General features: G+C 36.4%; 57 protein-coding genes (1 of these 57 only partly in view). 22 read left to right on the top strand and 35 right to left on the bottom strand.

All coding sequences use genetic code 11. From position 1 onward, the window contains the following. Positions 1–181: 181 nt before the first annotated feature. From CHRYMOREF3P_RS03785 to CHRYMOREF3P_RS03750, 8 genes are all read right to left on the bottom strand, one after another. Positions 182–853: a DUF2306 domain-containing protein gene (locus CHRYMOREF3P_RS03785; RefSeq protein WP_180563889.1), complete on the bottom strand. Its 672-nt coding sequence runs from the start codon at positions 851–853 to the stop codon at positions 182–184. Between the two features lie 130 nt (positions 854–983). Then, a complete protein-coding gene (gene nudK / locus CHRYMOREF3P_RS03780) occupies positions 984–1565 on the bottom strand; it encodes a GDP-mannose pyrophosphatase NudK (RefSeq protein WP_077416849.1) in 582 nt (193 codons plus the stop codon). Beyond that, positions 1552–1911 (bottom strand): DUF4406 domain-containing protein, encoded by a 360-nt coding sequence (locus tag CHRYMOREF3P_RS03775; RefSeq protein ID WP_077416851.1) that lies wholly within the window; start codon positions 1909–1911, stop codon positions 1552–1554. Before CHRYMOREF3P_RS03775 ends, nudK begins: the two co-directional genes overlap by 14 nt. Positions 1912–1962: 51 nt before the next feature. Then, the gene (locus tag CHRYMOREF3P_RS03770; protein WP_180563888.1) at positions 1963–2553 is read right to left on the bottom strand and encodes a Crp/Fnr family transcriptional regulator; all 591 of its coding nucleotides are present in this window, start codon (positions 2551–2553) and stop codon (positions 1963–1965) included. A 4-nt stretch (positions 2554–2557) separates the two neighbouring features. Then, positions 2558–3466, bottom strand: a complete 909-nt coding sequence (locus CHRYMOREF3P_RS03765) for a TIGR01777 family oxidoreductase (RefSeq protein ID WP_180563887.1) — start codon at positions 3464–3466, stop codon at positions 2558–2560. Positions 3467–3490: 24 nt separating this feature from the next. Beyond that, a complete protein-coding gene (locus CHRYMOREF3P_RS03760) occupies positions 3491–3835 on the bottom strand; it encodes a hypothetical protein (protein WP_047374313.1) in 345 nt (114 codons plus the stop codon). 4 nt (positions 3836–3839) lie between these two features. After that, positions 3840–4442 carry an HPP family protein gene (locus CHRYMOREF3P_RS03755; protein ID WP_047385329.1) on the bottom strand — a complete coding sequence of 201 codons (603 nt, stop codon included), beginning with the start codon at positions 4440–4442 and terminating at the stop codon, positions 3840–3842. After that, entirely contained in the window at positions 4443–5348 is a 906-nt protein-coding gene (locus CHRYMOREF3P_RS03750; RefSeq protein ID WP_180563886.1) for an arginase family protein, read from the bottom strand. Between the two features lie 511 nt (positions 5349–5859). Between CHRYMOREF3P_RS03750 and CHRYMOREF3P_RS03745 the strand changes: the two genes are divergently transcribed. From CHRYMOREF3P_RS03745 to CHRYMOREF3P_RS03700, 9 genes are all read left to right on the top strand, one after another. Beyond that, complete coding sequence (locus CHRYMOREF3P_RS03745; RefSeq protein WP_077416859.1) at positions 5860–6192, top strand: single-stranded DNA-binding protein; 333 nt, start codon at positions 5860–5862, stop codon at positions 6190–6192. A 14-nt stretch (positions 6193–6206) separates the two neighbouring features. Further along, entirely contained in the window at positions 6207–6662 is a 456-nt protein-coding gene (locus tag CHRYMOREF3P_RS03740; protein ID WP_228408807.1) for an HRDC domain-containing protein, read from the top strand. Positions 6663–6785: 123 nt separating this feature from the next. Continuing rightward, positions 6786–8138, top strand: coding sequence for a histidine--tRNA ligase (gene hisS / locus CHRYMOREF3P_RS03735; protein WP_180563885.1), 1353 nt, complete (start codon positions 6786–6788; stop codon positions 8136–8138). 222 nt (positions 8139–8360) lie between these two features. Further along, positions 8361–9224, top strand: a complete 864-nt coding sequence (locus CHRYMOREF3P_RS03730; protein WP_180563884.1) for a PH domain-containing protein — start codon at positions 8361–8363, stop codon at positions 9222–9224. A 10-nt stretch (positions 9225–9234) separates the two neighbouring features. Further along, positions 9235–10080, top strand: coding sequence for a PH domain-containing protein (locus CHRYMOREF3P_RS24065; RefSeq protein ID WP_198424127.1), 846 nt, complete (start codon positions 9235–9237; stop codon positions 10078–10080). A 20-nt stretch (positions 10081–10100) separates the two neighbouring features. Beyond that, positions 10101–10748 (top strand): GNAT family N-acetyltransferase, encoded by a 648-nt coding sequence (locus tag CHRYMOREF3P_RS03715; RefSeq protein WP_180563883.1) that lies wholly within the window; start codon positions 10101–10103, stop codon positions 10746–10748. A gap of 65 nt (positions 10749–10813) precedes the next feature. Beyond that, complete coding sequence (locus CHRYMOREF3P_RS03710) at positions 10814–11353, top strand: PH domain-containing protein (protein WP_180563882.1); 540 nt, start codon at positions 10814–10816, stop codon at positions 11351–11353. A 187-nt stretch (positions 11354–11540) separates the two neighbouring features. Next, a complete protein-coding gene (locus CHRYMOREF3P_RS03705) occupies positions 11541–12068 on the top strand; it encodes a hypothetical protein (protein WP_180563881.1) in 528 nt (175 codons plus the stop codon). Between the two features lie 20 nt (positions 12069–12088). Continuing rightward, positions 12089–12880, top strand: coding sequence for a class I SAM-dependent methyltransferase (locus CHRYMOREF3P_RS03700; protein ID WP_180563880.1), 792 nt, complete (start codon positions 12089–12091; stop codon positions 12878–12880). Between the two features lie 93 nt (positions 12881–12973). Here the strand turns inward: CHRYMOREF3P_RS03700 and CHRYMOREF3P_RS03695 are convergent, their stop codons facing one another. From CHRYMOREF3P_RS03695 to CHRYMOREF3P_RS03680, 4 genes are all read right to left on the bottom strand, one after another. After that, positions 12974–13210, bottom strand: a complete 237-nt coding sequence (locus tag CHRYMOREF3P_RS03695; protein ID WP_047385320.1) for a YtxH domain-containing protein — start codon at positions 13208–13210, stop codon at positions 12974–12976. A gap of 99 nt (positions 13211–13309) precedes the next feature. Continuing rightward, on the bottom strand, positions 13310–14152 hold the full coding sequence (locus tag CHRYMOREF3P_RS03690) for an isoaspartyl peptidase/L-asparaginase (protein ID WP_077416875.1): 843 nt from the start codon (positions 14150–14152) through the stop codon (positions 13310–13312). Positions 14153–14186: 34 nt separating this feature from the next. Further along, positions 14187–14684: a hypothetical protein gene (locus CHRYMOREF3P_RS03685; protein ID WP_180563879.1), complete on the bottom strand. Its 498-nt coding sequence runs from the start codon at positions 14682–14684 to the stop codon at positions 14187–14189. Between the two features lie 39 nt (positions 14685–14723). Next, a complete protein-coding gene (locus CHRYMOREF3P_RS03680; RefSeq protein WP_077416879.1) occupies positions 14724–15614 on the bottom strand; it encodes a cyanophycinase in 891 nt (296 codons plus the stop codon). Positions 15615–15813: 199 nt separating this feature from the next. Between CHRYMOREF3P_RS03680 and cphA the strand changes: the two genes are divergently transcribed. Further along, the gene (gene cphA / locus CHRYMOREF3P_RS03675) at positions 15814–18444 is read left to right on the top strand and encodes a cyanophycin synthetase (protein WP_180563878.1); all 2631 of its coding nucleotides are present in this window, start codon (positions 15814–15816) and stop codon (positions 18442–18444) included. 41 nt (positions 18445–18485) lie between these two features. On the opposite strand, the gene CHRYMOREF3P_RS03670 is transcribed toward cphA, so the two are convergent. From CHRYMOREF3P_RS03670 to CHRYMOREF3P_RS03630, 9 genes are all read right to left on the bottom strand, one after another. After that, positions 18486–18944 (bottom strand): hypothetical protein, encoded by a 459-nt coding sequence (locus tag CHRYMOREF3P_RS03670; protein ID WP_180563877.1) that lies wholly within the window; start codon positions 18942–18944, stop codon positions 18486–18488. 21 nt (positions 18945–18965) lie between these two features. Then, positions 18966–20144, bottom strand: a complete 1179-nt coding sequence (locus CHRYMOREF3P_RS03665) for a hypothetical protein (RefSeq protein WP_180563876.1) — start codon at positions 20142–20144, stop codon at positions 18966–18968. A gap of 192 nt (positions 20145–20336) precedes the next feature. Further along, positions 20337–21170 carry a type 1 glutamine amidotransferase gene (locus CHRYMOREF3P_RS03660; protein WP_180563875.1) on the bottom strand — a complete coding sequence of 278 codons (834 nt, stop codon included), beginning with the start codon at positions 21168–21170 and terminating at the stop codon, positions 20337–20339. Between the two features lie 33 nt (positions 21171–21203). Continuing rightward, on the bottom strand, positions 21204–22325 hold the full coding sequence (locus CHRYMOREF3P_RS03655; RefSeq protein ID WP_047385313.1) for a carboxylate-amine ligase: 1122 nt from the start codon (positions 22323–22325) through the stop codon (positions 21204–21206). Positions 22326–22355: 30 nt separating this feature from the next. After that, positions 22356–23309 carry a RimK family alpha-L-glutamate ligase gene (locus CHRYMOREF3P_RS03650; RefSeq protein WP_077416888.1) on the bottom strand — a complete coding sequence of 318 codons (954 nt, stop codon included), beginning with the start codon at positions 23307–23309 and terminating at the stop codon, positions 22356–22358. Between the two features lie 57 nt (positions 23310–23366). Beyond that, positions 23367–24080 (bottom strand): alpha/beta hydrolase-fold protein, encoded by a 714-nt coding sequence (locus CHRYMOREF3P_RS03645; protein ID WP_077416890.1) that lies wholly within the window; start codon positions 24078–24080, stop codon positions 23367–23369. A gap of 215 nt (positions 24081–24295) precedes the next feature. Next, positions 24296–25510, bottom strand: a complete 1215-nt coding sequence (locus CHRYMOREF3P_RS03640) for an acetyl-CoA carboxylase biotin carboxylase subunit family protein (protein ID WP_077416892.1) — start codon at positions 25508–25510, stop codon at positions 24296–24298. Positions 25511–25651: 141 nt separating this feature from the next. Then, entirely contained in the window at positions 25652–27067 is a 1416-nt protein-coding gene (locus tag CHRYMOREF3P_RS03635; protein ID WP_180563874.1) for a leucyl aminopeptidase family protein, read from the bottom strand. Between the two features lie 92 nt (positions 27068–27159). After that, on the bottom strand, positions 27160–28281 hold the full coding sequence (locus CHRYMOREF3P_RS03630; RefSeq protein ID WP_077416896.1) for an alpha/beta hydrolase-fold protein: 1122 nt from the start codon (positions 28279–28281) through the stop codon (positions 27160–27162). 200 nt (positions 28282–28481) lie between these two features. Here CHRYMOREF3P_RS03630 and glgB point away from each other — a divergent pair, with 200 nt between their 5' ends. From glgB to apaG, 7 genes are all read left to right on the top strand, one after another. After that, entirely contained in the window at positions 28482–30428 is a 1947-nt protein-coding gene (gene glgB / locus CHRYMOREF3P_RS03625; protein WP_077416898.1) for a 1,4-alpha-glucan branching protein GlgB, read from the top strand. A gap of 3 nt (positions 30429–30431) precedes the next feature. Next, positions 30432–31838 (top strand): glycogen synthase, encoded by a 1407-nt coding sequence (locus CHRYMOREF3P_RS03620; RefSeq protein WP_180563873.1) that lies wholly within the window; start codon positions 30432–30434, stop codon positions 31836–31838. Between the two features lie 83 nt (positions 31839–31921). Beyond that, a complete protein-coding gene (locus CHRYMOREF3P_RS03615) occupies positions 31922–33190 on the top strand; it encodes a glucose-1-phosphate adenylyltransferase (RefSeq protein WP_047385305.1) in 1269 nt (422 codons plus the stop codon). Positions 33191–33433: 243 nt separating this feature from the next. Next, on the top strand, positions 33434–34474 hold the full coding sequence (locus CHRYMOREF3P_RS03610; protein ID WP_077416902.1) for an SRPBCC domain-containing protein: 1041 nt from the start codon (positions 33434–33436) through the stop codon (positions 34472–34474). A gap of 126 nt (positions 34475–34600) precedes the next feature. Continuing rightward, the gene (locus CHRYMOREF3P_RS03605) at positions 34601–37417 is read left to right on the top strand and encodes a 2-oxoglutarate dehydrogenase E1 component (protein WP_180563872.1); all 2817 of its coding nucleotides are present in this window, start codon (positions 34601–34603) and stop codon (positions 37415–37417) included. A gap of 39 nt (positions 37418–37456) precedes the next feature. Beyond that, a complete protein-coding gene (gene odhB / locus CHRYMOREF3P_RS03600) occupies positions 37457–38710 on the top strand; it encodes a 2-oxoglutarate dehydrogenase complex dihydrolipoyllysine-residue succinyltransferase (protein ID WP_077416905.1) in 1254 nt (417 codons plus the stop codon). Positions 38711–38792: 82 nt separating this feature from the next. After that, complete coding sequence (apaG, locus tag CHRYMOREF3P_RS03595) at positions 38793–39182, top strand: Co2+/Mg2+ efflux protein ApaG (RefSeq protein ID WP_077416907.1); 390 nt, start codon at positions 38793–38795, stop codon at positions 39180–39182. Between the two features lie 80 nt (positions 39183–39262). Here the strand turns inward: apaG and CHRYMOREF3P_RS03590 are convergent, their stop codons facing one another. From CHRYMOREF3P_RS03590 to CHRYMOREF3P_RS03580, 3 genes are all read right to left on the bottom strand, one after another. Then, positions 39263–39817, bottom strand: a complete 555-nt coding sequence (locus CHRYMOREF3P_RS03590) for a 3'-5' exonuclease (RefSeq protein WP_047385300.1) — start codon at positions 39815–39817, stop codon at positions 39263–39265. Positions 39818–39935: 118 nt separating this feature from the next. Next, entirely contained in the window at positions 39936–40913 is a 978-nt protein-coding gene (locus tag CHRYMOREF3P_RS03585) for a glycosyltransferase family 2 protein (protein ID WP_180563871.1), read from the bottom strand. A 6-nt stretch (positions 40914–40919) separates the two neighbouring features. Further along, positions 40920–41804 (bottom strand): lysophospholipid acyltransferase family protein, encoded by an 885-nt coding sequence (locus CHRYMOREF3P_RS03580; protein ID WP_077416911.1) that lies wholly within the window; start codon positions 41802–41804, stop codon positions 40920–40922. 80 nt (positions 41805–41884) lie between these two features. Between CHRYMOREF3P_RS03580 and CHRYMOREF3P_RS03575 the strand changes: the two genes are divergently transcribed. Further along, complete coding sequence (locus CHRYMOREF3P_RS03575; RefSeq protein ID WP_077416913.1) at positions 41885–42457, top strand: thioredoxin family protein; 573 nt, start codon at positions 41885–41887, stop codon at positions 42455–42457. 49 nt (positions 42458–42506) lie between these two features. On the opposite strand, the gene CHRYMOREF3P_RS03570 is transcribed toward CHRYMOREF3P_RS03575, so the two are convergent. The 4 genes from CHRYMOREF3P_RS03570 to CHRYMOREF3P_RS03555 form a co-directional block, all read right to left on the bottom strand. Next, entirely contained in the window at positions 42507–43868 is a 1362-nt protein-coding gene (locus CHRYMOREF3P_RS03570; protein WP_180563870.1) for an aldehyde dehydrogenase, read from the bottom strand. Between the two features lie 247 nt (positions 43869–44115). Next, positions 44116–45678, bottom strand: coding sequence for an MFS transporter (locus tag CHRYMOREF3P_RS03565; RefSeq protein ID WP_139348532.1), 1563 nt, complete (start codon positions 45676–45678; stop codon positions 44116–44118). 277 nt (positions 45679–45955) lie between these two features. Continuing rightward, positions 45956–47002, bottom strand: coding sequence for an HlyD family secretion protein (locus CHRYMOREF3P_RS03560; RefSeq protein WP_180563869.1), 1047 nt, complete (start codon positions 47000–47002; stop codon positions 45956–45958). 5 nt (positions 47003–47007) lie between these two features. Continuing rightward, positions 47008–48342 (bottom strand): TolC family protein, encoded by a 1335-nt coding sequence (locus CHRYMOREF3P_RS03555; RefSeq protein WP_232538965.1) that lies wholly within the window; start codon positions 48340–48342, stop codon positions 47008–47010. A 137-nt stretch (positions 48343–48479) separates the two neighbouring features. On the opposite strand from CHRYMOREF3P_RS03555, the gene CHRYMOREF3P_RS03550 reads away from it, so the two are divergent. Next, positions 48480–49283, top strand: a complete 804-nt coding sequence (locus CHRYMOREF3P_RS03550) for a helix-turn-helix domain-containing protein (RefSeq protein WP_077416923.1) — start codon at positions 48480–48482, stop codon at positions 49281–49283. 179 nt (positions 49284–49462) lie between these two features. Here CHRYMOREF3P_RS03550 and rplI read toward each other — a convergent pair whose 3' ends face one another. From rplI to CHRYMOREF3P_RS03515, 7 genes are all read right to left on the bottom strand, one after another. Continuing rightward, on the bottom strand, positions 49463–49966 hold the full coding sequence (rplI, locus tag CHRYMOREF3P_RS03545) for a 50S ribosomal protein L9 (protein WP_077416925.1): 504 nt from the start codon (positions 49964–49966) through the stop codon (positions 49463–49465). A 107-nt stretch (positions 49967–50073) separates the two neighbouring features. Then, positions 50074–50376 carry a 30S ribosomal protein S18 gene (gene rpsR, locus CHRYMOREF3P_RS03540; protein ID WP_034706728.1) on the bottom strand — a complete coding sequence of 101 codons (303 nt, stop codon included), beginning with the start codon at positions 50374–50376 and terminating at the stop codon, positions 50074–50076. Positions 50377–50410: 34 nt separating this feature from the next. Then, complete coding sequence (gene rpsF / locus CHRYMOREF3P_RS03535) at positions 50411–50752, bottom strand: 30S ribosomal protein S6 (protein ID WP_077416927.1); 342 nt, start codon at positions 50750–50752, stop codon at positions 50411–50413. 195 nt (positions 50753–50947) lie between these two features. Next, positions 50948–52300 carry a chloride channel protein gene (locus CHRYMOREF3P_RS03530; protein ID WP_077416929.1) on the bottom strand — a complete coding sequence of 451 codons (1353 nt, stop codon included), beginning with the start codon at positions 52298–52300 and terminating at the stop codon, positions 50948–50950. Between the two features lie 42 nt (positions 52301–52342). Then, a complete protein-coding gene (locus CHRYMOREF3P_RS03525; protein ID WP_180563868.1) occupies positions 52343–52939 on the bottom strand; it encodes a hypothetical protein in 597 nt (198 codons plus the stop codon). Positions 52940–53228: 289 nt separating this feature from the next. Further along, positions 53229–54536, bottom strand: coding sequence for a dihydrolipoamide acetyltransferase family protein (locus CHRYMOREF3P_RS03520; RefSeq protein ID WP_180563867.1), 1308 nt, complete (start codon positions 54534–54536; stop codon positions 53229–53231). 63 nt (positions 54537–54599) lie between these two features. After that, entirely contained in the window at positions 54600–55427 is an 828-nt protein-coding gene (locus tag CHRYMOREF3P_RS03515; RefSeq protein ID WP_180563866.1) for an S-adenosyl-l-methionine hydroxide adenosyltransferase family protein, read from the bottom strand. A gap of 133 nt (positions 55428–55560) precedes the next feature. Here CHRYMOREF3P_RS03515 and CHRYMOREF3P_RS03510 point away from each other — a divergent pair, with 133 nt between their 5' ends. The 3 genes from CHRYMOREF3P_RS03510 to CHRYMOREF3P_RS03500 all read left to right on the top strand — a co-directional run. Further along, a complete protein-coding gene (locus tag CHRYMOREF3P_RS03510) occupies positions 55561–56520 on the top strand; it encodes a PhoH family protein (RefSeq protein WP_077416937.1) in 960 nt (319 codons plus the stop codon). A 119-nt stretch (positions 56521–56639) separates the two neighbouring features. Next, the gene (locus tag CHRYMOREF3P_RS03505; RefSeq protein WP_077416938.1) at positions 56640–57302 is read left to right on the top strand and encodes a porin family protein; all 663 of its coding nucleotides are present in this window, start codon (positions 56640–56642) and stop codon (positions 57300–57302) included. A gap of 132 nt (positions 57303–57434) precedes the next feature. Further along, positions 57435–57671, top strand: partial view of a hypothetical protein gene (locus tag CHRYMOREF3P_RS03500; RefSeq protein WP_047385284.1) — the 5' end (the start) only. Its footprint extends 261 nt past the window's final position; only the first 237 of its 498 coding nucleotides appear in the window; it begins with the start codon at positions 57435–57437; its stop codon lies beyond the right edge, outside the window.

Raw genomic sequence — 57671 nt, 5'->3', positions numbered from 1 at the left:
ATAATAGATTTACATGAATTAACACAAAACCATGATATATTATTTTTTTCTTCTTTTTATTATCGCTCTTTTTGGAGGAATCGCTTATCTGATAATGCGTTTTTTCAGTAAATGGACTAAGAATAGTAAGTATGAATTGATTTTTAATACATTAATATTTATCGGATCATTTTTTCTGGTATCATTTCTCAGTCTTTGTATTTTTTTTTCTACCGTTGATTTTTCCAGGTAATCCTGTATTTTTTCTGATCATTACATAAGCAATACAAAGGTTGATCAAAAGGGCAGCCCATACATTCAGTCCGTAAAAAAGCTGGTAATCATGCTGGGTTTCATTATACAAAAAATTTTTAATGATTCTGAAAGTAATTGCTGTTGTGGTTACTGCATAGCTTAACATCATATAATTGCTATGCCTGATAATATTTCCTTTTTTAATAGAAAGTACAGCAGCAACAGTGAAATAGGCCCAAAGAACATCCTGAATCAGAAATCCTGTAATTCCGATAAGACCTCCATTTGAAAACAATCCCAGTACAAAGCATGCCGGAACATTGATGATCAAAATATTGTAAATATATATTTTCCCAATGATCTTATGAAGGTCTCTGTTTTCCGCTAAAAACCGATTAGAAAATTGCGTAAGGCCAGCCAGAAGACAAAGCGTTATAGAAAAAATATGAATGTAGAAAAAAGTCATCCAGTACGGATTGCCAACTACCTGCTGCTTAAAGGCCAGAAATCCGATATTTTTATCAAATGATGTATATTGGGAAATCGTTTTCAGCATTAGAATACTGAAGATCAAAACTGAAAATACAGCTATTACTTTAATGATTTTTATTCCCAACATCTTCATTATTCATGGATTATTGTAGAAAATCTCGTAGATTGGAATTTAATCTTCCAAAACTTCTCTGATCTGTTAAATATACATTTTACTCATCATTTATCATCAATCAACTATCAATGATGTTCTCATTCTACATGATCCCTTTCATCCGTAGGTGCTGCAAAAGCATAATCGTTTTGGCATCTTTAACTTCCCCGGTATCAATCATAGTAAGACTTTCCTCAAAAGGTAATTCCAGAACCTCTATATTTTCACCTTCCTCTTCCAGTCCGCCACCGTCCGTTATTTTCATTTCATTTGAATATTCTGCAATAAAAAAATGAAGGATTTCCGTAACAGATCCGGGAGACATATAAGCTTCAAATACCTTTTCAACTTTGGAAATTTTATACCCCGTTTCTTCTTCTGTTTCCCGTTTTATACAATCTTCCGGGTTGTCATTATCCAAAAGCCCTGCACAGGCTTCAATAAGCATTCCTGTTTCATTGCCATTGATATAAGTCGGCAGCCGAAATTGTCTGGTTAGAATAACCGTGTCTGAAAGTTTGTTGTAAAGAAGAATAACCGCTCCGTTTCCACGGTCGTAAGCCTCTCTGCTCTGAGTTTCTGTAGTTCTGTCCTTTTTTAAAACAGAATAGGTGACTTTGTTTAAAGTATACCAGTTGTCTGAAAGGACTTCTGTGTGAAGGATGGTTATATCAGGATTTTGCATAAGGAATATCTTCTATGTTATAATAAATGGTCAGACCTCTTTCTTTGGCTATTCTTACATCTTCATCAGCTCCTTTTGAAGCTCCTTCTATACGAAGCACTGCATCACATTTTTCAAGAAGGGCATGAGCTACCGGATACTGTATTTCATGCCAGGCTTCATCACCTATTTGGGTAGAACCGGCAAGATGGATCAATGGCAGCGCAACCCATTCTCCGATAATAGGAATGTGTCCCTTTCTGAAAATAGGAAGTGCCACAGCTTCAAGATTGTGAAGATTCTGCTGGATAAGCTGTGGATCATCGTTCGTTCCGCTGCGGTAAGGACCTGCAATAAGTATAAACATAATTTTTTGGGTAAAGTAACAGAACTTTCAGAATAAAAAAAATAATATAGCTTAAGAGAAATTGTTTTTTTGTTTGGATTTTATAAGGCTTAAAAATTCGGGAGTGATCCCTAAATAAGAAGCAATTTGCTTTTGTTTGATACGCTTTACCGCTTCAGGATATTTCTGAAGAAAATTATAATAGCGTTCTTCTGCCGGTAAAGAAAAATTTTCAATCGTCCGGAGCTGTTCTCTGATGTAGGCGTTTTGCATCATGATCCGGAAAAAGCGTTCAAATTTCGGTATCTGGTGATAAAGTTCATCCAGATGATCTTTTTGAAGCTGCAAAATACAGCTTTCTTCTAATGCTTCAATATTCAGCATCGCAGGTTTCTTATTGATAAAACAATACATATCCGTGATCCACCAGTCTGGAACAGCAAACATGATTGTAGATTCTTTTCCTGTAGTATCTATATGAAAAGCTCTCAAAATTCCTGTCTGAACAAAATTGATCTCTTTACAGACTTGCTGCTGTTGCAAAATCAATTCTTTCTTGGTTACCTTTTTTTCTTTTAACAGAGACAGAAAATAAGACTGCTCCTGATTGGTGAGCGAAATATGCCTGGAAATGTTTTTTAGAATTAAAATTTCTTTCCCCATTCTGTTATTGCTTCTTTAATAGATTTTCTAAAGCCTCATTCAGGTCCGGAAACTTAAAATGAAATTCGGCATTCTGGATTTTCTGTGAAGAAGCTCTGGAACCTTCCAGTATAGCCGTAGCTAGTTCTCCGAAGATTAGTTTTAATACAAATCCTGGAACATTGGGCATGAATAAAGGTTTTTTAAGTATTTTGGCAATCTTTTTTGTAATATCTTTATTAGTGGCATGTTGGGGAGAAACAGCATTATAAGCTCCATTCATTGCTGAGCTTTTTAAAGCTAGCTCATAAATAGAACAAATATCTTCAACATGAATCCATGGCATATATTGCTGGCCACTTCCTAAAGGCGATCCTATATAATATTGAATAGGAGGTATCATTTTCTTTAAGGCCCCGTCTTTTTCGGAAAGTACAACAGCCGTTCGTATTTTAACCACTCTTTCTGCCAGATCCTGTTCTTTGAAATCATCTGCAGCCCTTTCCCATAAAACCACAACTTCACTTAAAAAATCATTGCCGGGAGGATCACTTTCAGTGTAAATCTTTTCCGAAGTTTCAGTACCATAAAAATTAATTCCTGAAGCTGAAATAAAAGACTTAAGCTTGAGTTTATTTTTTCTTAAAGCAGTTCGAAGTAATTCCGCTGAATCAACACGGCTCGAGATCAATTCTCTTTTTCTTTCAGGTGTCCAGCGCTTTTCTGAAATGTTGGCACCAGCAAGATGAATAATGTGAGAAACATTTTCCAAAGCTGTCTCATCTATATTTCCTTTTCTGATATCCCATTCATATTCATGATCATGTTCTTTTTTTCGGGTCAGAAATCTGATTTCATATTCTTTGCCTATCTTTTTGGCCAGTTCTTTGGCGATCATACCACTGGCTCCGGTGATCAGAACAACTTCTTTCATACTATTTTATTTAAGGTGTGTGGGTTATGCCTGATTCTTTACAATCAGTACAAAATCATCTTCCAGAAGTTTATAGCCGTAATCATAAATAAACTTGTATTCAGAACCGTTTTTATAAACCTTCAGATTGGTGAAATAATCAAAATCAAAACCTAAGCCATCCAGTCTGGACCTGGCTACTTTTGTTTTACCATCAGTATTAATTTCCATCAGTATTCGGTAGTTTTTGCGGAGTTTGTTGTTCACATTCCGCATCAGGTTGTTAGAATCCTTATTTTGCTTATTGTTATAGGCGTTTCGGCAGGCATCGTTGCAAAACTTTTTATCAGACCTTCCGATGATTTTTTCGCCACATTCCAGACAATTCATCTTTTTATTTTTTTATTTTGTGGGGATGTGCATGTCTTTTTCTTAACAGCCTCATGAACCTGCTGTGGGTAGGATAACTTCTGTTAGGAGTAATATTATTAAAAAACAAAGCTACAAGCAGCAGAATGATACATCCCGAAAGAACAGGGGAAATTACATACCAATATCCCAATTCCGGAATTTTACCGGTAGAGCTTACGGCAATGAGCGCAGTAGCACCACCTGGCGGATGCAGGGTTTTGGTGTACTGCATCAATACTATAGAAAAAGCTACCGCCAAAGGAGCAGAAAGCCAGATAATATCCGGAACAAACTGATAGACGGTAACCCCTACCAATGCAGACAGTACATGTCCCCCTACAAGATTTCTGGGTTGTGCCAGCGGGCTCTGTATGGCTCCATAAATCAGAACACTTGAAGCCCCAAAAGAACCGATCAGGAATATATTCTCAGTTTCCGTTAACGAATGAGACTGGATAAATGCAATGATTCCAATTCCGAAAAATGCACCCAAAAATGACCAGAAATGTTCTTTGTAATCAACAAGCGTTTCTTTATAGATTACATACTTGGAAACTCTGAATGTTCTTTTTATAGTCTTCTTCATTTAGTCTTCTTTATTTTTTATAATTTGAATTAAATTTTCTACAAATGGGCGGGTATACGTTCCGTTTTCATCATAATCAGGATCTAAAATAGTAATCTCTATCCCAAAACACAATGGACTTTCAAATAAAGGCTTCAGCATTTCTCTGAGATCATCATAGCTAATTCCGTCTTCCATTCTGCTGTCTACGGCCGGCATTATTTCATCTTTCAGAATATCCACATCAAAATGAATGAAAAAGCCATCCAAATCTTTATCATTCACCATTTTCAGAAAGTCTTCAGCAGTTTTCCTGAAACCATTCTCTCTGAGACGGTAAAGATCATAGTAATGAATATTGGAATTGACGATTTGATTAACATATTCATCATCATCTGTTTCTGCATTTCCGCAGCAGAAAATATTTTCCTCAGATAAATAAGGTTTTAAACCATCAATATTGGTCAGTTTCTCATGTCCGGTTCCGGTAATGATGGCGAGATCCATACCTGCTGCACCTCCGGTTTCTGAAAGTTCAGGAGGGATAAAATCGGTATGGCCGTCAAGATAAAAGAGCCCGAAGTTTCCCAGTTTTTTCAAAGCGACAGCATTTCCAATCAGGATGCTGCAGTCACCGCCCAGGATAATATTGAATGTATTCTCTTCGTAATTCTTAAGAATATAATCAGACTGTTTTTTGGCATATTCAATAATGGGATCTGCATTTCTGACATTTGACTCCTCATCAAAGTCCATGGAATATTCCGGAGCATCAAGCCTGAAAACGTTTTGAGGAGCAATTCTGCTATGAAAATCAAATTTCCTGAGCCAGTCCGGAAGTTTTCGAACCCCGGGTTCTGTCTCATGTTCCTTTTTTGTAAGTCCCAAATTGAGAGGAAACTCAAAAATATTGATATTCCTTTTCATAGATGAATTTTAACAAAGATACGGAAATATCCGTTTGTAAATGGATAGGATTTGAATGAGAAAAAGAAAGTCAGAATAGAATTTTTCTATTCTGACTTCAATATGTTTATTTTATGCTTTCTATTTTTTCAGTCTTTCGATTTCCTCTTTTAGAAGTCCAATATATTCCTGTATTGTTTTAATGATCTCTATGCTTAATTCATTGTTGATATTTGTAACGTTGCTCATGCATTTTTCAATGTTTTTTAAAGAGAGAAAAATATTTTGGGATATAGTTTTCTATCATATAATTTTTTCTTTAAAAGTAATGTTTACTGTCTTTTGCTCATGATAAATACTGCTTTTTACAGAATTCTATTTATTTCATTATCCATTTGCAAACGACTACAAACGGATTTAAATAGTTTATAACCGATTGAGGGTTGATAAGATCGCAATCTTTGCAACAGAGATTTGAGAAAAACAGTGAACGTCTCTTATCTGAATTATTAATCTTTAAAATCTAAAAGTTATGTCACTAAGAAACAAAGTAACATTAATTGGTTACACAGGAAAAGAAGTTGAAATGGTAAACTTCGACAACGGAAATATAAAAGCAAGCGTATCCTTGGCAACAAGTGATCATTATACGAATGCGAAAGGAGAAAAAGTAGAAGAAACGCAATGGCACAATCTTATTGCTTTTGGGAAAACGGCCGAAATTTTTGAAAAATATGTTTCCAAGGGAAAAGAAATTGCCATAGAAGGAAAGCTTACCTACAGATCCTATGATGATAAAGACGGGATGAAGCGTTATGTCACAGAAATTCGTGTAGACGAGATTCTATTATTAGGAGGAAAATAATTCTAAAAACACAAATGATGAAAGTAAAAGTTTTTAAAATAAGACTTCCAGAAGAATTTCTCTATATAGATCAGAAAATGCTGGATGATTTCCTGGAAGCCAATGAGATTATGAAAGTAGAAACAGCTTTTGTAAGTGATGAGCGGTATTGGTCTGTAATATTGTATTTTGAAGATTTAAAACTGACAAAAAATACAGTTAAAGAACCAAAAGCAGTGAAATATTCTGCAGAGAATGATTTCCTGAATACAGATGAAGAAAAGATACTGGATGCACTGAAGCTTTGGCGGTCTGAAAAAGCCCGGGAACAGAATCTTCCCACATATTTCATCGCCAGCAATAAAGAGCTGATATCTGTAGCCAAGTATAAACCTGCCAGGAAAGAAGAATTGCTGGAGATCAAAGGATTTGGAAAGCATAAAATTGAAAATTATGGTGAAGAGATCCTTGAGATTCTTGAAAGCGTCTGATTTTTCAGAATAATTGATAATACAACAGCAAAAAGCTGGGGAAGATTGTTTCTTCAGCTTTTTATGCTGTGTAAAGTCCATGCAATTCCGTACTTTTGCATTTATCAAAATGACATACAAAAAATGAAGCCAAGTTTAGCAAAAGGGACGAGAGATTTTACGGCACAGGAAGTTTCCAGAAGAAAATATATCATCAATATTTTACAGAATAATTTTGAATTATTCGGGTTTCAGCCATTGGAAACTCCAAGTTTTGAAAATCTTTCTACCTTGACAGGGAAATACGGAGAAGAAGGAGACCGTTTGATTTTTAAGATTTTAAATTCAGGAGATTATACTTCTGAAGTGAATCAGGAAGACTGGGATAATAAAAACCATCAGAAACTTATTTCTCAGATTTCAGAAAAAGCTCTTCGTTATGACCTTACTGTACCTTTTGCAAGATTTGTGGCAATGAATCACGGGAAACTGACATTTCCATTCAAACGTTCTCAGATCCAACCGGTTTGGAGAGCTGACAGGCCTCAGAAAGGAAGATACCGTGAGTTTTATCAGTGTGATGCAGATGTGGTAGGAAGTGAAAGCTTATTGCAGGAAGTAGAGCTGGTTCAGCTCTATTTAAAATCATTTGCTGATCTGAAAGTTCCTGTTACAATTCATATGAACAACAGAAAAATCCTTTCCGGATTGGCAGAATATGCAGGAATTACTGATAAACTGATTGACTTTACAGTAGCATTAGATAAGCTGGATAAAATCGGTAAAGAAGGAGTTGTAAAAGAATTACTGGAAAGAGAAATTTCTCAGGAATCTATTGACAAGCTGGATTTCCTGTTCAGCCAGTCTGACGATGCGCTGGAAAACCTTCTTCAACTGAAAGAAAAATTTGCAGGAAATGAAATTGGTCTGAAAGGAGTAGAAGAACTTGAATATGTTCTTACACAGTCTCTGAGCCTTGGTGTTGATATGCAAAATCTTGTATTCAATATTACCCTGGCAAGAGGACTGGATTATTATACCGGTGCTATCTTTGAAGTGAAAGCAGATGAGGTTGCTATGGGATCCATCGGTGGTGGAGGTAGATATGATAACCTTACAGAAGTATTTGGAGTTAAAAATATTCCGGGGATAGGAATTTCATTCGGATTAGACAGGATTTATCTGGTAATGGAAGAATTGAACCTTTTCCCTGAAGAAGCATCATCCAAGATCGAATATTTGTTTGCTAATTCTGGAGGAGAAGAAACAATAGAAGCCCTAAAGCTGATTATGCAGCTAAGAGAAAAAGGAATTTCGGCAGAATTATATCCTGAAAATGCAAAAATCAATAAGCAGTTTACTTACGCAGAAAAGAAAGGGATAAAAAATATGGTTTTCCTTGGTGAAGAAGAAATTAAAAATAATACTGTTACTTATAAAGATCTTGAAGCTGGTGAAAAGAAAACCGTTTCTCTTGAAGAGTTCTTAGGATTATAATATTGCAAAAATTGCCCAATAGATTATCATCTGACTTTGGGATATATAAAAAGAAAAAACAGCCACAAAAAAGTTTTGTGGCTGTTTTTTTTGATTGATATTAAGATTTAAATATTTTTGATCTTTAAAATTGACTCAGAATTTGTAATTTGGATCGATGTATATAAACAGAGTGAAAATAATGCTCTGAATTCATTAAAAACTTTTAAACATAAAAACCAGATGAACACTATTTGCGCATTGTGCGGAACACCGCTAACGGCAACAGATATGTCTGTAGGTAAAAATAAACTTGCTGATGGTGGTTATTTGTGTGCCGGATGCTTTACTAAAGCCGTTACTATCAACAGAGACCTTATCCATAATCTTGATCAGTTTTATTTTGCAGAAATTACAGGAATGATTCTGAAAAGTAAAATTGATGCAAACCAAAATACCGGAGACCCTCAATATACAGGAAACAGCCATTACGAATATGATGCACCAACAAGGTTGGATGAAATAAAAGATCAGATTGTTGCTCTTAATGCAAGACTGAGTGTTCTTGCCAATGAAGAAGTGAATGAATTGGCAAATATTCTGGACAGAGATGAAAAATTGCTGGCTATTGCAGAAGGAATTGATCTTCAAAACAACAGGGAGGGAATTATATTTTCAACACAGAAAAGGGTTGCTTTTATTGATAAAAAATTTCTGGGTGGAGTTGTCAAGAATGAATTTCTCCTTCAGGATATTTCTTCCATTGATCATATTGAAAATCTTTTGTATTCAATTCTGAAAATCAATACCTATAGAGGTGATGCACAGTTTAAACTGCACAATAAAAATGATGGAAGGGCATTTTCCAATGTTAAAAACCGAAGTACGAACTATTCTGAAAACGAATTGAGAAGGGATTCAGTTCCACTGCAGGCATTTTCCCAAACAATTCCGGATCTGGTTCAGGAAAATGTTTATTCTACTGATAAAGGAGATTCCGGAGCGATTTTTGAGCAGCTGGAAAAATTGGGTAAACTCAAAGAGATTGGAGTGCTGACAGAGGGTGAATTTGCCGAACAAAAGAAAAAGTTACTTGATAAATTATAAAAAAGAAGAAATGAGTAATAATTGTGCATTGTGTAAAACAGAATTAACCTCTATGGATACGCTTTTGGGAGCTAATAAGCTTTCAGATGGCAACGTTTTATGCAATAAATGTTTGAATCAGACGAGCAATATCAATGAAGAATTGCTGTACAATCTTAATAAATTCAGTATTGATGATATTAATGACATGTTGAAAACAGAGAATAAAGAAACGGTTTTGCCAGTGGCAGCGGTAGTTCAAAATCTCCCTGTGATGGTAGAGCCTGATTCAAGCCAAATTTCAAAAGAAGTTTATAAACGGAGACAACGCAAAATAAAATTTGAACTGGAGAAGCTGAATGCCAATCTTTCCATGTTCACCAAAGGAGAGATCAAAGAACTTCCTTATCTGATTTCCGAGGAGGAACAAATAATTGCCATTACAGATGCTCAGTTTGTCAATACATTGGATGCAGGAGTATTGGTGGCAACCCCAAAAAGAATGATTTCTGTATCAAAAGGAATGTTTGGTGCAGCAAAGATTAATGATTACCGTAATGAAACCATAAAGTCGGTAAGCTTTGTAACAGATCCGAGATCTCCGATAATTAAACTGCATTTGGACGAAAGAGTAGTTGAGTTTGAATGCTATATGGATAAAGAAGATGCTGAGACGTTCTATGATACCATAAAAGCCATGTATAATAATCCTAAGGAACAACCTCTGAAACAAATTGATACCACGGGCAAAAGTGTTTCACAGCCATCAGAAGAAATTTTTAATCAGCTTGAGAAATTAGGAAAACTGAGAGAAAACGGAATCTTAACCGATGCAGAATTTGCAGAGCAAAAAAAGAAGCTGCTGGAGCAATTATAATAAAACTTTTATACGGAATTATGAAGAACAAAGTATCGGCAGAAATCGTAGAAAATTGGCTTAAAGGATGGTGTTTATCAAGAGAAGTCTCTTTTCCTGTTCAGTATAAATCCGGATTCCACGTGATGGTGGGAGATGAAACACAAAAAGAGCGTTTTGTATTTCCTCAACTTAATGATGATTTTTACCAACTTGCAGATTCAATTGATGAGCCCTGGATTTATCTCAAAGTATCTACATCTCCTGAAGAATTTATAGGGAAGATTCCTGAAAGATGGAAACTGCAGTCACAAGGATATATGATGACCTGTTCTCACCCGATGAATTTCCCGGAAATCAGTCTTGCAGAAGGGTATTACTTAGAATTTTCTGAGTATAACACAACTTTTGTTGTCAGGATTGTAGCAGAGAATGGGGAACAGGCTTCTATAGGCCGTGTCTCTCTTATCAATGGTGTGGCTGTATATGACAGGATTATTACCGAAAAAAATCATCAAAGGAAAGGGCTTGCTTCTTTTTTATTGAAAGAACTTGAGAAGATCGCTTTATCAAAAGGATTTACAAATAATCTTTTAGTGGCAACAGAAGAAGGAAAGCTGTTGTACGAAACATTAGGCTGGAAGATGTATTGCTTGCACAGTTCTATTGTAATTCCATCTGAAACATAATATTTTAGCCAAATTAAATTATTCTTTTCCCAAGAAATAGTAATTTAGGCTCATAAACTGTTACTATGAGTGAAAAATCAAGACTTGACGAAATAAGAGAGGAACTTAAAAGACTGGATATCAGTCCTACTATATTTGCCCGAAAGGAAATTCATGAGCTGCCGGATATTCTTTCAGCACACGAAAAAATTGTCTATCTCGTTGAAGGCAGAAATAAAATAAACAATCATCATATCATTTTAGTAGCTACAGACAGAAGATTGATCTTTGTCGATAAAGAATTCATGTACGGGTTGAAAGTAGAAGACTTTTCTTACAGCAAAATAAGCTCAATACAATATGAAACAGCATTTTTACTGGCTTCTATAGATATTCAGGTTACGGATGATGTTGTAGAGATTGATGGAGTAGGAAAGTACCATGCTGAACTGTTTTGTGAAAGGGTAAGAGATTTCATGTCCCAGCCTGAAGTATCTGTTCAGAATACACCTGAACCTAGTGTTCTAGACCAACTCGAACAGTTAGGAAGATTAAAAGAAATCGGAGTGCTTAGCGAGGAAGAATTTTTGGATCAAAAGAAGAAACTAATGGAGAAACTGTCATAAAATGTGGGAATTTTTTAATAGAAAATGGTATAATTCGGTTATAGTCTGCACATTTATAGCTTTTCTCTGTTTTTTGGGTCTTTCTATATCTAACAGATACATACTCTATACTTGCTGTTTTCTTCCTTTTATTTTTCTACTGATTCCTTTTATTCTAGGTATTATCAGGATTGTCAAAAGAGATTATTTGAAAGGAATTTTGCAAACCCTTTCAACAGTAATACTGGCGGTACTAACCTATGGATACTTCTCTTTTGCCTTGATGTTTTATCCTTATGATTTCTTTGCGGAGGAATTAAAAATTCCAGATAATATTAAATTTGAAAAGCCATTAAAGCTTAATGATGAAAAAGACAGAGTAAATATTCATCAACAGGATTTTATTCTTTACGACTATTTCCAGCCGGGGATGTATAAATATGATCTGTTTTTACATAAGATTGAAAAAGGAAAAGTATACCTGAAAATATTTGAAATTACCAAAAATAATATACTTTCCGAGAAAAGTATAAAAGAGAAAAGCAAGATTGAAGTAGAAAATAATACTGATGAATTAAAAAGATTTGAATTAAAAGATAACTTTACAATTTACGAAGGCGATTGGGGACAGTTTTATGGAAGTAGAATTGAAGTGTGGTTTAAACCGGATGCTATAAATAAACCCGAAAGAAAATTAATCACAAAAAACTATATTGTTCAAGGCTGGATGAGATAAATGATTTAAAGAATTAAAAAATGGAAAATTACTTAGAAATAAATAAAAAATCTTGGAATGCTAAAGTAGAACCGCATCTGAAGTCGGACTTCTACTTTGTAGATGAATTTCTGAATGGAAGAAGTTCTTTGAATTCAATAGAATTGGAGCTTCTTGGAGATATAAAAGGAAAAAATATTCTGCATTTGCAATGTCATTTCGGACAGGATTCTATTTCACTGTCAAGAATGGGGGCAAAAGTTACCGGGATTGATCTTTCTGATAAAGCTATTGATACGGCCAGAGATCTTGCTCAGAAATGCGGAACGGATACAGAATTTATCTGTTCAGATGTCTATGATCTACCTAATATTCTGGATCAGAAATTTGATATCGTTTATACAAGTTATGGCACAATAGGCTGGCTTCCTGATCTTGAAAAATGGGCCGGAATTATCAACCATTTTCTAAAACCTGGTGGACAGTTTATTATGGCAGAATTTCACCCTGTTGTCTGGATGTTTGATGATGACTTTACAAAAGTGACTTACAACTATTTTAATGAAAAGCCGATCGTAGAAACTTATGAAGGAACTTATGCAGATCAGTCTGCACCCATCGTACAGGAATATGTAATGTGGAATCACTCATTATCAGAAGTTATTGGTAATCTGATTAAAAAAGATTTAAACCTGCATACTTTCCGTGAGTTCGACTGGTCGCCATATCCTTGCTTCAGACATGTAGATGAATTTGAAAAAGGAAAATGGAGAATTCCGCAGTTTGGAAATAAAATACCGCTGGTCTTTGCTTTAACAGCCCAGAAAAAATAAATATTAATTGAAATTTTTCCAAAATAAAAAGTCATCGTAATCAATATTACGATGACTTTTCCTATATATGAATGTTAAAAAAACTGCTTTTATTTAGCTTACAGAATCTTCAGCCTTTGTTTTTACTTCGTCCACTTTATTCTGAACCTGAGAAGCAACATCATTGGCTTTGTTTTTAAGGTCATTTCCCCATTTGTTAAGATTATCTTTTGCTGTATTGATTTTATCTTTTACTGCTTGTTGATCTTCAGGGCTTGAATTCTTATATTTCCAATAAGCTAATGCACCTAAACCTAATAAAGCTAATAAACCTTTTCCTTTGTTTCCCATGATTTCTATTTTTTTATGTATTAATATTAAAATTTGTTGTTATCAATAATGTAAAATACGTGCCAAAAAAATAACCGGACTTATAAAAAAATGTTAAATTTAAGAGAAGACTTCAAAATTTTCACCATCAAAACTGGCGAAAACCATAGTAGGATAGGAATCCTGATGAAAGATATTTCCATCCTTATCAATGGCAATAGCACCTGCAAACCCATCTATGGCTTTAAGCTCATCAAATGTTTTGATAAATGCCTGCTGAAGACTCATTCCATCTGTAACCCTTGTTACAATTTTTGTGGCAGTAGCATTGCTTACAATATCTTCTCCAACACCAGTACAACTTACCGCACAAAAAGCATTGGCATAATTTCCTGCCACTGTGGCAGAATCTGAAATCCTTCCCGGAATCTCAAAACCTTTTCCGCCTGTAGATGTAGCAACAGCCAGCTTTCCGTCTTGATCAATCGCTACACAGCCTACCGTTCCTTTACCTCCATTGGCCAATTTGGCTTCATACTCACTTCTTCTCTGAGGAATCTCTGTAGAAAAATTCTCAAAACCATGTTCCGTAGCATAGATTTTCGCACCGTGACCTCCCAAAACCCGGTCATCTTCTCCAATAAGATCTTTGGCCACAAAAACAGGATTCTTCACATCCTGGATATTGATGACTCCGCTTAGCTTTTGAGTTTCTCCATTCATAATAGCAGCACTCATACGGATAACACCATCGCTCTGGATCTGAGAACCGATTCCTGCATTGTACAGTGGATCGTCTTCCAATAATGATACAGCATAAGCAGCAGTATCAAAAGCCGAATGGGTCTTAAGATAATCAAATGCTTTTTGGGCAATCTCTTTTAAAGAATCCTGTTTTGCAGTTTTTACTTCATGGCTTTGGTCGCTTTCTGAGAAAAAACCTCCGTGGATAATGAGCTTCATAAATAAAGTTTAGTTTTTTTTATTGTTAATTTCTTTAGATACCATCAGCAGGTATTGAAGTTCTTTTAAAATGAACCCTCAATTCTTGACAAAGTTTTGAAATGCTTTCTACATTATGTTTTTCTACAATGATAAGTTGTAATTCATCAGAATAGCTGTCTGCAAGCTCAATAACTTCCAGTGGCGGATCTTCCTGATTAAGAATCGGCTGCAGCCATTTAAAATAATCACCTGCATATCGTATTCCTATGGGGAAATCTCCAATTAGGTTATTGAGACTTTCATCAATAAGTTCATGAATTTCATCTATTTTATCACCCCGGATTAGAAAATCAAAAAGTTCATTGGTCACCGAAAATTCAAATGCACCGTCTTCATTGCTTTCAATAACCCATTCTGCATCATTATCTTTTATATATTGGGCCGGGTTTACATAGCATAAAGAACAGTTTGAAATCATTTCTTCTTTATTTTCCACATCATAGCCTTCCAGAAGAAGGGTAATCAATTGTTCAATTTTTTCTTCCCTCATTTAGTTTTATTTTCAACTAAATTAAGAATTACTTTTGAGTTATTTATCCTGCGGTATCGGATTAAACTGAGAATTCTCAATAGTTAATTTCTTCGTGGTAAGATCATAGTGATCATTCATAGACATAACATGTACCGTTAAATTATCAATAGAAATAGGCTCACCAAGATTGATATTCGTAAGATTGGTATCTTTAATAAATCTTCCGTCTACCAGAATTACAAGACCTGAACCTACAGCTGTCATCACATCATTATGGATGAAAAGCCCTGTATCTTCTCCAAGTCCTATTCCCAGTGTTCTCGGATTGTTGACTACGGCCTGGAAAAGACGACCGATTCTGCCACGCTGTACAAAGTGTGTATCAATAATAACATTATCAATCAAACCTAATCCCTGGGTGGTTTTGATTTCTCCTTTTAAAAGTGCTTCAGAACTGCTTCCCTGGTAGATCATATTCTCGGATGCCGCTGCAGCTCCCGCAGAAGTTCCGGAATAGATGAAATCCTGTTCCTGATATTTTAATAGAATTGTATCATGAAATCTTGTTCCTCCAAGAATAGAAGTCAGTCTCAACTGATCTCCTCCGGTAAACATCATGACATCAGCAGCATTGGCTCTTGCTACCATCGCATCAGAGTTGGCTTCTTCACGGTTGTGAATATCCAGAACATTTACATTTTTAGCACCCAGAAATTCAAATGCCTTTTTGTATTCAGAACCTACGATCTGAGGTATTTGAGAGGCGGTTGTTACAATTTCAATAACAGAATCTTCCTTGAGTTTTGATTCGTTGATGATCTTCCTTAAGATCCCACGTTCAAAAAAATTAAGATTCTTTTCGATATTCTGATCATAATCGGTTTCTGCAAAACTTCCTTTGTTTACAGCTCCTCCGATAACTATTAATTTTCCAACAGGCTTCGTCATGGGTACAAAATTAAAAAATAATTAACATTCTTTGGCGAAATTCGTGCCATCTTTAATTGATTTTTAATGTTTTAAGAATGTTAATTGAAATTAATTGTTTTTTAACAAATCTTTAAATTTGCTATGGTTTTGTTTTGGGTTTTACATTATCTTTGGCTATGAAAGGAGTTATTGTTAACTGTTAAAATGCCAATAGACTATGAAAATCGAAAAGATTCAGGCACTACGCGGTCCAAACATCTGGAGCATCAGAAGAAAGAAGCTGATACAGATGAGGTTAGACTTAGAAGAAATGGAGAATTATCCTACCAATAAAATCGAAGGATTCAGGGAAAGGATTGAAAAATTAATACCCTCATTGATTACCCATCGATGCTCGGAAGGAGTGGAAGGTGGTTTTTTTCATAGAGTGGAAACAGGAACCTGGATGGGGCATGTTATAGAGCATATCGCTTTGGAAATACAGACCCTGGCAGGAATGGATGTGGGGTTTGGAAGAACCCGGGAAACAAAAACTCCTGGAGTGTATAATGTGGTTTTCAATTATATTGAAGAAAATGCGGGAATCTACGCTGCTGAAGAAGCTATGAAGATTGCAGAAGCCCTGATAGAAGGGAAGAATTATGATTTAAATACCTGTATTCATAAATTAAAAGAAATCCGAGAACGTGTCCGTCTTGGGCCTTCTACAGGAAGTATTGTAGAAGAAGCTGCTTCCAGAAGAATTCCTTGGATCAGATTGGGAACAAATTCTCTGGTACAGCTAGGTTATGGCGTAAATCAGCAAAGATTTCAGGCTACCATTACCGGAAAAACAAGTTCCATTGCCGTTGATATTGCATGTAATAAAGAATTAACCAAAAGAATGCTTCATGACGCTGCTATTCCGGTGCCGATTGGTGATTTGGTTGTAGACGAAGAAGGATTAAACGCGGTGATCAGAAAAATTGGTTATCCGATTGTTTTAAAACCTTTGGATGGAAATCATGGAAAAGGTTCTTCCATTAATGTCAACGAATGGGAATCTGCTAAAATAGGCCTGGAACATGCCCAAAAATATTCCAGAAAAGTAATTGTTGAAAAATATATCACAGGTTACGATTTTCGTATACTGGTGATTAATAATAAGATGGTGGCGGCAGCAAGAAGAGTTCCTGCTCATGTTGTAGGAGACGGTGAACTGAATCTTCAGCAGCTTATTGAAAAAGAAAACAAAGACCCAAGAAGAGGTTATGGTCATGAAAATGTCCTTACTGAGATTGAAGTAGATAAAGATACACTGGAACTTCTTGAAAAGCTTCAATATACGCTGGAAACCATTCCTCAAAGGGGAGAAGTGGTCTATCTGAAATCAACGGCGAATCTTTCAACCGGAGGAACATCCATTGATGTAACAGATATGGTGCATCCGGAAAATATCACAATGGCGGAAAGAATTTCCAAAATTATCGGATTGGATGTATGCGGTATTGATGTGATGGCGGAGAATTTAACTCAGCCTTTAAAAGAAAGTGGCGGAGCTATTATTGAAGTCAATGCAGCTCCTGGGTTCAGAATGCACCTGGCTCCAAGTGAAGGACTGCCAAGAAATGTTGCCGCACCGGTGGTAGATATGCTTTATCCGCAAGGGAAACCTTTTACCATTCCAATTATTGCCGTGACAGGAACTAACGGGAAAACAACAACTACAAGACTTATTTCACATATTGTAAAAAGCAATGGATACAGAGTAGGATTCACAACGTCGGACGGAATTTACATTCAAAATACGATGTTGTCAAAAGGAGATACAACAGGTCCGCTTTCTGCAGAATTTATCTTGAAAGACCCAACCGTAGAATTTGCAGTACTGGAAACTGCCAGAGGAGGAATTTTACGTTCCGGACTTGGCTTTTCACAATGTGATATCGGGGTTCTTACCAATATTGAGGAAGATCATCTGGGAATGAATGATGTTCACAGCTTAAGAGATCTTACCAAAGTAAAACGTGTCGTAATGGACAGTGTTAAGAAGAGTGGCTGGAGTGTACTGAATGCCGATAACATATATTCTATGAAGATCGTGAATGACCTTGATTCTAATGTGGCAATCTTCAGTATGGATGAAAATAACCCTCATATTGTAAAATTTGCGAAAGAAGGAAAGATCACCTGCGTGTATGAAGAAGGATTCGTCACTATTAAAAAAGGAGACTGGAAGATCAGAATAGGAAAAGCAAAAGATTTCCCGATTACGATGGAAGGAAAAGCCCGATTTATGATTGAAAACGTATTGGCGGCTAGTTTGGCAAGTTATCTTTATGGGTTTGGAATTGAAGATATCTCTAATTCTTTGAGAACTTTTATTCCAAGTGCTCAGCTTACGCCGGGAAGATTGAATGTCTTTAAATTTAAAAACTTTAAAGTACTGATCGATTTTGCTCATAATCCTTCAGGATACGAAGCCATTGAAGATTATCTTAAAAATGTAGAGTCTACAAAGAAAATTGGAATTATATCCGGTGTTGGAGACAGAAGAGATAACGATATCAGAGAATGCGGAAAGATTGCGGGAAGAATGTTTGATTATATTATCATCCGGAATGAAAAACATCTTCGAGGAAGAACGGAAGATGAAATTAACGGGTTGATTATTGATGGTATTAATGCTGCAGGCAGAGATGTCAGCTATGAGATTATCCCTAAAGAAATCGAAGCATTAAAACATGCTATGGGAATGGCTGAAGAAGGAACGTTTATCACAGCTTTAAGTGATGTTATTTCCAATGCTATTGATTTGGTACAGGAATACCAGGCCAAAGAGTTGCTGGAAGACAATAAGAATATTTAGTATTAAAAAAATAAAACCTCCGAAATATCGGAGGTTTGTTTTTATAAGCTTTCCCAGGTTTTCTTTATGTTCTGCATTTTCATCAGATAGAAATACAAAGGAATGAGTTCTAATCTAAGGGTAAAGCTGATCGTTGGAACAGTAAATGGGATAATTGCCATCATAATGAGACAAATGGCAATTCCTATGATTGCATCAACTATTGCAGTCTGTACTGCCCATTTTTGTTCAAACCAGAGTCCGTAAGCAACAATACCTTTGAACAGAAACAAAAAGCTGATCAAAAGCCCCGTCATTGAATAAGGATGATTAGCATTGATCCCATATATCGATAAGGAAACATGAGTCAGCAGAGAACCTGCAATCAATAAAATAGCAGATACTGCGCCTCCGATTAAAAAGATCCATAAGAAAATTTTAATCCACACGGGTAATAAGTTTCTTCTTCGTGTTAAACCGCTGTTGTCAAATTCTGCAAAAGCAGTCGACTTTTCTTCCATGTATTATTAGTTTTAAATTTTTTATCCAAAAAATGCATTCGAACTTCCGATCCAGATGGCATCCTTTTTATTGAAATCAACATTTACCATTGCGGCTTTAGTCATTCTCCCAAGATTTTCCAATAAAATAGGGCGTTCGTCATTTTCCCGCCAAATATACAACAAACGGATCTCTGCTTTTGAAAATTCTCCGTTGATATCTTCAAAAATGGGCTCATAATACACTTTTCTCTGTAAAATATAATTTTCCTTATCCTGAATAGCGTCTGTAATTTCCTTCGTAGGATTTAAATTAACACCACTTCCTGCGAATGAAAATAAAGGCTTCAATACAAAGTCTTCAAGATTTTCATTTTCCGGAAATTCATGTAGAAAATAACTCTTTGGAACAAACTGATGTTTTAATAAAGGCAAAAGAAATTTTGAAATTTTAAAGAACCAATTGGGGTGAGTGATCCATTTAACATCTACTTCTTCACGGAAATCAAATTCTGTATTAAGATCCGGAATATTATCCAACTCGTCGAATATAATACGGTTGTAAATTCTTTTGATTTCTACCAGATTTCCATTGTTTTCATAATACAGTTTTTTGCCTTCTTTCTTTACTTTGGTCAGACACACTGTTTTTATTCCTAATAATTGCTCTGTTAAAACAAAATCAATGGCTGTTTTTTGTTTTTCAGGGAAGATTTCAAGCAGGATTACATTTTCAGGATTTTCCTCACCTACAATAAGCTCCTTCAAATAGTTTTTAAAGGTTTCATGAGGCATAGGATTTCTGATTTCCGAAAGAAAAGGGTAAACTTCACAATAAGTTTCTTCATACACTTTCTGAAAAGCATACAAAGAAGGAAACGCCTGAAGTTCTATTAGCTGAGGTTCTATCGCTCCGTTTTCGCTTTTGCAGACTCCAAAATCTATCGTGAAAAAATGAGGCTGATCCGTATCATTGGGAACTCTGCAGTTATCAGGAACGGCTTTCCGAAGTGTTTCAGCAGATATTGCCTTAATCTGGCTGATAATACTTTCGCTGGCATCAATAAGCTTACTCTCAAATTCTTTAGTCAAAAAAATAGGGCTTTCTGAAACCCTGAAAGTAGGTGCTGTACCTCCTTTTTCTGCCAGTATATTTTTTAATTGATTGTACTTTTCATCCGAAAACTCCTTATTGTACTGTTTTCTGTATTTTGGAATCATATTTTTTTTCTTTTGTGATGTTAAAAAATCGAACATTTCTGCCCGATTGTTATATATAGTAAGGAGTTGGAAGCTGGGAGAGGGAAGTTCTTAACTATGAAAATATTTAGACTATCAGTTCATGAATAAAAGCATTTTCAGTAGTCTTAACTGAAAATAACTTCCAGCATCCTTCTTCCATCTTCCTGCCTTTTAAGCCAAAGTCTCAGCTTCTTTCAAAATGTTTTTTTTTGCAAACTGAAGGAATCTCGGAAGGATCTGATGTCTGGTCAGAATGATTTTATCCTCATCGTCTATTCTGTCGATCGTTTCAAGATATTTCTCCATACCGAAATTTTCGATCATAGCTTCTCTGTTTTTTTCATCTTTCAGATTTTCGATCAAAGATTCAGGATTAGCTTCAGGATGAAACTGTGTTCCGAATATTTCTTCTGAAAAGCGAACCGCCATTACCGCTCTTTCCAGATTGATATGAGGACGGAACTTCTCAATCGCCATGATAGTCATCCCAAGTTCTTCAAAACGGTCATGATCCGGCTCTATAAACTGGTACGCTCTTGAATCTACGGCATAAAAAGGATCCTGAAGATTTTTGAATAAAAACTCTTCTTTGCCTTCATCTGTTTTATGAACAGGCATTACTCCAAAGGAATAAGACTTTCTTTTACAGATATTACCAAGGTTCCAATGAATACTTGCCAGCTGGAATGAATGGCAGATAAGGAAAAGGTATTTTTTATCTTCACTATATTTATTATGCTCAAAAACAGAATCTAAAAAATGGGCAAATCTGTCTTCCCAGGCAAAACCTTCACGATGTGGATTTCCAGGACCGCCTGAAGAAATGAAAATATCAAAATCTCCGATCTCCGGCATTTCATCTTTAAATCTCACATCAAATGTCTTGATGACAACATTTTCTTCAGAGTTCTGCTGAAATGCTTCAGAAATTTCTTTAATGTTTCTAAAACCTTGATTCACATGATTGTTGTTCATGTCCAGCAGAGCAATTCGAATATCTTTCATTACATCATATTTTTTGTAAAGTTACCAAAAATATTATGAAGCAGTTTCACCATGTGTTATGCCATACTCTGTTTCAGAGATCATATAATCAACAACTTTCGTGAGATCCCCTGTTTCCTTAAAGATCTGAAGCTGCCTGTCTGCGCCGGTTCCGTTTTCCAGAATTTTCCAGGCATATTCCACTTCATGGCGGCATCCCAAATCGTCTACCACATCATCAATAAACTCTAAAAGTTCTTTCAATAAATGAGGATAAGGAACAGATTCTTCTTTTCCGAAATCGATCAGATGGGCTTCAATACCGCTTTTGGAAGCACGCCATTTATTTTCGTTCAACAGCAGTCTTCTATAACTTCTGAAGCTCAGATTTTGCTGATGAAGTTTATAGATTTTAGCAACAAGGCATTGCATAATGGCAGCAAGACATACCGTTTCATCAATTCTCAGTGGCATATCACAAATTCTGAATTCAATCGTAGGGTAGAACGGATGAACACGTAAATCCCACCATATTTTCTTGGCATTGTCGATGGTTCCTGTTTTCACAAGAAGATCTACATAACTGTCGAATTCTGCCAGAGAGTTAAAATAACTTGGGATACCGGTTCTCGGGAATTTCACAAAGATTTCCTGTCTGTAAGATTTAAATCCGGTGTATCTTCCAATCCAGAATGGCGAATTGGTAGAAAGAGCATACACGTGAGGAAGAAAGTAACGCATTACATTCTGAATTCTTACCCCTTCTTCACGATTAGGAATTCCAATGTGGACATGCAGTCCGAAAATAAGGTTTTCACGGGCTACATCTCCCATGTCGTCCACGATTTTGATGTATCTTTCTCCCTGTGTGATATTGTTATCTGACCAATGAGAGAATGGGTGAGTACCTCCTCCGGAAACGCGCAGCCCCTGTTCATGAGCGATGTTGATAAGATGACGTCTTAAATTCGTCAATTCTGCTCTGGCTTCCTGAATATTCTGGCAGATCCCTGTTTCCATTTCAATCATAGATTCGTGCATTTCGTGTTTTAAATTTTCACTTAAAACCGCTTTGCCGCCTTCGATGATTTTTGAAACGTGAGAAACCAGATCTCTGCTTTCTACATCAATGATCTGATATTCTTCTTCAATTCCAATAGTAAACTGATGATGCATTTTTTTTGTGTTTTTTATTTCTTTTCAATGTTATTTTATGGAATCTTTCACAAAGGTTCCCCAAGTAATATTAGGTTTCCCAGGAACATATTCTTTAGCTTTTTCTATAGCCAGTTTTGCAGCATGTTCTATAATCCATGCAAAATTTTCTTCTCCTACAGAATTTCGGTCTGCATCCGGAGCCGGGTTGCAAAAATCAATTGCATAAGGAATACCGTCTCTCACTGCAAATTCTACCGTATTGAAATCATATCCTAATGCTTCATTCATGGTAATGGTATAATCATGAATAGTTTTCAGTAGTTTTTCAAGTTCTTTACCTTCTGTCTGGTGCGTAGTAGCATATCTCAGATGAGGTGCATTTCTTGGTTCGTAAGGCATGATGTGAACATATTTTCTGCCCAAACAGTACACTCTGTAATAATCATCAAAGATTATTTCTTCCTGTACCATCATCACCAGCTGTTCCGTTTCGCCTAATTTGTTCCAAAGGTCATCCGGATTTTCTACTCTGTATACATTTTTCCAGCCACCGCCGTCGTGAGGTTTCATGTATGCCGGAAATCCTACATAATTAAAGATATATTCCCAGTCGTGTGGAAATTTCAGGTTTCTGAATGAAGTTTCAGAAGTGTTGTCTGGCCTTTCGTGTGACGGAAGCAGAACAGTCTTAGGAAGTGGGATTCCCAGTTTAGACATCAGGGCATTGTTGAAAAACTTCTCATCAGAACTCCACCAAAACGGATTGTTGATTACATAAGTGCCATTGAGTGCGGCATTTTTCAGGTATGCTCTGTAAAAGGGAACGTCCTGTGAAATTCTGTCGATGATTACCGCATACCCATAATCTGCACCCTGTTCTAATTTATCGATGGTAACGGGTTCAGCTATGATATCTCCACCTCCCAGTTCATTCACTTTATCTATAAATGCCCAGGGAAACGTGTCTTCCATACCGAAAAGAATTCCTACTTTTTTTGTCATAATTTTTGTTTTTTAAGATGGGTGTATATTTTTTTCTATTTGTCTTTTTTATTGTGTTTAAGAGAAAAATGTTCCTATAAAGGTTGGGAAGACCATTCTCCACAGTGGCCAGTCGTGCCCTATCCATTTTCTTTCGTCATACCAGAAATCGATTCCTTTCAGCCTTAAAATTTCTGACATTTCAACATTTTTTTCTTTGCAGATATCCTGATCAGAAGTACTGAGTACAATATGCATGTGTTTGTATTTCCAGGCTTCATCATTTCTTACAAATTCTCTGGGGCAGTTGAAATATACGATTTCATCAGAATAGCCATCCATGAAATTTCTTATGCTGAACGCTCCGGAAAGGCAAAACAGATGAGAAACCACATCAGGAAATCTGAAAGCAAAATTGGCAGCGTGATAGCCTCCAAAACTTGCTCCGGCTACTGCTACGCGATGGGTTTTATGAAGTTTCTGAATATAGGGAACAAATTCCTTGATCAGAAACTGTACATACCGTTCATAATTTCTTATTCTTTGCTGAGGAGATATTTTGTCATCATAAAAACTCCAGCTGTCAATGGTCTGAACATTGTAAAGCTTTACTTTTCCCTGTTCTATAAACCAGTTGATACTTCCGTTAAGATGAAAATCATGATTTTGAGTGTATTGTCCCTGGGAAGTAGGAAACATAATAATAGGGTGGCCGTAATGCCCGGTCACTTCTACCTTGAGACTTGTTCCCAATATATTTGAATAATATTCTGTATGTTCTATATGAGGCATTTTTCCTTGTTTAATTTTAATACTGTACTTCTATTTGATAAATTCAATTCCTCCAGGCTGATCTTTTTTCTAAAAGTTGAGTCAACGAACTGATAATATGTCTTGCCATTTTCCAGAACTTATACTCTCTAAATTACATTTTAGTATGGAATCTTCCGGCAGATTATATATTATGAATTCAATAACATTTTGAATATCAATGTTACTCTTTATTTTTAGGAACTCAGTTTGTTGCCTTTTGGAGGCAGAATGTTCAGCATATCTGCATGAATCATATCTGCAGCAGAATCCAGTCTGTCCTGCACAATGGAGGCATCTCCGGATTTGTAAACAATCCCGACATGATAATCTATCGGAAGGAATTTTACAACTTCTTCACATTCAAAATTACTGTAATCCGGTTCCTTATCTTTAATCAGCGCAACAATAAGCCCTGAGTAATATCCTGTAGGTGGTGAAATACTGTAATCATTTCTTCTCAGAAGTGCATCTTCAATTTTAGCCCATTCTCTCCAGATATTAATACCGCTTGAGGCCTCTACCAGGTCCGGAATATGAGCACCGCCAACCCTTGATGAGGTTTCAAGAAAATACCATTTTCCATCTTCTTTTCCTTGGATAAATTCTGTATGGGTGGCACCATTGATCAATCCGAAATTGGAAAGAACTCGGGCATTAATTTCTTCCAATGCCTTAAACTCCTCGGAATATCTTCCTAAAGTCTTAGATCTGAATACTCCGCCTTCATGGGAAACCTGCATAGGAGGAGCAAGGTATTTTGAGGCAGAAGTAAATACAATTTTTTTATTAAAAGTAAGGCTGTCCACATGGTAAACGTCTCCGGGCTTAAAACTTTCCAGTAAAAAAAGATGACGTTCTTCTCCCAGTGTCTCCAGTGCCTCATAAAGTTGTTCCTTGGAAGTTATTTTCTTGATTCCTGATGCTGAAGCTTCAGAGCGGGGTTTCAGTACCCATGGTGCAGGAACATGGTCTGTAAATTCATTGACTTCATGATCATTGAATACAGGTGTAAATTCGGGAACGCTGATCTCTGAATCTTTTGCTTTTTGGCGCATAGCCAGTTTATCCCTGAAATACCGGTGTGTAGTCTGTCCCATTCCCGGAATACGGAATGTTTCCCTGATTAATGCCGCTTTTTCTACGTCATAATCATCCAATGCTACTACAGCATCTACTTTTCTGGTTTTCATCAGGTGGGAAAATCCCTGAATCAGATGCTCCAGATTCCATACAGACGGCTTGAGTTCCGGCATATAAAATACCTCATCAATTGCATGCCAGGGCCAGTTTTTTTCCTTAAGATTTTCTGAGGTTACTAAGATGATTTTATTGCCGAGATTCTTCATTTCGTCCATAAAATCGTAGCCTTTGTAATAGCACGAAATACACACAATAGTTTTCTTCTCCATATAATGTTTTTTAATTTTTAGTGAATTTTCAAAAATAAAAGCATTTATTTATTGTTTTATTAATATTAAAAAATGCAATATCGTGCGTTTTTGAAAATTCACTAATCAATTATACAGAGTTTTTTTGTAAAAAACTAATTTTTAATGATAATTTTCAATTAAATCCACAAGGAGTTGAACCCCATAACCTGTTGCTGCTTTTTCCTTGGCGTAGCCTACATTCCCAAAGGCTACTCCTGCAATATCCAAATGTGCCCATTTAGGATGGTTTTCAATGAATTGCTCTAAGAATTTTGCTGCAATAATACAGTCTCCGATCGGTTTTAAGGAGATGTTTTTCATATCGGCTACATCAGACTGAATGTCGTCCTTCCACACATCCCATAAAGGAAGATTCCATACTCTCTGATTGGTTTGATCTCCGGTTTTTATCAGATTATTTTTCAGTTCCTCATTATTGGAGAACATCGCGGCACAGGTATCTCCAAACATGCGTACAGAGCTTCCTGTTAAAGTAGCCAGGTCAATCAGAAAGTCTGTTTTGTAGTTTTTGGAAAGGTAAGATAATCCGTCTGCAAGGATTAAACGGCCTTCGGCATCGGTATCAAGTACTTCAATGGTTTTTCCGTTGTAGGCTGTGATCACATCACTCGGAAGCAGGGCTTTTTCAGAAACAGCATTATCTGTAATAGGAAGAACAGCAATGATGTTCACAGGGAGCTGCATTTCTGCAGCATAAATTAAAGTACCCAAAACAGCTGTAGCACCTCCCATATCAGACTTCATATAATGCAGATTGGCAGAGCTTTTTATTGATATTCCTCCAGTATCAAACAAAATACATTTTCCTACCAATCCGAAAGTCTTGGCATTTTTAACCGTAGTTTTATATTCTAAAATAGTGAACGCAGCATCATAAGCACTTCCCTGATTGACCGATAGATAAGCACCCAATCCAAGCTCTTCACATTTCTTTCTGTTGAAAACGGTGTACTTCAACTCATGTTTTTTTGCCAGATTTTTAAGATATGCACTTAAAATATCCGGTTTTTTAAGATTGGCAGGTTTGTTGAGCCAGTCCTGACAGGCAGTCTGCCCGTTAATAAGGGCTTCGGTTTTTTGACTGATATGATCTAGTTTTTTCTGGCTTAAATTTTCAAAATGCAATTCAAATTTTACATTCCAGAAAACATGTTTCTTATCGAAAGGATAGTTGTACGTTCCTGCTAAAATTCCTTTTACAAATTCCTCAAACTGTTTTTCATTCATGAAATCTGCCAGAGCTAATGTAGGCACTGCCTGCAGTTTTTCTTTCTGTGTTTGTGAAAATTTTGCTGCAACCTGCTGGATTTCGAAATTCTGTAACGTAGATTTTCCTAATCCAATAAAATAGGTAATTCCTTCTTCATGAGCATTAATGAAAACTTCATACTTCTTTCCCGTAAAAAAAGTAGAAATGTTTTTATTGAAATTTTTACTGGATTTTGTCCATTCTTCCTCTGTAAATACGTGGAAGACCTGAGTGTAATTTTTGTTTTTTTTATTAATTAGTTTCATAAATAAATATTATATTTTTCTAAGATCATAGACAATCGTCGTCTTCATTTGTTCTTGTCTGTCCGAAAATCTTCTTCAGCAATTTTGCTGGCTTAGTTTTTAATGCTTTGTTGTTGTGGTTTTACTTCTACAGGGTTTTCAGTATTGTCGTAGAATAGCCATTCAATGGCCCTTGGAAACTCCTGTGACCAGTAAAATTCATTATGAGTGCCCTCAGGATTGATATTGGTCTTGAACTCAAAATCAAACAGCTTTTTCTCTTCCCATCTTTTCAGATATTCTTCAAAAATATGAATCCTTTTGACCATTTTAGATCCTTCCTGACCGCCTCCATAAAGATAAATTTTTGTTTTAAAAGGAACCCGGAAATTCATCATCGGGAAATTGTTATTGGGCTCAACCCACAGTGAAGGAGAGAATATCAATAATTTGGAATACACTTCAGGATAAAGAAATCCGCTGTATATACTGATGAGCGCCCCTAATGAGCTGCCCCCAATTCCGGTATTGTCACGGTCTTTTTTTGTTCTGTAATTTTCATCCACAAAAGGTTTTAAAGTATCTGCAATAAAACGGATGTATTTTTTTCCCTCAGAACCATTGGCTACATGATCATTATCGAAAATATATTCTTTAATTCTTTCCTCGCTGCCATGTTCTATAGCAATGATGATAAGGTCACCACGGCCATATTCTGCAAGGATAGACAGCTTCTTATCAATTTCCCAGTTTCCGAAGCCGCTTCCTTCATTGAATAAGTTCTGGGCATCCTGAAGATATAAAACAGGATATCGCTTATCCGTTGTGTGATAATCGTAGGGAAGCAGTGCCCAAACTTTACGGTGGCGGTCAAGCTGCGGAATATAAAAATTTTCGGAAATTATTTCAGCAATGGGATAATATTCTTCTTTGAACGGTCCCCAGTTTAATCTCCATTTTTTTACAGTATCCGAAGTTTTGCCAGCTGCTTTTTTTACTTTCCGGTTGGGAGTGATATTTCCATATTCATCCAGCTCCACATTCTCCCAGCCTCCCTTTGTGAATTTATAGTCAATTTCTTCGGCAAGTATCTGGTCTTCAATTTCTATAAAATAATTGGAGGGATCTGTTTGTTGGAGCTGGAAATTGTAATCTTTAGGATTCCAGCTGTTGAAATTTCCGGTGATAAATACCGGTCTGTCGTCTTTTTCTTCTGTATAAAGTTCAAACCTCATCGTATGTGTTTAATAAAAATAGTGATGCTAAATTTAAAAAAAAGATTGTTTTGAAATCATAAAAATGTGAGGTAAAAAATGATATATTTGATAGAAAGACAAAACACGAAATGATATTGATAATTATTTGATGAATAATTAATCGCTATTGTCAGTATTTTTCGTAGTTTCAGGGAAATTATAAATATAAACTGATCTTGATGAATTCTGTTAAAACCTACACGCTTTTCACCGATCATGATGTGTATCTTTTCAAAGAAGGTAGACATTATAAGCTGTATGGTAAATTTGGAGCACATTCTGCTGAAAAAGATGGCGTGAAGGGCGTGTACTTTTCAGTGTGGGCACCCAATGCAAAGAAAGTTTCCGTTATTGGAAATTTTAATAACTGGAATCATAAAGATCACATTTTGTTTCCAAGATGGGACGGATCTGGAATTTGGGAAGGATTTATTGAAGGCTTAACCTGGGGAACATTATATAAATATGCCATTGAAACACCAAGAGGCGAGATTCTGGAAAAAAGCGATCCTTATGCGGTAAGCTGGGAACAGAATATTCAGGCAGCTTCTTTGGTTTCCACCACCTGGTATGAATGGAATGACAAGGAATGGATGGATAGCCGCTGGGAAAAAAACAGGCTGGAAGCTCCTATATCAGTGTATGAACTGCACCTTGGCTCATGGGTGAGGGAAGGTGATAATCCTGGACAGTTTTTAAATTACCGGGATATTGCAGAAAAGCTGGTCCCTTATATCAGAGAAATGGGGTTTACCCACGTAGAGTTCATGCCTGTAATGGAGTATCCGTACGATCCAAGCTGGGGATATCAGATTACCGGTTTTTACGCGGCGACTTCACGCTTCGGTTCACCACAGGATCTGATGTTTCTCATTGATGAACTTCATAAAAATAATATAGGCGTTATTCTGGATTGGGTTCCGTCTCATTTTCCCGGAGATGCTAATGGTCTTCACCGCTTCGACGGTTCCTATCTTTATGAACATGAAGATCCGAGAAAAGGTTTTCATCCTGATTGGAAGTCACATATTTTCAACTACGGGAGAAATGAAGTGAAATCTTTTCTGATCTCTAATGCCATGTTCTGGCTGGACCGCTACCATGCTGATGGATTGCGTGTAGATGCCGTAACTTCAATGCTGCATCTGGATTATTCAAGAAATGAGGGCGAATGGGAACCGAACATCTATGGAACCAATGTAAATCTGGAAGCGAAAACATTTCTGCAGGAATTTAATACTGCAGTGTATAAGGAATTCGGAAATAATATAATGACCATAGCAGAGGAAAGCTCAGATTTTCCCATGCTTACAAAACCTGTTCATGACGGAGGTGTAGGCTTTGGAATGAAATGGATGATGGGCTGGATGCATGATACGCTGGATTATTTTAAAGAAGATTTTCCTAACCGTAAATTCCATCACCATAAACTGACGTTTGCTTCTATGTATATGTATAATGAAAATTATATGATGCCTTTGTCACACGATGAAGTGGTACACGGAAAAGCAAGTCTGATCTATAAAATGAAAGGGGACGAATGGCAGAAATTTGCCAATCTGCGGGCCTTATATGTATATATGTATACCCATCCCGGAGCCAAACTGCTTTTCATGGGGGATGAATTCGGGCAGACCAGTGAATGGAACTTTACCAGAAGCCTGGACTGGCATTTGCTGAAATATCCTGTTCATAAAGGAATGCAGGAAATCGTTAAGGAACTGAATCACCTGTATACATCAGACTCTGCCTTTTATGAAAACCAGTTTGATAAACATGGTTTTGAATGGGTAGAAGCAGATGATCTGGAAAACTCAGTGTATATATACCTGAGAAAAGGAAAACGGAAAGATGATGTGGCTATGGTAGCTTTGAACCTGGCACCAAAAGTACTGGATTATAAAATAGGGATTCCTGCAGGAACTCATTGGGAGGTTGTTTTAAATTCTGATGATGAAAAATACAGCGGAAGCGGAGTAGAACCTGAAATACTGGAAGAGAAGCATGAAGAATGGCGGGGATACCCGAAATCAATGACTGTAAAACTACCGCCCTTGGCAGGAATTATTTTAAGACAGAAGAAAGATAAAAAGTATAAATTACACAGAATTAAACACAAGAGATAAAGAATGGTTGTTTATCATTTAAGTACAGAATGTTATCCTGTAGCAAAAGTAGGCGGTCTTGCGGATGTAGTAGGAGCGCTGCCAAAATATCAGAATAAAATAAAAGGAGTAGAAGCTAAAGTAGTAATACCATGGTACAACAAGCCCTTTATATATGATCATGAATTTGATTTGGTTTTTGATGGATTTATTCATCAGGGAATCAATATGCTGCAGGTTCAGGTGTTGAAAGAAAAGACAAACGCTCTGGGGTTTGAACTGTATATGGTGAGAATCCCCGGATTATTAGACAGAGACAATCCTTATGGATATCAGGACGAAAGTTTCCAGTTTATGGCCTTCCAGCATGGAGTGTTACACTGGCTGTGTGCCATGGAAATTCGTCCAGATGTTTTACATTGTCATGATTATCACACCGGACTGGTTCCCTTTATGGTAGAACACTGCCGGGAATTTGAATTTTTAAAAGGAGTGAAAACAATAGGAACTATCCACAACGGAGAATATCAGGGAACGATGAGCTGGGGGATGGCGCACTATATGCCGTCTTTTGATTCTTATAAATGGGGACTGATGGATTGGAACGGATTCATGAATCCTCTGGCCAGTATGATTAAATGTGCTGATGCCTTTACCACCGTTTCAGAAGGATATCTGGAAGAACTTTTTATAAGTTTCCGCGGATTGGAAAGCCTTGTTCGCCAGGAATTTGGAAAAGCATACGGAATTATCAATGGTATCGACACTGAAGTCTGGAATCCGGAAACCGATCCGATGCTGGACTTTAATTTTAACAGTAAAAATGCAGTTGCTCAAAAGAAGAAAAATAAACAACAACTCTGCAAAGAATACGGATTGAAGCCGGAACTGCCTTTATTTGCCTTTATTGGAAGGTTTGCTACAGAAAAAGGAGCCGATTTTTTACCGGATGTAGTATGGAAAAGCATTAAACAAAGTTACGGAGCTTTAAATATTATGATTCTCGGGTCTGGAAATACCTATATTGAGAATAAGTTAAAGGAATACGATTATACCTATACCAACTTTGCTCTGGATCTGGGATATAAAGAACATCTTTCCCATAAGATCTACGCATCGGCAGATTTCCTTCTGATGCCTTCAAGAGTAGAGCCTTGCGGATTGAATCAAATGTATTCCATGAGATACGGAACTGTTCCTGTAGTAAGATATACGGGAGGGCTCAGAGATACCGTAGAAGATATCTCAACCGGAGGTGCAGGGCTTAACTTTACTTATCCTGGCGTAGATGATATTGTACATGCGATGAACAGGGCGCTGGGCATTTATAACCAAAAAGGAGTGATGGAAGATCTTATTCATGCCAACATGAATTTTGACTTTGCATGGGAGAAATCTGCAGAAAAATACATAGCTTTATATAATAGCTGATACAATAAAAATAAAGAATGTTTTAAAGTAGCGGTGAACACTAAGAACAAAACAATAAACTCAATAAAAAACGCAAGATATTTATGAATCGAAATGTAATCTCCATAGTTTTAGGAGGAGGCAGGGGAACAAGATTATTCCCGTTAACATATTCCAGATCAAAACCGGCTGTGCCTATCGCGGGAAAATACAGGTTGGTAGATATTCCTATTTCAAACTGCCTGAATTCTGGATTAAATAAGATTCTGGTTTTAACGCAGTTTAATTCTGCTTCTCTCAATTCACATATTAAGAATTCTTATCACTTTGATATTTTCAGCAAAGGCTTTGTCGATATTCTGGCAGCTGAACAGAATGTAGAAAATGAAAGCTGGTATCAGGGAACTGCAGATGCCGTAAGACAATCGATGAAACATCTTGAAAAATATGATTATGACTATATCCTGATTCTTTCAGGAGATCAGCTGTATCAGATGGATTTCAGGGAAATGCTTGATTTCCACATTGAAAATGGAGGCGATCTTACTATTGCTACAATCCCTGTCAATGCAAAAGATGCCACAGGTTTTGGGATCTTAAAATCAGATGATGAAGGAAATATCACCTCTTTCTATGAAAAGCCGGATTATGATATGCTGGAAGGTCTGAAATCTGAGGTTTCAGCAGAAAATAAACATACAGGAAAAGAGTTCCTGGCTTCCATGGGAATCTATATTTTCACCAAGACTATCCTAAAAAAAATGTTTGATGAAGGAGCTGGTGATGATTTCGGAAAAGATATCATTCCGAGCTCTATTGGAAAATACAAGACACTAAGCTATCAGTATGAAGGATACTGGACAGATATCGGAACTATAGAATCTTTCTACGAAGCGAATCTGGATCTTTGTCTGGATCTGCCGCAGTTTAACCTTTTCTCTTCTTCACCCATTTATACCAGAGCAAGGATGCTTCCTCCGTCAAAAATCAACGGTTCTTATGTAAGTAAGGCTGTGTTTGGTGACGGATGTATCATTATGGCTGATAAAATTGAAAATTCAGTAATCGGGAACAGAACAAGAATAGACAAAGGAAGCACCATCGTAAATTCCTATGTGATGGGAGCCGATTTTTACCAGAATACCACAGAAATTGTGCTGAATGACAGAGCTGGCCGCCCTAATATGGGAATCGGGAAATATTGTTATATAGAAAAAGCAATCCTTGATAAAAACTGTTACATCGGTGACAATGTGAAAATCATCGGAGGAAAACATATCCCGGATGGCGACTATGGAACTTATTCCGTACAGGATGGGATTGTTGTAGTGAAGAAAGGCGCTGTAATTGCTCCGGGAACACATGTCGGATAATAGAAAGGAAGCTGGAAGATATTAAGCTGATGTAGAACCAGTAATCTTATCATATAAAATTCATGTTTATAAGGTAAGGTCGAATGTTTTTAATCAAAAAATGATTAGTAATTATCCACGGAATAGTAACCTCTAGCTTCTCTCACCCAGCTTCCAGCCTTTAACCAGATTAATTATTGTTAAACATACAATCAGAGTGATCAGCATATTGTTCACTCTTTTTATTTATACTATTTTTGTGCGATGCGTATTTTTAAGATATTAACTTTTATCGTTGTTTTGTTGGGGGGAGCTTATGCTGCTTCCATGTACTATTTTGTGGACGAAAGTAAAAATTTCACCATTGAAAAAGAGATTGATTATCCGGTAGATAAGGTATTTACCCAGTTTAATAATCTGCAGAACTTTACAAGATGGAACAACTTTTTTACCAGTTCACAATCTATCGATATTGATTACTATACGCCTTATGAAGGACAGGGAAGTGCCATCAGTTATGTAGATGCTAAAAATAATACCGATGGAGAAATGTTCATCCGGTATGAGAACCTTAATAAAACATTGAAATATCAGCTTTTTGAGGATGAAAATGAAAATCCAACGCTGGTTGATGTTAAATTTAAGCCTGTTTCTGCAGAAAAAACAAAAATAATCTGGTACGTACATACACCTAAACTGGCTGTCTGGAAAAGAGTAGAAAACTTCTGGACTGAAGACCGTTTTGCTGAAAATATCGACAAAAGCATGACGAATCTTAAAAATTCTTTAGGAAATAAAGTAGAAAAAGACAATCAGATGGCAGCAATCAAATATGACAGCCTGATGGTGGAAAATGAAGAAGACAAACTGCTGCTTGGGATCAATGTAAGTACTTCAAATAAGAAAGACGCGCTCTACAAAAATATCGTGATGAATTATAACAAAGCTTATAACTTTGTGACGATGGATATGGGAAAAAGAGATGATGAATTTGGATATCCCATCCTGATCACTGACGCGGACAATTATAAAGATAAAGAAGTTTCTTATTTTCTGGGAATTCCGCTTTCTAAGAAAATTGGAGTGTCTGACAATAATTTCAATTTCAGATCTGTAAATCCGTCTCAAAATTACGTAATCTACTATAAAGGGAACTATGAAGGACGAATTCGGGCAATTCAGCAGCTGATTCAGAAAGCCAAAAAAGACGAGATGCGCTTCGGGGATATCCGTCAGACCTTTATTGAACGTCCGATGGAAGGACAGGACGTGAACATGAAGCTCTCATTATCAGTGTATAAGTGATTTTTATTTATTTATTTTTTTCTTAAGTTTTTTTAACGGTTTCAGACTGTTCTAACTCGGTTTTTTTTATTAAATTTGAAGATTAATTCTACAAATAAATTTTAATAAAATAGATAAACTGTAATAATGGACAGATTTTCATTCCTAAACGCAGCTCATTCTCAATTAATTGAGGATTTATACCAACAGTACTTAAAATTCCCAGACTCCCTAGAACCATCATGGAAAGCCTTCTTTCAAGGCTTCGATTTTGCTTTAGAGAACTATGGAGATGACGATAACACCCAGTTTATTCAGGCTTCGGCCAGCGCTGCCCCGGCAGTTCAACAACAGATTTCTCAGGCAGTATCAAACGGAGAAGTTCCTGAGCATATCAAGAAAGAATTTAAAGTAGTAAACCTTATTGAGGCTTACAGAACAAGAGGGCACCTTTTTACAAAAACAAACCCGGTAAGAGAAAGAAGACACTATACACCTACTTTAGATATCGAAAATTTCGGTCTTTCTAAAGAAGATTTAAATACAAAATTCAACTGCGCTGTTGAAACAGGAATGAAAGAGCCTGCTACATTGGCAGATTTGATCAAACATCTTGAAAGTATCTACTGCGATTCTATCGGAGTAGAATATACATACATCAACAACGTTGAAGAAAAAGATTTTATCAAAAGATGGCTTCAGGTAAATGAAAACCATCCAAGCCTTTCTGCAAACGAAAAAACAGAGATTTTATTAAAATTAAATCAGGCGGTTGCATTTGAAAACTATCTTCACACAAAATTTGTAGGACAAAAAAGATTCTCATTAGAAGGAGGTGAAACATTAATTCCGGCTTTAGATCAGTTGATCTCAAGATCTTCTCAGTTAGGAGTGGATGAAGTGGTGTTAGGAATGGCTCACAGAGGTAGACTAAACGTACTTACCAATATTTTTGGGAAATCTTACAAGCAGATTTTCTCGGAATTTGAAGGGAAGGAGTTTGAAGAAGATGTATTCTCAGGTGATGTTAAATATCACTTAGGATCATCTAAAAAGATCAAAACTGCTTCAGGAGAAGAAGTGTGTATAAACCTTACTCCGAACCCGTCTCACCTTGAGACAGTGGCTGCTTTGGTAGAAGGGATCTGCCGTGCAAAAGTAGATGACAAATACAAAGATTACTCTAAAGTATTGCCAATCATCATTCACGGTGACGGAGCTATTGCCGGACAAGGTATTGCTTACGAAGTAGCTCAGATGATGACGCTGGAAGGATACAGAACAGGAGGTACCGTTCATATCGTTGTAAATAACCAGGTTTCATTTACAACCAACTATATGGATGCAAGATCTTCAACATACTGTACAGATATCGCAAAAGTTACAGAATCTCCTGTAATGCACGTGAATGCTGACGATGCTGAAGCTGTTGTTCATGCCATCCATTTTGCTGCTGATTTCAGAGCGAAATTTGGAAAAGATGTTTATATCGACCTTTTAGGATATAGAAAATACGGACATAATGAAGGTGATGAACCAAGATTCACTCAGCCTAACTTATATAAAACAATTTCAAAACACCCGAATCCAAGAGAAATTTATAAAGATAAATTACTTAAAGACAGCATTACTTCCAATGATGTAATTGCTAAAATGGAAACGGAATTCAAAGCTCTTCTGGATAAAGATTTTGATGCTTCAAAGGAAATTGAAAAGAACGTAATGGATCTGTTCATGGCTGAAGACTGGACTAACTACCCAATCGGAAAGAGAGGAGCAGTTCAGTTGCCGGTTGATACAAAATATGATGCAGCAAAGCTGAAAGAATTAGCGCTGAAAATGTCAACACTTCCTGTTGATAAAAAATTCATCAATAAAATTACAAGACTTTTCGAAAACCGTATCAAAGCTATTGAAGGAAATTCATTAGACTGGGCATTAGGAGAGTGGTTAGCATACGCAACACTACTTGTAGAAGGTCACAACGTAAGAATTTCCGGAGAAGATGTAGAAAGAGGTACTTTCTCTCACAGACATGCGGTAGTAAAAACAGAAGATACAGAAGAAGAATATATCCCGTTAAGACACGTATCAGAAAGCAGATTTGATGTATTCAACTCTCACCTTTCAGAATATGGTGTTCTAGGTTTCGATTACGGATATGCAATGGCTTCTCCAAATACATTAACGATCTGGGAAGCTCAGTTCGGAGATTTCGTGAATGGTGCTCAGATTATTGTTGACCAATATCTTGCCGCAGCCGAAGAAAAGTGGAAAATCCAGAACGGATTGGTAATGTTATTGCCTCACGGTTCAGAAGGACAGGGAGCAGAACACTCTTCAGCAAGATTGGAAAGATTCCTTACCCTTTGTGCTAATGAAAATATGGTAGTGGCTAATATTACTTCACCTGCCAACTACTTCCATTTATTGAGAAGACAGTTGAAATGGGGCTTCAGAAAACCACTGATCGTAATGAGCCCTAAATCTTTACTGAGACATCCTAAAGTGGTTTCTCCAATTGAAGATTTTGCAAACGGTACATTCCAGCCAATCTTGGATGATCCAACTGCAGATCCTAAAAAAGTAGAAAAAGTAGTTCTTTGTTCAGGTAAACTGTACTTCGAATTATTGGCGAAGAAAGAAGAACTGAACTGTGAAAATATTGCATTAGTAAGATTCGAGCAGTTATATCCGCTTCAGACAGATGCTATTGAAGCAATCTTCAACAAATACGAAAATAAAAAACAATTGGTTTGGGCTCAGGAAGAACCTGAAAACATGGGAGCTTGGTCTTATATCCTGAGAAACTTCAGAGATACAGGAATCCAGGTGGTTGCTCCGGTACCAAGCGGTGCTCCAGCTCCAGGTAGCCACAAAATGTTTGAGAAAAACCAGAATGCAGTGATCAACAGAGTTTTCGACAGAGATGATGCTCCTGCAAAAAGACCAGTTACAGCTTAATTTAAATAATATCCAATTAAAAAATAAAAAATACTCGATATGTCAGTTTTAGAAATGAAAGTTCCTTCACCGGGCGAATCAATTACAGAAGTTGAAATTGCAACTTGGCTTGTAAAAGATGGTGATTATGTAGAAAAAGATCAACCTATCGCCGAAGTGGATTCAGATAAAGCAACTCTTGAATTGCCGGCAGAACAAAGTGGTATTATCACTTTAAAGGCAGAAGAAGGTGATGTAGTACAGGTAGGTCAGGTAGTTTGTTTAATTGATATGGATGCTAAAAGACCAGAAGGTGCTGCACCTGCTGCTGAAGCTCCAAAACAGGAAGAAGCTCCGAAAGCGGCTGAACCTGCGAAACAAGAAGCTCCAAAACCTGCAGCTCCGGTAGCGGCTCCACAAACTTATGCAACAGGAGCTCCATCTCCGGCTGCTAAGAAAATCCTTGATGAAAAAGGAATGGATTCTGCTCAGGTTTCAGGAACAGGAAGAGACGGAAGAATTACTAAAACTGATGCTGAATTAGCGGCTGTTCCTGCATTAGGAGGAAGCCCAATGACAGCTACAGGTGCTAGAACTACCACTACAACTAAACTTTCAGTTTTAAGAAGAAAAATCGCACAAAGACTGGTTTCTGTGAAGAACGAAACAGCTATGCTGACGACTTTCAACGAAGTGGATATGTCTGAAATCTTCAGATTAAGAAAACTATATAAAGAAGAATTTGCTCAGAAACACGGAGTTGGACTTGGTTTCATGTCTTTCTTTACTAAAGCGGTGACAAGAGCATTACAAATGTACCCGGATGTAAATGCATCTATCGACGGTGACTTCAAAGTAAACTACGATTTCTGTGATATTTCAATTGCAGTTTCAGGTCCTAAAGGATTAATGGTTCCTGTATTGAGAAATGCTGAAAATATGTCTTTCGCAAGCGTGGAAGCAAACATTAAAGATCTTGCTATCAAAGTAAGAGACGGTAAAATTACTGTTGACGAAATGACTGGTGGTACTTTCACTATTACAAATGGTGGTACTTTCGGATCTATGATGTCTACGCCAATTATCAACCCTCCACAGTCTGCAATCTTAGGAATGCACAACATTATCCAGAGACCGGTTGCTGTTGACGGACAGGTAGTAATTAGACCAATGATGTACGTTGCAATGTCTTATGACCACAGAATTATCGACGGTAAAGAATCTGTAGGATTCCTTGTTGCGGTAAAAGAAGGTATCGACAATCCAGTTGAAATATTATTGGGAGGTGACGAAAGAAAAGGCCTTGGTTTATAGTTTTAATAAAATTATAATGTAAATATATTATCTCGCCTTATAAAAAAGGCGAGATTTTTGTATTTATTAAGAAAATGCTACAATGATGTTTTCAAAAATGACTTCCAATATCAAAGTTTCAGTAATACCTGAATATGATAGTAAAAACAGTTATCCATCCGAAAACCGTTACGTTTTTAAATACAATATCACGATAGAAAATGACGGAAGCTTTCCTATCAAAGTATTGAAAAGAAAATGGTTGATTTTTGATGTAGGATTTGGATATACAGAGATTATAGGGGATGGCGTAATCGGCCTCACTCCTGAAATAGGAACAAATGAAAATTTCTCTTATTTCTCCAATGTAATGCTTCGTTCCGGAGTAGGGAATATGAGCGGAAAATACCTGGTGAAAAACCTGGAAACACAGGAAACTTTTGAAATTGATATTCCAAAATTCAATCTGTTATCTGAAGTGTTGAGTAATTAAAGCTTTTTTGTGCCAGAATAGTACAATAGTAATGATTGATAGATTGCAGAATAAGAACCCGGGTTCAATAATCTGTTCTATTAAAGCTTTTTGATTTTCGCTTTCAAATATTCATTTACTTCATCATTACTGGTGAGAAACAATTTCTCAAAAGCCAGGAGAGAGATCTTTGCACATACTTCAGCATCTGCTCCCGCTCTGTGGTGGGTAAAATCAATTTTATGATATTCTGCCAAAGGTTTCAAACCGTATTTTGGAAGGTAGTTCCATGACTTCTTGGCAAGCTGTATGCTGCACAAATAGCTGAGCTGGGGAGTAAACATCCCATAATGTTCCAAACATCCTCTTAAAACAGAAGCATCAAATCCTGCATTATGAGCAATCATAAGGCTTCCGTACATCATATCCTGGGCTTCATACCATATCTCATCAAAAGTAGGTGCATCTTTTACGTCTTCCGGTTGAATACCATGCACCGCAATATTGAATTTATTAAAATAAGGAAAACTCGGAGGTTTGATCAGCCAGGTTTTAGTCTCAACAATCTTAGAATCCTGTACCACACATATTCCCATCTCACAAGCTGAACTTTTCTCATGAGTGGCCGTTTCAAAATCTATTGCACAGAAATCCATTGTTTTTAAATTATAAATTGTTGCCAGTTGCCAGTTGCTAGTTCTTTAGTTTAGAGTTTAAAGTTTAAGGTTAGTTGAAGTTATAAATGTTTTTACTATCCCTATTACCTGCAACCTATCATCTGCCACCTAAAAAGTGTTTAAAAATAAGCCATTTCGATTGATAGAACTGATTCTTTTGGCTTTTCTGACGAAGTTTCCATGTTCCCGGAAGCTGTCCGTAAAATCCAAAATGAGCCTTTACAACAGCCCACAGATGTGGAAAACCATGTTTTAATCCAAAATAAACTCCGGCAACACCATCCAGACATAATCTGAAAAAGATCAGCCATATCAATTGAGGAAAGGGAAGATTCTTAAGCATCATGGAAAGGTTATTTCTGATGTTTAAAAAAGTTTTTTGTGCACTCTGTTTGTTAAGTGTACCACCACCTACATGATAAACTTTGGATTTTCCCGTATAATAAATCTTTTTTCCGGAATTAATGAGTCTCCAGCAAAGGTCAATTTCCTCCTGATGGGCAAAAAATCTGGCATCAAAACCATTCTGTTCCCAGAAATCTTTTGAACGGATGAAAAAGCAGCATCCTGATGCCCAGAAAATCTCTGTTTCATCATTATACTGTCCTTTATCTTCTTCCAGGTCATCAAAAACCCTGCCTCTGCAATAAGGATATCCAAGGTTGTCTATCAATCCGCCGGCAGCTCCCGCAAATTCAAAATAGCTTCTATTGTGATAAGATAATATTTTAGGCTGTACTGCTGAAACGGAAGGATTTTTTTCCAATAATTCCAAAGCAGGTTCTATCCAGTTCTCGGTAACTTCTACATCAGAATTGAGAAGGCAGTAATATTCGTTAGAGATGGCTTTCAACCCTTCATTATAACCTCCTGCAAACCCATAGTTTTTATCGTTTTTAATAACGGTTACTGTGGGGAAATTCTTTTGTAAAAACTCAATGGAATCATCCGTAGAAAGATTATCGATAACAAAAATATCCGCATTCTGAGAAAATTGAACCACACCCGGAAGAAATTTTTCAAGCCAATTTCTGCCGTTCCAGTTTAAGATGGCAACTGCCAGTTTTTTCTGCATGTCAATCTAATTTTTTTCGGAATCAAAATTTTTGATGGAGTCCTGGTATTTCCATTTTCTGTGTGACCAAAGATAGTTGTCCGGATTTTTGTGTAATGTGTTTTCCAATAATTTATGGAACTTTCTTACCACTTCATTTTCAGTAAACTTTTCACCATCAGGACATATTCTATGATAATTTACCTGATAATAACCACGTTTTACCTTCTTCATCTCACAATAGATGAAAACAAGATCCATTCTGGTAGCCAGCTTATCATATCCAACAAAAGCAGGAGTTCTCTGATTCAGGAACTCTAATCCGTACGTGACATGTGCGAAGTGAGGAGTCTGATCTGCTACAAACATATAGGCTGAATCTCCATTGTTTTTAGATCTGAAAATATTCAGGATCACTTCATTGGCTTCCAATGCTTCATTTCCGAATTTATTACGGACCTTCCTCATCTGGTTCTCCCAGAAGTCATTATTTACCTTTCTGTATACAGGATGGCAATGCGCCTGGGGAACAATCTTTGCCAATGCATTGATCCACTCCCAATTGAAGACATGTCCTGCCAGAAGGATAATGTTTTTACCCTCCTTTTTAGCATCATGAAACAGTTCCTGATTGATGTGCTGCATTCTCACCCTGGCTTCTGTCTCAGAAATGCTGAAAGATTTGATAGTTTCTACCAGATAATCTGAAAAATTAAGGTAGAATTTTTTCCGGATCTCTTTAATTTCTTCTTCCGATTTATCAGGGAAAGAGTTTTTCAGATTTTGGGTAATTACCTCTTTTCTGTATCCTACCAGATAATAGTTCAGGAAAAAAATCACGTCCGAAAAAATATACAATATTTTAAGCGGAAGTTTGGAGATCAGATATAATATTTTGATTAGAAAATTCATAAAACACGCAAATTTAGTGATAATAAAATTATGGTTCTATTTTTGCAGAGGGATATATATTATTTTTTTACTTTTATGTTATGAAAAAATTGACAATGTTAGCTTTCCTGGGATTAAGTGTAATCGCTTTTGCACAGGATGTAAAAAATACACCTGATAAAGGAAATCAAAAAAACGCTCTTATAGTTCCGACTGAGCAGAAAGAATTAGAAGCAAAGAAAAAAGCTGCTGAAGAAAAAGCTAAGCTGCCAAAGCCTTATGATCCAAAAGCGGATGCAGAGGCGGATATTAAAAAATTAGTAGCTCAGGCTAAGAAAGAAGGTAAAAACGTTATGATCCAGGCTGGCGGAAACTGGTGTATCTGGTGTCTTCGTTTTAATAATTATGTACAAACTACTCCTGAATTAAAGGAAATAGTGGATAAAAACTATGTCTACTATCACCTGAACTTTTCTCCGGATAATAAGAATGAAAAGGTTTTTGCCCAATATGGGAATCCGGGTGAGAAATTTGGCTATCCGGTTTTTATTATTTTAGATAAAGACGGGAAAATGATCAAGGTTCAGCAAAGTGATGTTTTAGAAGAAGGAAAAGGGTATAGCAAAGAAAAAGTAAAAGAGTTCTTTACTACCTGGGCTCCTAAAAAAGGATAAAATAAAAAACTGCTTCAGAAATGAGGCAGTTTTTTTATTTCTATGAGTATTACATTAATCTCTTAATCCAGCTTAATTTTTTCTCAGAATACGGTGGATATTTGATGTTCGGTTCACCCCAGGTGGCTTTTTCAAGAACAGCTTTTTGATGTGAAAAGGCTTCAAAGCCATATTTCCCATGATAATTTCCTATTCCTGAACTTCCCACCCCTCCAAATGGTAGATGATCATTACTTAAATGCATTACCGTATCATTGATGCAGCCTCCTCCAAAAGAAAGTTTCCGTGTAAAGATTTCTTTTTCCTCGGAATTATTGGTAAAAAGATAGGCAGCCAATGGCTTTTCAAGTTCCAAAACAGAGTTGAGAACTGCATTGTAGCTTTGAAAACTGATAACCGGCAGGAGAGGTCCGAAAATCTCTTCCTGCATGATTTCGTCATTCCAGTTTATAGGGTTCAGAATAGTAGGCTCTATGTGTAGCTTTTCTTCATCAAAAGATCCTCCGGAATAGATTCTATCTTTATCAATAAGGTGTATAAGACGCTGGAAATTTCTTTGATTAATAATTTTTGTGTATTGCCCGGAGCCCGCTTCATATTTAAACTCTTTGATATATTTTCTGAGCATTTCCAGAAACTGTTCCTGAATGGTTTCTTCTACCAACAGATAATCGGGAGCTACGCAGGTTTGTCCGGCATTGAGGAATTTTCCCCATACAATTCTTTTTGCTGCTATTTCAAGATTGGCATTTTTGGTGACAATAGCCGGAGATTTTCCTCCCAGTTCAAGTGTTACGGGAGTAAGATGCTCTGCTGCCGCTTTGTAAACAATCTTTCCAACCTTTGTACTTCCTGTAAAAAATATTTTGTCAAATTTTAATTTTAAGAGAGCTGTCGTTTCATCAATACCACCTTCGTATACGTAAAGGTATTCAGGTGGAAAGTTTTCATTGATGATAAATGCCATCGCCTTCATCGTATTTTCAGCTATTTCGCTAGGCTTAAGAATACAGCAGTTTCCAGCTGCCATTGCCGCAATAACAGGAGAAAGGGATAACTGATAAGGATAATTCCAGGCTCCGATTACCAATACACAGCCAAGAGGGTCTGCATGAACTTTACTGCTCCCGAGCTGGTTGACAAGATTGGTGCTTACTTTTTTAGGCTTTGAAAGAGATTTTAAATTCTTGATATAATAATTGATATCATTCAGAATAAAAGATAGCTCTGTTGTGAAAGTATCAAATTCGGATTTTCCAAAATCTTTGTTAATCGCTTCATACAGCATTTTCTCATTAGCAATAATAAGGCTTTTAAGCTTCTCAAGATACATTTTCCGGAAAGCAAGATTTTTGGTCTGCTGTGTTGTAAAAAAATCCCTTTGGTTCAGTAAAATTCTTTCAATTTCCATTCGTAAGCTTTTGTATTAAACGTAGTGCTTTGCGCAATATTGCTGCTGGAAAAATACGAACAATAAACCGGCCAAATTGGATAGAGGATAGAGTTGGAAGATGGAAGAAGGGAGATGGAAGTTACTTTTGGTTGTTTGAAGACAAGTAGTTACTTCAATAAAAAATTATTAAACTTTTTATATTGATCCAAATGAACTTTGAGTATTACTTTTATCTCAGGAACTTCGATCTTCCAGCTCCCTTCTTTTACATTATATTTCTCACAGCTATTTTTACCGGATGATACAGCAATAAACAGATGGCCGTAATTAATGCGAGCCAGAAAAGTCCCGTGAAAATTTCCATATTGGAAAGGAGAATAGACTGAGCTGTTATTTTGGCTTTAAAAGCACCGGCTGTCATTGATAAAGAATCATTAACTGACAGTTTTGAAATATTAGCACCGAAAAGCTGATTCCACTGACTGTAAAAAATGGGATTGGTGTCTGTAAAATTAGAACTAATTGTATCAGAATGTTTTAAGGTTAAAAAAAGCATCAGATTCTGCATTAGTGCATAACCAATAGCTGTTGTCCAGAAACGGGTTGTGGTTCCTAAAGCTGTAGCATTGGGCACATATTCTTCCGGAGTTCCTGAAATCAAAAAGAAAACTAGCGGCGTAAATAATAATCCCTGAGCAACGCCCTGTAGAAATAAAGGCGGACAAATCGTAGAAAGGGCAGTGTCAGGATAAAAAGTATAGGTAAACCATGCACAGTCTATTGCAAGTAACAGAAATCCGGTAAAGAAAACAATTCTTGAGGAAACTCCACGCACCAGGCAGATTCCTGATAATACTATACCCAGAAGAGTTCCTGCAACATTCCAGTACTGGATGTTTACAATATAATCCCAGGGCCATTTCCATACCGTAGCCATGATGCTGTAGACATTATTCAGCCCTGATCGGATCAGGTAAAAAATGAAGAACAGAATCATTCCTGCAATCACATTTTTTGAACTGAAAACTTCAAAATGAAATAATGGTCTCTTGGAATTTCTTTGTTTAAGCATAAATAATCCTCCCGAAAGCAGGAATATAAATAAACACATGATAATGGTATCAGACTCGAGCCACATCAGTCTTTTACCATAAATAATAGCATAACCGCCAGCCTGCAGGCATACCCAAAGTAAAAACCAGCTGGTAATATCCAATTGGTACAAAGGTTTTTTAGGAAAGAATCTGTTTCTGTTGAATAAAGCAATGCCAATGATCAGTACAAATACATGGAAATAGACCATCATCAGGATCATATGCTGAAAATCGTAGTTCTCAATGCTTGATTTCAACAGGGAAGTGGTTATTGTACCCCCGGTGAGCATAATAGTATACATGAAAAGGTAGGCTAAGACTTTGGCGTGTTTCGTTTTTAATTCAGCAATAATCAAAGGAAGGAAAATAGCCCCTTCCAACAGCCCGAAAATTCCTTCTAAAAACCGGATCACCAAAATAACATGATAATCGTGAGTTACCGATAAAATGTAAAGTATAATAACAGAAATAGAGGCCATCAGCAGGACATAATATTTGACGCTGAAATAAGCCATAAACCGCTGTAAAACTAAAAGGGTAACCACAAATGTCCCATACATCAAAATCATTAAATACTGAATGTCATCTGAATCAACATCCATAAAAGAAGAGGTGAAGGCGCTGTTTGAATGTAAAAGCGACAACAACATCAGGTGGGGAAACAATGCCAATATAAGAAGCGGCAGTTTCAGCCATTGTGGTACCCATTTATGATAAACTGTATTGTGTTGCATAATTTTTTGAAAGCATTAAAAGATAAATGCTGAAAAGGCAGATAAGTAAACTCACAGCCTGAGTTTAAAATGCGAAAAGACAAAAAAGCAAGGTGTAAAAGTAAAAGGTAAAATGGCAAATATGCTTAAGAAAAAATTTGCAGATTCGCTATTTTGCAGTCTTGTCTTTTCGCTAAAAAAATAATTTAATCGTAAAGTATGAAATGTATTGATTTGAAGTGATTTTCAATTGAATAACTTTGTACTCTAGTACTTCAATTCACTCCCGCACTCAAACTTATATCTTCTTCGCGCTCACCAGAACATTCATTCCGGAAAGCAGTTTTTCGTTGTCTTTATTATTATCAAGAATAATTTTTACAGGAAATCTCTGTTCAATTTTTACAAAGTTTCCGGTTGCGTTATCAGGTTTTACTAAAGAAAACTGTGATCCTGATGCTGGAGAAACGGAAAGTATTTTTCCTTTAAATTCTACGTCGGGATAAGCATCTGCAGTAATAATGACTTCCTGGTTCTGATCAATCTGTCCAAGTTGTGTTTCTTTGTAATTGGCAATGATCCATTTTTCTTTGCTGACCATCTGTACCAAAGCCTGACCTTCTTTAATCAATTGCCCTTCCTGAATAGTCTTTTTTCCAACCCACCCATCATAGGGAGCCGTAATTACAGTATAAGAAAGATAGAGTTTGGCATTATTCAGACTTGCAGAACTCTGCTGAATCTGGCTTTTAACAGGGGCAACCTTGGTCTGCTGTTCATTGGCTCCGGCTCTTACTGCATTTTTTTGCTGTTCCAATGCCAGAAGATTGGCCTTTGACTGTTCATATGAAGCTTTTACATTTTCAAATTCCTGTTCGGTAGCGGCATCTTCTGACAGCAGGTTTTTATATCTTTTAAAATCCTGTTCTGTTCTCCAGATATCAATTCTTGCAGAAGCAATGTTGGCATCAATGATCTTTGTATCGCTTTCTTTAGTATTGACACCGCTTTCAATAGTGCTGATGGTAGCTGTATTGGCGTGGAGATTGGCTTCTGCCATTTGTACCTGATTCACAAACTCTCTGTTGTCTATGATAATCAAAGTATCACCTTTGTGTACAAACTGATTTTCATTAAACTGTATTGCTTTGATAAATCCGGAAACCTTGCTGGATACAGGAGTGATATATTGTTCGATCTGTGCATCGTTGGTAGTGACATTCTTTCTTGAAAAAAGATAAAAACTGACCATTCCTGTAATTCCGCTGATAATCAGGATCCAGGCCAGTAAAGTAATGGACTTGTTGATTCTTTTTTCCTTTTGTGTCAGTTGTTTCTGTGCCATAGTTTTTATAAGTTTCCAATCGTATATTGGAGTTGGTAATATTTAAGTTGTCGGTTTATTTTTACGGAAATAAGGTTAGATTCTGCCTCCAGATAAGTATTGTCGGCATCAATCAATTCAGTGATAAGACTTAGTTTGTTCGCATATTTTGTTCTTACAATGCGATAGTTTTCTTTAGCCTGGTCAATCGCTTCTTCAGCAATTTTCACTTTCTGGTCTGTTTCTTCAAACTTTTTGTAGGCTTCGTAGACACTGTGTCTTATTTTCTCTTCATTTTCTGCTATCTGAAGCTTGGCAAGGTCTATATTTTCCCGTGCTTCCTGCATTTTGTATTTATTTTTATACAGATTTTCGATAGGATAGCTAAGATTCACACCCATCATTCCCAGACGGTATGCATAAGGTTCGGGAGGAAAAAACATCATATTCGGATACTTTAAAAAATATTCTCCGCCTGCTGTAATTTTAGGTAAGTAATTCGCTTTGGTGATTTTTTGATCCAATTCCTTCAGTGAAAGATTTTTGTGAGTGATTTCAACGGATTCATTTTTATTTAAAGCTGTTTCAGTCAAATCATCAATATAAGGAATCGCAGCATTCTCCGAAATAAGATCTTCCGTATTCACATGCATTTCCTGAATTTCCGGAAGAGAAAGAATTGTTTTCAGTTTGTGCTCTGCAATCTGAATATCGTTATCCAGTTCTGTCCAGCTCATTTTATGATTGGAAAGCTGTAATGAAGTTCTCAATACTTCATTCACTGTTACGACTCCGTTGGCTTTAAGAGCTTTTACCTGTTTAATGTTAACAGAATCTTCTTTCATCTTATCATTAATGAGACTTTGTTGTTCTTTTAAATGATGGATCTGCAGAAAAGCTGTGATGATTTCCATGGTAAGCTGTCTCTCATCCAAATGCGTTCTTAAAGCAGATATTTCAGTGTCAATAGCCGCTTTTTTTTCTGTATTTTTTATTTTGCCGCCCATGTACACAGGAATTGATGCAGATAATGTAAAATCATACATCCCATTGATCGCATCATACCTTGTCGCTTTGTTAAATACGCCATTTTGATGCTGATACAAATTGGTTACCTGAGTATAGCTGGTATGAAATTCAATGTCCGGAAGCTTTTCCATTTTGAGATCTTTCTCTTTGGTAGCGGACATTTCCTGTTTTAGATGACTTATCTGTATGTTTTTGTTGTTTTTCAGACCAATCTCTACAGCTTGTTGTAAGCCGAGATGCTGATAATCTATCATCTGTGAATGTAAAAAGCTGCTCAATAATAAGCACAACGCCATGCACAGATATCGGCATGCGTTAAATATGATATTCATAAATTAATTAAAGGATTTTTGCTAAAAATGATTTTGATGCAGCAAAGTTACGACGACAAGAGTAAGACCTGATTTGTGAAAACAGAAAAAGATTTGCTTATTTACGCCAATTTGAAAAATCTTCTTATCTTTATTTCATGAATGACAGTCATTTTAAAGCCGTAGAAGAGGATGATGCCGAATTTTACATCTATCATGTCCTTACAGGTAATGTAACAACAGAGATTCATTATCACAGTTCTGCACAATTAGTATATGCAGAAGGAGGTATTGTGCATGTTTTTACAGATCAGAAGCATTGGTATCTTCCTGCAAGGTGCTTTATGTGGATTCCTGCCGGAACACCTCACTACATTTTTTCTACCAGTCCGAAAGTTGATTTATATAATTTTTATTTTAAGAAGGAAGAAAGCGAAAATGGCTTTTTTGATGAAATTAATATTTATTCTGTTAATAATCTACTTCGGGAGATGATTTTATATACTAAAGAATGGGATGGGAAAATCACAAAAAATGACCATTCTAAATATTTTTTTCTCAAAGCCCTTAAAGGAGTTTTACACGAGAAAAAGCACAGACACCTTGCATTTCCCATACAGCATCCCTTTCCTAAGGATGAAACACTATTAAAGATTGCAAGATATATTCATGCGAACCTTGAAAAACCCCTTACTATAGAATCTACGGCCAAAGAATTCGGAATGAGTACCAGAACCCTTTCGAGGAAATTTAAAGAGATTCTAGGCATGAATTACGTCCGTTTTCTACGGGCATTACGAATTACCCGTTCCCTTGAACTAATGCTGGAAGGAAAATACAATATGTACGAAATAGCAATGATGGTAGGATACAATAGCCTGTCGTCTTTCAGTAATATTTTCAAAAAAGTAATCGGTATTGCTCCTACGGAATATCAGCAGAAACTGAGAGGGGATAAGTAGTGAGTGGAAGTGTTTGATAGAGCAGTAATAGCTTTTTTGTTATGAGATTTATCGGGAGGAAATTCTATTCTCTGGAGAGGTGGATTTTTGCAACGCAAGAAGATGGGGTAATTCAATAAAAAAACCACTTCAAATATTTGAAGTGGTTGATATTGCGAGAAAATCTCAGTTGCTTAAAATTAAGCTTCTTCAGATTTAACTTCTTCTTTTTTAGCAGCAGGAGCAGCTACAACTGGAGCGTCAGATACGATATCGAATTCGAAATTGTACTCAACGTTTCTGTGTAATCTGATGTTTGCCGTTACTTTACCAGTTCTCTTAATAGTGTTCCCTGGAATTTTGATATATTTCTTCTCTACAGAAACTCCAGCTTTAGCAAGAGCTGCAGAAAGATCTGCATTGTTGATAGATCCGAATAATTTGTCACCAGAACCTACTTTTGCAGGGATAGTGATAGAAGTTTTCTTTAATTGATCTACTACAGCGTTAGCAGCAGCGATTAATTTAGCTTCTTCTTCTTTTCTAGCTTCTAATGTAGCTTCTAAAGCAGCTTTGTTTTTAGGTGTAGCTAAAAGAGCAATTCCTTGAGGAAGTAAGAAGTTTCTAGCATAACCTGGCTTTACGCTTACTGTATCAAACTCAAGTCCTAAGTTTTCTACGTCTTGTTTTAGGATGATATCCATTGTTGTTGTCCTTTTTAAAGATTTTAGAGTGTTCTAAAATCAAGTTAGAATTAATTATTTATTCAGCAACAAAAGAAGAGACTGCTCTCTTCTTTTATTTATTTGTCTTATTTCAATAAGTCAGCTACGTAAGGTAGTAAAGAAAGGTGTCTTGCTCTTTTGATAGCAGCAGAAACTTTTCTTTGGTATTTTAAAGAAGTTCCAGTGTATCTTCTTGGTAAGATTTTACCCTGCTCGTTTACAAATTGTAATAAGAAATCAGCATCTTTGTAGTCAACGTGCTTAATTCCGTATTTTTTGAATCTACAATATTTCTTTTCAGATTTTGTATTGATATCAAGCGGAGTAAGGAATTTTACTTCTGATTCTCCTCCAGCTGAGGCTTGTTTAGCCATTTCATCTATTGCCATGTCTTGTCTTTTTTAAAAAAAATAGGGTTAATAATTAAGCTTTAGCTGCTTTTACTTTAGTTCTTCTAGTTACAGCATACTCAACAGCATGTTTGTCAAGTTTCGTAGTAAGGTAACGGATTACTCTTTCGTCACGCTTAAATGCTAATTCTAGATCAGCTACTACACTACCTTCTCCTTTGAATTCGATTAGAGTATAGAACCCGTTCTTTTTCAATTGGATAGGATAAGCTAATTTTTTTAATCCCCAGTTTTCTCTAGCAACGATTTCGCAGTTCTTTTCTTTGATAAGATCTACATACTTGTTCACTGCTTCCTCTACCTGTGACTCAGATAGAACGGGAGTTAAAATGAAAACAGTTTCGTAATTGTTCATAATGTTAAATGAATTTGTTAATTATTTCGAGGTGCAAAAGTAGAGAATATATTTCTTATATGCAAGAGGATTCATGAAATAGTTGCATGTTGATGGTTTATAGTTTCAAGTTTAATATTGGGGATATTCTTAATGAAAAGCTATTTTCAATACAATACTTTTCCAAACGATCAACTTTCAACGGACAATTTCTGACTAATCTTTTTGTCTTAACTCCGTCAGAAAATTGACCTTCAATACATCATACAGCGAATGTCTGCTTACTAAAATAGAAGCAATGGAAGAAACCATTCCTGCCAGCATCAGGTGGAAAATCAATGAATGTCTGTCTGTCATTTCCAAAACAATAATTGCTGAAGTAAACGGAGCCCTGGTAATTCCCGTGAGAAAAGCTACCATTCCGGCCAGAACAACAACATTGGTTTCGTTGGGTGTTAAATGAATGGCGCCTGAAATAACAGAGCCTATACTTGCTCCCGCTGTGAGAGCAGGGGCGAAAATTCCTCCTGCACCACCGGAAGTAAAAGAAAGGGCAGGGCCAAGCATTCTTAGAACCGGAACATACCAGTCTTCATGCTTGTCCTTCGTAAAAAGAACACGCTCCATAATTTCTTTCCCGGAGCCCAGAATTTCCCTGTTGATGAAATAAGCGATTGAGGCAATAATCAAAGCACAAACGATCAGAAATATAACATTGGCCTTATCGGTTTTCAGCTTGTTTTTTTTCCAACTGTTGATTTTAAGCATCGCAACAGAAAGCTGACTGGCTAGAATACCCGCAACAGCAGCAACAAGTACAATGGGAAACATAACCATTAAAGAAACATCATTGGTCTTCGGATATCCCAGATATAAATAAGAACCAGCAAGTGTTTGTGCTGTAAGACCGGCAATAATTACTGCAGTAAACAAAGCTGTTTTGAAGTAATTGATATGGGTTTTTGACAGTTCTTCCACAGCGAAAACAATACCTCCCAACGGAGTGTTGAAAGCTGCTGCAAGCCCGGCTGCGGCTCCTGTCATAATCATGTTTTTCTTGGAAATTTTCGGCCACCATTCGGGAAGATATTCGTTGACTTTTCTGAAAACAGAGCCTGCAATCTGAATAGTAGGTCCTTCACGTCCTACCGCACCTCCTCCGATGACCAGAATGACTGAAGACAGGATTTTGAAAAATATAATCTTAATACTCAGAAGGCTTCTGATCTTGCGGTGTTCTTTCGGATTGGCGAGTTCTACCGCAGCCATGACCTGTGGAATACCGCTTCCTTTGGCATTGGGCGCAAATTCTTTCACCAGCCACCAGGAAAGTACAAATCCTATGGGAGCGATGATGAAAATCATCCATGCATGCCAGTCAAAGATAAAATTCATAAGATGTTCACCCCAGGCAAATATCTGTGCATACATGACGGCAAAAAAACCTGTAATAACAGATCCTATCCAAAAAGGAATAGCCTGAAGCAGATTGTACTTCAGCTGTTCGTTCCGGATATTGTCAAAGGAATTTTTGATGGATTTCCGTATCAGGATGAAAATTTTCAGCATTTGTCTGTTTTGAGGGATGAAATTACGGTAAAATTTTGAAAATTATATGTGGTTTAAAAATTTTGAGATGATTTCAGCGTTTCCAATTGTAAGTATTTCCGGTAAACCAAAGCTTAAAATATTGTTTTTCACTTCAAGTTTGAAATTTTCATTCGGAAAAGTTTTTATAGCTGCTTTTCTTTTTGGAGTTAGAAAATTCATGGTTTTAAATTGATCACTTCCTAAAACATAGAAATCTTTAAATTCATGATCTTTAAAATTGATAGTAAAACTGCTGAATATTCCTGCAATCTTATCCATTAATTTCTTTTTATTGATGGAGATATACCCAAAATCTTCCTCCAGTTTTTTGAGTCCCCAAAGTTGAATAGTGTCAAATTTACGACCTAACCGGCCTCCTTTGGATGTCATTCCAACTTTGCTGACGATAAAAAGATAGAAAGAATCACCTGTCGTTCTGTCTTTTACAAAATAACAGATTTGCGGGATGAATATGGGATAGAGATCATGAGAACTGAATTGTTCATAAGGAGATTCTTTAAGATCAATTACAGAAATTTCATAGACCGCAGAAAGCTGATCGTAGACTCCATCAATGAGATTTTCATCCTGTTCGGTGAAATCAGAAAATTTAGTCATGTCATACTTTCTGTAATCCAGATCCATTGTTGAATATTATTTAAGTTTAAAAATAGCGCTAATAAATCTAACTTCCAAAAAAGTTATTGTAGATAGAATTGTGTTTAATTTGTTATTGATTTAATAAATTAAATACCTTTTATTTAAATATTTGTAATTGTTATTTTATGTTGTTTGATCTTTTGATATTTCATTGAGCTTTGGTTAACAAAAACAAAAAAACCTCCGAAAAACGGAGGTTTGTATTTAAAACCGGCAAAAATTACTTTATTGCTGATTGTATATTTACTTATATTTCTGTGTTCAGATCCCAGTTTTCAAGATAGTCGTGAACATGCTTCAGCATCATTCCTCCTAAAGAACCGTCTACCACTCTGTGGTCATAAGAGTGAGACATGAACATTAAGTTTCTGATAGCAATTACATCACCATCAGCTGTTTCAAGAACTGCAGGCTTCTTAACGATAGCTCCGATTGCTAAAATAGCTACCTGAGGCTGAGGAATGATAGGGGTTCCCATAAGGTTTCCGAAACTTCCTACGTTAGAAATAGTATAGGTTGCACCCTGAGTGTCTTCAGGTCTTAATTTCTTGTTTCTTGCTCTGTAAGCCAGATCGTTGATTGCTTTTGCAAGACCTGAAAGTGATAACTGATCTGCATTTTTAATTACAGGAACAATAAGGTTTCCGTCCGGAAGGGCAGTAGCCATACCGATGTTGATGTTTTTCTTTTTGATGATGTTTTCACCATTGATAGAAACATTGATCATTGGGAAATCCTGAATTGCTTTTACTACAGCTTTTACGAAAATCGGCATGAAAGTCAATTTCTCACCTTCGCGCTTTTCAAATACTGCTTTATTTTTATTTCTCCATTTCACAACGTTAGTAACGTCTGTTTCGATGAAAGAAGTAACGTGTGGAGCAATTTGTTTTGCTTTTACCATGTTTTCAGCGATGATCTTTCTCATTCTGTCCATAGGAATGATCTCATCACCTGCGCTTACCGAGATTGTAGCTGCCGGAGCAGATACTGTTGGTTTCGGAGTGGATGCTGCCTGTACAGGAGCCGCCTGCTGAACCGGCTGGTTTCCTCTGTTAGCAACATATGCTAATATATCTTCTTTTGTAATTCTTCCTTCCAAACCGCTTCCTTTGATAGATTTCAGTTCAGTTTCAGAAATATTTTCCTGTTGTGCAATAGATTTTACAAGTGGAGATAAATAAAGATCTCCTGAGAATTCTACGTTTGAAGCAGCTGTTGTTTGTAAAGGCTCTTCAATCGCTTTTAAAGTGTCAGCATCCGGAGTAGCCGCCGGAGTTTCAGTTTTTACTTCTTCTGAAGCTGCGCCTTCTCCTTCAATTTCTAAAATAGCAATGGCTTCACCTACTTTTGCAACTTCATCTTTTTGCTTTAAAATTTTTACGATTTTCCCCGAAACTGGTGTCGGAACATCTGAATCTACTTTATCTGTTGCAATTTCTACTACGGAGTCATCCTCCTTTACGTTATCACCTTCATTGAATAACCAAGTGATAATTGTCGCTTCCATAACACCTTCTCCCATGGAAGGAAGCAATAATTTGTATTCTGCCATTTTTGATTTTTAGATTTTGACAAATATATAAAAAAAATCGGTTTTTTTATGAAATATATAATCTTAGCTGAATTCAATATAAATATTTTCGCCCACATTCAATCCAAACAGGCTTTTAGCACCGTTTTTCTTACTTCCTTTATAGATGGTAAGCTCCAATAATTGACTATCATTGAAAATAGCAGCAGACTGCCCATGGAATTCTGTTTCCCTTTCCCAGTCTGAAACAACCTCCGTATGGCTGGAAAATATCCTTGAAAGGCTTAAATTTCTGAATTTTATGGTAAAACTATCGTAGCCTTTGCTGATATTTTCAAAAAAGTCTTTGTTGATATTTGAGATTATATTTCCGAAATTATCAATATAAGTTACTTCGCCGATAATCATGCCTTCCGATTCATTATAAACTGCTCTTGGGAACATCAGTTGTTTGGCTGTACTTATTTTTCGCCCTATTACTTCAGGGAGTCCGCCATTGGCAAGATGTACCGCTGCAGGAACAAAAATATCTGTAGAAGTAAAGTTGATGATGTCATCAAAACGGTTGTTCAGCGTAAGTTCATAGATTGCTTCCGGTTTAATATCAAAAAAGATAAGGCTTAAAAGACCGTTATCTGCCGCTAAAAAGTAAGATCCATCGGCTTTGTAAATGATATTCTTTCTTGATCTGTTGTGAAAACTGTCTACGGAAATGATGTGAATGCTTCCTTTAGGAAAATATTTATAAGCATTTCTTACAATATACGAAGTCTGTATAAGGTTGAATGCCTGGATATCGTGGGTTATATCAATAATATTAACCTCAGGGTTTAGAGACAGAATTTTGCCTTTCACAGCGGGAACTCTGTAATCTAAATTTCCGAAATCCGAAGTAAGGGTAATAATTGACATGAGCAATTTCTAGAATAATGTAGTATTGCAAAGTTATTTAAAATAAAAAGAAAGCCCGAAAGATTGTTGAAAAGAATTTGATATAAATTTGAAAAAAAGCTTTAATTTTAAAATCTAAAAATAAAAATACTGCATGTTTGAATTAACATATGATTTGGAAGATATCGATGCGAAAATCTTCTATGGAGTTAATAACCAATATTTCAACTTAATAAAATCAAGCTTTCCAACCATTAAAATTACAGGAAGAGATCATGTCATCTTTGCCATGGGAAATAAGGAAGCTTTAGATATACTGAAACAAAAACTGAATGATATTGTCAGTTTTATCTCCAAAAACAACTCAATAGGCCTGAAAGACGTTGAAAATATACTAAATATTAAAGACGAAAATGAGAAACAACTGGTTTTTGATCAGGATATTATCGTAAAAGGGGTCAACGGAAAAGTTATTAAGGCTAAAACAACCAATCTTAAAAAATTGGTAAAGGAGACGGAGAAAAAGGATATGGTCTTCGCCATTGGTCCTGCTGGAACTGGAAAAACATATACCAGTGTAGCATTGGCCGCAAGAGCTTTAAGAGATAAAGAAGTGAAAAGAATCATTCTGACAAGACCGGCTGTAGAAGCGGGAGAAAGTCTGGGATTCCTTCCCGGTGACCTTAAAGAGAAGCTGGATCCATATTTGCAGCCTTTGTACGATGCACTTCGTGATATGATTCCCCATGAGAAACTGGAAGGTTTTATGGAGAAAAAAGTAATTGAAGTAGCTCCTTTGGCTTTCATGAGAGGACGTACCCTTGATGATGCTTTTGTGATTCTTGATGAAGCGCAGAATACAACTCATGCACAGATGAAAATGTTCCTTACCAGAATGGGTATGAATGCTAAATTCATTATCACAGGAGATCCGAGCCAGATTGACCTTCCGAAAAACCAGCAGTCCGGGCTGAAAGAAGCTATGAGGATTTTAAACGGAGTGAAGGAGATCGGGTTTGTGCATCTTACAGAAGAGGATGTGGTAAGACATCCGGTGGTAAGAAAGATTATTCTTGCTTATAATGATGAGGACAAAAGACTAAGAAACGACTAGTTAAGAATAGGTGAAAGTTTCCGTTAACCTTTTATTAACCTTAAATTGGTTAGTTAAAATTTGTTAATTTGAAAAAAATAATTAGTTTTGCAGACCTTGAATGTAAAAACTAATTAAACATGAAAAAACTTTTACTTGTTGCAGCAGTCGCTGTTATGGGAATTTCTGCAAACGCTCAGGAATTTCGATTTGGTCCTAAAGCTGGTTTCGCAATGTCAACTATTAAACTAGATGATAAGCAAGATGATCTTGACGGAAGAAAAATGTCTCCTAAATATACTTTCTATATCGGTGGAATGGCTGAGTACAAATTCAATGATAACTTTGCTGTTCAGGGAGAGGTTTTATACTCACCACTTGGAGCTAAAGAAAAAATTGACGGAGTAAATGCTGGAGGAATGTATTTTGGGGAGTCAACTAAGATTACTTTTGGAACTCTTTTGGTTCCTGTTTCTGCAAAATACTTTATTACTGAAGGTTTTTCTGTAGCAGCAGGTGTTAACGTAGGAATTATTCTTACGGCTAAACAAAAAACTGTAATTGGCTCAGATTTCCTTGATGTAGAAGTGGAAGGAGATACTGGTGATGTGGATATTAAAAAAGATATCAAATCTTTAAACCTTGCTCCTTTCTTAGGAGTTGAATATATGCTGGAGAACGGACTTTTCTTTGATGCAAGATACAGCTTAGGTGTATCCAACCTATCTAACGATAATAGTGGAGGTACTGTAAAGAACAGCTTTGCTCAGGTGGGTGTAGGTTTCAAATTCGGAGGAAACTAATTCTGAAAATCTTATTTAGAAATAATAAAAAGCAGGACAAAAATTGTTCTGCTTTTCTCGTTGTAGAGCGGTTGTATCCTTATGATGAAAATAATTAGTACTTTTGCAGAATAATTCAAAGCTACTAAAAAAATGAAAAAACTATTATTACTAGGTGCTTTTGCACTTTTAGGAGGTGCTGCTCAAGCGCAGGAAGGTTTTAAAATTGGTGGACATATTGGGGTTCCTGTGTCTGATGCAAGTGATGTATCTTCATTTACATTAGGAGTGGATGCTGCTTATATGTGGAATATTGCTAAAGGTCTTGACCTTGGGGTAACAACAGGATATTCTCATTTCTTCGGAAAAGATCACTTTGATGATTTCGGA

This window comes from Chryseobacterium sp. JV274, assembly GCF_903969135.1.
Taxonomy (GTDB): domain Bacteria; phylum Bacteroidota; class Bacteroidia; order Flavobacteriales; family Weeksellaceae; genus Chryseobacterium.
Note: the sequence above shows the minus strand (reverse complement) of the source record. Positions and strands in the feature narration are given on the sequence as shown.

What these genes read in the sequence shown, in the direction of transcription:
- CHRYMOREF3P_RS03580 (WP_077416911.1), bottom strand. Translation starts at nt 41,804, where the DNA reads ATGAATTTTCTAATCAAAATATTATATCTGATCTCCAAACTTCCGCTT.
- CHRYMOREF3P_RS03770 (WP_180563888.1), bottom strand. Translation starts at nt 2,553, where the DNA reads ATGGGGAAAGAAATTTTAATTCTAAAAAACATTTCCAGGCATATTTCG.
- CHRYMOREF3P_RS03635 (WP_180563874.1), bottom strand. Translation starts at nt 27,067, where the DNA reads ATGAAACTAATTAATAAAAAAAACAAAAATTACACTCAGGTCTTCCAC.
- CHRYMOREF3P_RS03700 (WP_180563880.1), top strand. Translation starts at nt 12,089, where the DNA reads ATGGAAAATTACTTAGAAATAAATAAAAAATCTTGGAATGCTAAAGTA.
- cphA (WP_180563878.1), top strand. Translation starts at nt 15,814, where the DNA reads ATGAAAATCGAAAAGATTCAGGCACTACGCGGTCCAAACATCTGGAGC.
- CHRYMOREF3P_RS03645 (WP_077416890.1), bottom strand. Translation starts at nt 24,080, where the DNA reads ATGCCTCATATAGAACATACAGAATATTATTCAAATATATTGGGAACA.
- CHRYMOREF3P_RS03510 (WP_077416937.1), top strand. Translation starts at nt 55,561, where the DNA reads ATGTTTGAATTAACATATGATTTGGAAGATATCGATGCGAAAATCTTC.
- CHRYMOREF3P_RS03520 (WP_180563867.1), bottom strand. Translation starts at nt 54,536, where the DNA reads ATGGCAGAATACAAATTATTGCTTCCTTCCATGGGAGAAGGTGTTATG.
- rplI (WP_077416925.1), bottom strand. Translation starts at nt 49,966, where the DNA reads ATGGATATCATCCTAAAACAAGACGTAGAAAACTTAGGACTTGAGTTT.
- rpsR (WP_034706728.1), bottom strand. Translation starts at nt 50,376, where the DNA reads ATGGCAATAGATGAAATGGCTAAACAAGCCTCAGCTGGAGGAGAATCA.
- CHRYMOREF3P_RS03525 (WP_180563868.1), bottom strand. Translation starts at nt 52,939, where the DNA reads ATGACTAAATTTTCTGATTTCACCGAACAGGATGAAAATCTCATTGAT.
- CHRYMOREF3P_RS24065 (WP_198424127.1), top strand. Translation starts at nt 9,235, where the DNA reads ATGAGTAATAATTGTGCATTGTGTAAAACAGAATTAACCTCTATGGAT.
- CHRYMOREF3P_RS03650 (WP_077416888.1), bottom strand. Translation starts at nt 23,309, where the DNA reads ATGACAAAAAAAGTAGGAATTCTTTTCGGTATGGAAGACACGTTTCCC.
- CHRYMOREF3P_RS03530 (WP_077416929.1), bottom strand. Translation starts at nt 52,300, where the DNA reads ATGCTGAAAATTTTCATCCTGATACGGAAATCCATCAAAAATTCCTTT.
- CHRYMOREF3P_RS03550 (WP_077416923.1), top strand. Translation starts at nt 48,480, where the DNA reads ATGAATGACAGTCATTTTAAAGCCGTAGAAGAGGATGATGCCGAATTT.
- CHRYMOREF3P_RS03620 (WP_180563873.1), top strand. Translation starts at nt 30,432, where the DNA reads ATGGTTGTTTATCATTTAAGTACAGAATGTTATCCTGTAGCAAAAGTA.
- CHRYMOREF3P_RS03730 (WP_180563884.1), top strand. Translation starts at nt 8,361, where the DNA reads ATGAACACTATTTGCGCATTGTGCGGAACACCGCTAACGGCAACAGAT.
- CHRYMOREF3P_RS03575 (WP_077416913.1), top strand. Translation starts at nt 41,885, where the DNA reads ATGAAAAAATTGACAATGTTAGCTTTCCTGGGATTAAGTGTAATCGCT.
- CHRYMOREF3P_RS03605 (WP_180563872.1), top strand. Translation starts at nt 34,601, where the DNA reads ATGGACAGATTTTCATTCCTAAACGCAGCTCATTCTCAATTAATTGAG.
- CHRYMOREF3P_RS03685 (WP_180563879.1), bottom strand. Translation starts at nt 14,684, where the DNA reads ATGAGGGAAGAAAAAATTGAACAATTGATTACCCTTCTTCTGGAAGGC.
- CHRYMOREF3P_RS03670 (WP_180563877.1), bottom strand. Translation starts at nt 18,944, where the DNA reads ATGGAAGAAAAGTCGACTGCTTTTGCAGAATTTGACAACAGCGGTTTA.
- nudK (WP_077416849.1), bottom strand. Translation starts at nt 1,565, where the DNA reads ATGCAAAATCCTGATATAACCATCCTTCACACAGAAGTCCTTTCAGAC.
- CHRYMOREF3P_RS03505 (WP_077416938.1), top strand. Translation starts at nt 56,640, where the DNA reads ATGAAAAAACTTTTACTTGTTGCAGCAGTCGCTGTTATGGGAATTTCT.
- hisS (WP_180563885.1), top strand. Translation starts at nt 6,786, where the DNA reads ATGAAGCCAAGTTTAGCAAAAGGGACGAGAGATTTTACGGCACAGGAA.
- CHRYMOREF3P_RS03610 (WP_077416902.1), top strand. Translation starts at nt 33,434, where the DNA reads ATGCGTATTTTTAAGATATTAACTTTTATCGTTGTTTTGTTGGGGGGA.
- CHRYMOREF3P_RS03695 (WP_047385320.1), bottom strand. Translation starts at nt 13,210, where the DNA reads ATGGGAAACAAAGGAAAAGGTTTATTAGCTTTATTAGGTTTAGGTGCA.
- rpsF (WP_077416927.1), bottom strand. Translation starts at nt 50,752, where the DNA reads ATGAACAATTACGAAACTGTTTTCATTTTAACTCCCGTTCTATCTGAG.
- CHRYMOREF3P_RS03765 (WP_180563887.1), bottom strand. Translation starts at nt 3,466, where the DNA reads ATGAAAGAAGTTGTTCTGATCACCGGAGCCAGTGGTATGATCGCCAAA.
- CHRYMOREF3P_RS03585 (WP_180563871.1), bottom strand. Translation starts at nt 40,913, where the DNA reads ATGCAGAAAAAACTGGCAGTTGCCATCTTAAACTGGAACGGCAGAAAT.
- CHRYMOREF3P_RS03590 (WP_047385300.1), bottom strand. Translation starts at nt 39,817, where the DNA reads ATGGATTTCTGTGCAATAGATTTTGAAACGGCCACTCATGAGAAAAGT.
- CHRYMOREF3P_RS03760 (WP_047374313.1), bottom strand. Translation starts at nt 3,835, where the DNA reads ATGAATTGTCTGGAATGTGGCGAAAAAATCATCGGAAGGTCTGATAAA.
- CHRYMOREF3P_RS03560 (WP_180563869.1), bottom strand. Translation starts at nt 47,002, where the DNA reads ATGGCACAGAAACAACTGACACAAAAGGAAAAAAGAATCAACAAGTCC.
- CHRYMOREF3P_RS03515 (WP_180563866.1), bottom strand. Translation starts at nt 55,427, where the DNA reads ATGTCAATTATTACCCTTACTTCGGATTTCGGAAATTTAGATTACAGA.
- CHRYMOREF3P_RS03775 (WP_077416851.1), bottom strand. Translation starts at nt 1,911, where the DNA reads ATGTTTATACTTATTGCAGGTCCTTACCGCAGCGGAACGAACGATGAT.
- CHRYMOREF3P_RS03680 (WP_077416879.1), bottom strand. Translation starts at nt 15,614, where the DNA reads ATGACGAAGCCTGTTGGAAAATTAATAGTTATCGGAGGAGCTGTAAAC.
- CHRYMOREF3P_RS03555 (WP_232538965.1), bottom strand. Translation starts at nt 48,342, where the DNA reads ATGAATATCATATTTAACGCATGCCGATATCTGTGCATGGCGTTGTGC.
- CHRYMOREF3P_RS03570 (WP_180563870.1), bottom strand. Translation starts at nt 43,868, where the DNA reads ATGGAAATTGAAAGAATTTTACTGAACCAAAGGGATTTTTTTACAACA.
- CHRYMOREF3P_RS03655 (WP_047385313.1), bottom strand. Translation starts at nt 22,325, where the DNA reads ATGCATCATCAGTTTACTATTGGAATTGAAGAAGAATATCAGATCATT.
- glgB (WP_077416898.1), top strand. Translation starts at nt 28,482, where the DNA reads ATGAATTCTGTTAAAACCTACACGCTTTTCACCGATCATGATGTGTAT.
- CHRYMOREF3P_RS03750 (WP_180563886.1), bottom strand. Translation starts at nt 5,348, where the DNA reads ATGAAAAGGAATATCAATATTTTTGAGTTTCCTCTCAATTTGGGACTT.
- CHRYMOREF3P_RS03690 (WP_077416875.1), bottom strand. Translation starts at nt 14,152, where the DNA reads ATGAAGCTCATTATCCACGGAGGTTTTTTCTCAGAAAGCGACCAAAGC.
- CHRYMOREF3P_RS03565 (WP_139348532.1), bottom strand. Translation starts at nt 45,678, where the DNA reads ATGCAACACAATACAGTTTATCATAAATGGGTACCACAATGGCTGAAA.
- odhB (WP_077416905.1), top strand. Translation starts at nt 37,457, where the DNA reads ATGTCAGTTTTAGAAATGAAAGTTCCTTCACCGGGCGAATCAATTACA.
- CHRYMOREF3P_RS03740 (WP_228408807.1), top strand. Translation starts at nt 6,207, where the DNA reads ATGATGAAAGTAAAAGTTTTTAAAATAAGACTTCCAGAAGAATTTCTC.
- CHRYMOREF3P_RS03745 (WP_077416859.1), top strand. Translation starts at nt 5,860, where the DNA reads ATGTCACTAAGAAACAAAGTAACATTAATTGGTTACACAGGAAAAGAA.
- CHRYMOREF3P_RS03755 (WP_047385329.1), bottom strand. Translation starts at nt 4,442, where the DNA reads ATGAAGAAGACTATAAAAAGAACATTCAGAGTTTCCAAGTATGTAATC.
- CHRYMOREF3P_RS03665 (WP_180563876.1), bottom strand. Translation starts at nt 20,144, where the DNA reads ATGATTCCAAAATACAGAAAACAGTACAATAAGGAGTTTTCGGATGAA.
- CHRYMOREF3P_RS03715 (WP_180563883.1), top strand. Translation starts at nt 10,101, where the DNA reads ATGAAGAACAAAGTATCGGCAGAAATCGTAGAAAATTGGCTTAAAGGA.
- CHRYMOREF3P_RS03660 (WP_180563875.1), bottom strand. Translation starts at nt 21,170, where the DNA reads ATGAAAGATATTCGAATTGCTCTGCTGGACATGAACAACAATCATGTG.
- CHRYMOREF3P_RS03640 (WP_077416892.1), bottom strand. Translation starts at nt 25,510, where the DNA reads ATGGAGAAGAAAACTATTGTGTGTATTTCGTGCTATTACAAAGGCTAC.
- CHRYMOREF3P_RS03710 (WP_180563882.1), top strand. Translation starts at nt 10,814, where the DNA reads ATGAGTGAAAAATCAAGACTTGACGAAATAAGAGAGGAACTTAAAAGA.
- CHRYMOREF3P_RS03630 (WP_077416896.1), bottom strand. Translation starts at nt 28,281, where the DNA reads ATGAGGTTTGAACTTTATACAGAAGAAAAAGACGACAGACCGGTATTT.
- CHRYMOREF3P_RS03615 (WP_047385305.1), top strand. Translation starts at nt 31,922, where the DNA reads ATGAATCGAAATGTAATCTCCATAGTTTTAGGAGGAGGCAGGGGAACA.
- apaG (WP_077416907.1), top strand. Translation starts at nt 38,793, where the DNA reads ATGATGTTTTCAAAAATGACTTCCAATATCAAAGTTTCAGTAATACCT.
- CHRYMOREF3P_RS03785 (WP_180563889.1), bottom strand. Translation starts at nt 853, where the DNA reads ATGTTGGGAATAAAAATCATTAAAGTAATAGCTGTATTTTCAGTTTTG.